Here is a 55,488-nt window from a genome sequence, read left to right as displayed (position 1 = left end):
TCGAGACGGAACCTTCCATGTCGGAGTCGACGCTTTCCGGTTGATCTGGCGTCAGCTGCCCGGAGCTCATTACCATCTTCTCGCTATTATGACCGGCCTGCCGGGGATCAACCTCTTCTCCCGTATCGGTTACCGGATGTTTGCGGCGAACCGGCATCGATTGCCAAAAAAGCCAGATTAATCCGTTGCTCGACGGCGCTCACCGGCGCAAGAGACTGAATTGGGTGTCTTTGCAGGGCCATACCGGCGACCTTGATTGGTATGACAGGGACACGACCCGAAGTACAGGGACGTGTCCCCCTGAAGACAGAAGCCAGGAAGAACCGCGCGGTCGCGGCCGCGCACTCCGCCATACTCTTTTATTGAGCCATAAAAGAGTATGCAGAAAACGGCTCCCTTGACGGGGGCTTTTTTCGCGGTCTGGATTGTTTCTGTTCAACTGTGCTGCCGGGGAGTTTGCCTTGAGGCAAACGCGGAATGTCTCCGTGGCGGTTGCGGTCGGGCTACGGTTCAGTGATCGTGCTGGCAGGTGCGACCTCAAGAGCAACGGGGGTAAGTCAAAGGCTTTGCTTTTAAAGTTTTGAGACTTTCCTGGTTTCCTCTGACAGCTGACAACTTAAAACTTACAGCTGTTTTATATAACCTGACGGTGACACTACCCGTAGTCGAGGGAAGTGTCACCTGATTTCTTTGACTGTCCAATTGCTCTACCGGGGCCCCATGTAAGACGCCGAACTGGGTTTATGCTTTTCAGATGTGGTTAAAAAGTATGGCAGAATTTGAGTGCGCACCAATTGTTCCCGGTAAAGTACGATAAACCAAAAAAAGAGGGCTGATTTTTTCAGCCCTCTTTTGAATTCTGTTTTATGTTTTTAAATTACTCTTCTGCTGCCGGCGGGACAAAAGACCGCCCGGCCAGTTCCTCATCGAGGCGGAGCAGGCCGTTGCAGTCGTCGCCGATCCGCTCGAGCTTCTTGACCAGCAGACCGAAGGAAGCTTCTTCCTCGACCTGTTCGGTAACAAACCACTGCAGGAAGATTTCACTGGCGTGGTCCCCTTCCTCTTTGGCAATGGTCATCAGCTTGCCAATGCTGGCGGTCACAAATTTTTCATGTTCGAGTGAGTATTCAAGAACTTCAAGTGGCGATTTGTAGTTGTTTTTCGGGCCATCGATCGGCAACAGGTTGGTGCGGGCGCCGACTTCACACATGAAGTTGAAGAACTTTTCGCCGTGGGTCAATTCTTCCAGCGCCTGAATACGCATCCAGTTGGCAAACCCGGGAAGGTCTTCAGATTCGAAATAACCGGCCATCGCCTGATAGAGGTAGCCGGAAAAAAATTCGTTCTTCATCTGTTCATTCATGGCATCTTGCAGCTTCTGACTCATCATTTTAGAAGTTCCTCCTCTGGATTTATAAAGTAAAGCTGGAGTTTGATCATTCAACTCTCAACTCGTAAAATATAGCATACCATTTCTCTGGTGAAAAGTTGTCGATCATTTGTTTCGTCTTTTGCCGTCCTGTGCTACGCTGACGTCCGGAGAATCAAGATGCATGTCAAGACAGCCACATACCTGACCAGTGCGGTTCAGCCGAAGGGCTATCCGGAGATTTCAATGCCGGAAGTCGCTTTTGCCGGGCGTAGCAATGTCGGCAAGAGTTCGCTGATCAACGTCCTGATCAATCGCAAGAGCCTGGTCCGAACCTCGTCAACTCCGGGCCGGACGCAGATGCTCAATTTCTTCTGCATCAACGAACAATTCCTGCTGGTCGATCTGCCCGGCTACGGTTTTGCCAAGGTCCCGCTGTCGGTGAAAAAAGCGTGGGGACCGATGATCCGGACCTACCTGCAGTCGCGGCAGAATCTGGCGGCGGTGGTGTTGCTGTTCGATATCCGTCGGACGCCGCGCGATGAAGATATTCAGTTGCTCGACTGGCTCGAGGAGCTTGACATTCCGACCATTCCGATCATTACCAAGGCCGACAAGGTCAACCGGAGCCAGCAGGCGAAACATGTCAGAACCATTGCTGAAGCGACCGGTCTGCCGGCCGATGCTTTTACCCTTTTTTCAGCGCTCAAACGACAGGGAATAGAAGCTATCTGGGAGTTGATCGAATCGACGCTTGCGGTCGGTGAGGAAGAATCCTGATCGATTCGCTATGATTGATTGACACCGGCCTTTTTCCTTTGCTACAAAGGTCGGACATTAATATTGAGTACAACGCTTTCGGGTGTCCGCCGCAGTAAAAAAAGGCGGAAGAATAGGGAAGAGGGTGAGATTCCCTCGCTGCCCCGCAACTGTGAGTGGCGATGACCGCCGGCAGACCACTGTTTTTTTAAACGGGAAGGGCCGGCCAGTAAGTTGACCCACAAGCCAGGAGACCTGCCCGGAAGCTGTTCCGTAATGACCTTCGCGGGAGAGGTTCGGGTTTCCAAGTTATGCTTGACCCGGATTCCCTGTGGAGTCCGGGTTTTTGTTTTAAGTCTAAAACCTTTTGGCCACGAAGAGACCAAGAAAGACAACTTCAAAAGCATCTTAACGGAGAGGCGGAGAGAGGCAGAGCCGAAGACCTATTAAGCGGGGAGAAACAAATCAATAGCTTTTATGGTGTTGACCTAACCAGGAGAGTTTGGATTTGAAGTTGCTTTTCTCTCCAGTTCTCCGCCTCTCCGTTAATTAATAGATTTTGAGCTCCTTGATGTTCTTCGTGCCTTAGTGGCGATTTTGAAAGAGGTTTTCCATGCAAAAAGGTCTCGTTCACATCTACACCGGCAACGGTAAAGGCAAAACCACGGCGGCGACCGGAGTCATCGTCCGGGCGCTCGGTCAGGGGCAGAAGGTTTTGCTCGCCCGATTTCTCAAGCCGGATAAGCCGGAGAGCGGCGAGATCAAGCTGCTGAGTCAGCAGCCGAACATGACCATCCTCACCGCCGGTATCGGCATCATCGGCAAGATGCCGGAGAAGGAGATCATCGTAAAAAGCGTAAACGAGACCTTTGCCGAGGCGAAGGAGCTGGTTCTCTCCGGTGCATACGATCTGGCGGTGTTCGACGAAATCAATAATTCGATGCACAACGGGTATATCGAAATCGCGGCGATTCGCAAACTGATTGAAGAGCGTCCGGAACCAATGAATCTTATTCTGACCGGGCGCAATGCCCCGGATGAGATCCGGGATCTGGCCGACCTGGTCACTTCAATGGAAAAAGTCAAGCATCCGTACGATGCCGGTATCCCGGCCCGCAAGGGGCTGGAGTTCTGATGGGTCGCATTGTCTATATCACCGGCGGCAGCCGGTCCGGCAAGAGCAGTTATGCCCAGAAACTCGCCGAGGAACATGTTGGCGATCTGCTCTACGTTGCCACTGCTGAAGTGCGTGACGACGAGATGGCCGTTCGGGTCGGGCGCCATCAGGCCGAGCGGGGTGAACGTTGGCAGGTTCTTGAGGAGCCGCTGCAGCTGGCGGAGGCAATTCCACCGGCGGCCGGAGAGGCTGCGGCCATTCTCATCGATTGCCTGACGCTCTGGCTCAGCAATCAGCTTGAAGAGTACGGCGACAAGGAGTTGAAAATTTACCATGAGGCGACGACGTTGATTGAAGCGCTCCGCCAGCTCAATGCGACGACCTATATTGTCAGTAATGAGCTCGGTTCCGGAATCGTGCCGGAAAATCGTGTGGCCAGAACCTTCAGGGATCTCGCCGGCCTGTTGAACCAGAAAATTGCCGAAGCGGCTGATGAAGCCTGGCTGGTAGTCTCCGGTTTGCCCTTGAAATTGAAATGAAATCGGAAGGGATTTGTAACTGATGACCTTGAATGAAGCTCTTGAATCGATCAGGCCGATCGATCAAAAAAAAGCCGATGCGGTCCAGGCGCATATTGATCAACAGACCAAGCCGCGGGGATCACTTGGGCGGCTCGAGGAGTTTGCCCGCCGATTTATTGCAATCACCGGCCGCGACGATATTCGCAAAAAAGCGATATTCACCTTTGCCGGTGACCATGGTATCACCGAAGAGGGTGTCAGCGCTTTTCCGCGGGAAGTGACGCCGCAAATGGTTTATAATTTTGTCAATGGTGGTGCCGGCGTCAATGCTCTGGCCAGCCATGCCGGTGCCGATCTGACCGTCGTCGACATGGGGGTCGATCACGATTTTGCAGATTTGACCGGACTGGTTAAAAACAAAATCGGTTACGGCACCGCCAATTTCGCTGCGGGCCCGGCGATGAGCCGCGATGATGCGGTCCGTTGTCTCGAAGCCGGGATCTTGCTGGCTGAGAAGTGTAAAAATGAGAATGTTGACCTGGTCGGTACCGGCGATATGGGGATCGGTAATACGACCCCGTCGGCGGCGATCGTTGCCGCCATCACCGATCTCACAGTTGAAGAGGTGACGTTTCACGGGACCGGCATCGATGATGAGGGGCTCAAGCGGAAAGTTGCCGTTATCAAGAAAGGGCTCGCAGTTAATCGCCCGGATGCGAACGATCCAGTCGATGTGCTGGCCAAGGTCGGCGGTTTCGAAATCGGCGGCATCGCCGGTCTGGTGCTCGGTTGTGCCGCCGTCGGTATCCCGGTGGTTGTCGACGGATTTATTTCGACCGCCGGCGCCCTGATCGCTTCGGAACTGCACCCGGATGTTAATAGCTATATTTTTGCTGCGCACAAATCGGTCGAGATCGGGCATATCCACATGCTTGAAAGGATCGGCCAGGAGCCGATGCTCGATCTGAGGATGCGACTCGGCGAAGGGACCGGAGCGGCTCTGGCGATGACCCTGGTTGAAGCCGCCCTCAAAGGCTACCGCGAAATTGCTACTTTTTCCGAAGCCGGAGTTTCAGAGTCGGACGTTCAGGAGGCAAAATGAATCGCGAATGGGATGACTTTAAATCAGCAGTGGCTTTTCTGACCATATTCCCGGTTGCTGACAAGGTCGAAATTGACCAGGAGCGTCTGGCGCGCAGTATGGGGTTTTTCCCGGCGGTCGGCCTGGTGCTCGGTCTCGGTCTGGTCGTTCTCAATTGGCTGCTCGATGCGCTGATTCCGCGACCGGTCCTTGACTGCCTGTTGATTCTCTGCCTGATTCTGGCAACCGGGGCTCTGCATCTCGACGGCATCGCCGATCTGATCGATGGGCTCGCCGGTGGCAAGGACAAGCAGTCGGTGTTGCATATCATGAAAGACAGCCGGGTCGGCGCGATCGGTGTCGTCGGCCTGGTGATGGTGCTGCTGTTGAAGTATCTGTCTCTTTACAATGTTTCGATCGAATTAAAGTCGGCCGCCCTGATCATGATGCCGACTGCCGGACGCTGGATACAGGTCATCCTGGCCAGTTACAGCCGCTACATCAGGCCTGAAGGGGGAACCGGAAGTGCCTTTGTCAAGAATGTCGGCGAACGGGAAGTGATGATTGCCACCGGCACCTTGGTCGCGGCCGCGATCGTGTTGTTCGGGCTCAAGGGCGTATTTCTGGTTTTTCTGATCGGGCTGATCGCGATGGTGCAGTTGCGCTACTTCGAGAATCGGCTTGGCGGGGTGACGGGTGATGTTCTTGGCGCAGCGACAGAACTGCTCGAAGTCCTGACCCTACTTTTCATTCTGGCTCTTTTTTGAGCCGACAGGAGCAAATATGAAGCGAACCCGTATTCACTTGATACGCCATGGCGAAGTCGAAGGTCATGAAGAGAAACGCTACAATGGCCAGGCCGATGTCAGCGTGACGCCGAAAGGGAACGCCCAGCTCGGCATGCTTCAACTCCGGATGCAGAAACTGCCGATCTCAGCCGTTTACAGCAGTGACCTCGGTCGTTGTCTGGACGGCGCCCGGATCCTTGCCGCCGGCTATGGGCTGGAGACTGTCACGGAAAAGAATTTGCGTGAACTCGATGCCGGTGAATGGGAACGGCTGACCTGGGATGAAATTCAAAAAAAGTACCCGAAGGAATGGCAGGCGCGGCTCAAGGATATTGTCAACGTGCCGATGCCGGGAGGCGAAAATCTCAATGATCTGGCAGGCCGCGTCCGCCCGGTGATCAAGAAAATCGTCAAGAAATATATGGGCGAAGAAGTCATCGTCGTTGCTCATGGCGGCGTAAACCGGGTCATTCTGCTCGATGCCATCGGCGCCCCGCTCGAATCGCTTTTTGCGATCGAGCAGGATTTCGGATGCCTCAACAGCATCGATTATTATGAAGACGGCAACTCGGTTGTTCGTCTTTTGAATGGTTGAAAAGCGAAAACCGTTTTGCCACGAAGCCACGAAAAGCAGGAGAAATAACAAAAGCCTTTAACGCAAAGACGCCAAGGCGCAGAGAAAAAACAGCGCAATTGAAATTTTTGATTATACACGTTGGGTTTTGCCCTGATTATTATCAACGGAGTTTTCTTGTTATTATAAGTTTCCTTAGCGTCATTGCGCCTTTGCGTTAAGAATTTTTTCGATCTTAAATAAGTGACTTGTAAATGCTGAAACCCTTGATCATCGCCGCCCCGTCCAGCGGCAGCGGCAAAACAACGGTTACTCTCGGGTTGCTCGCGGCTTTGCGGCGGCGTGGCCTGCAGGTTGCACCGTTCAAGGTCGGGCCCGACTATATCGACCCCGGTCTGCACGCCGTTGCCAGTGGTCGGCAGTCGCGGAATCTCGACGGCTGGATGTGCGGGCAGGAGAACGTGCGGAGCTCTTTCAAAAGAGGCTGCAGCGGAGCCGATGTTGCACTTGTCGAAGGGGTGATGGGTTTGTTCGACGGCGCCTCGGGGCAGAGTGATGTCGGCAGTACCGCCGAGATTGCCGGATGGTTGAATGGCCGGATTGTCCTCGTCGTTGATGCCCGGGCCCAGGCCCGGAGTGCAGCTGCCCTGGTCTCCGGTTTCGTTAATTTCGAGCCGGCTCTCGATTTTGCCGGCGTTATTTTCAACCGGGTTGGCAGCGACCGCCACGAGGAACTGCTGCGTCAGGCCTGCTTATCCGTTGACGGGTTGCCACCGGTTCTCGGCTGTATCCGCCGGGATGATGAAGTTTCGCTGCCGCAGCGGCACCTCGGTTTGGTCACCGCCGAAGAAGGCCTGCTCGATGAGCAGCTGCTGGGCCGACTGGCCGATCTCGTCGAAAATGCTGTCGATGTTGAAGCCCTGATTGCCGGCCGGCCAATGAATCAGGAATCTGTGGAAACGTTCAAGGCAGTCGACAAGTCGGTCCGCCTCGGGATCGCCCGTGATGAGGCGTTCAGCTTTTATTATCCCGACAATCTGGAACTGCTCGAGTCGGCCGGGGCCGAACTTCTCGAGTTTTCGCCGCTCAGGGACAATCTCCTGCCGGACAGCCTCGACGGGTTATATATCGGCGGCGGCTATCCGGAATTATATGCCGCGAAATTGGCGAAGAATAAGGCGATGCTGCAGGCGGTTCGTACTTTTGCTGAAAGTGGTCGGCCGATATATGCTGAATGTGGTGGCCTGGTCTATCTGGCCGAGGCAATCGATGGGCACCCGGTCGTCGGAATGTTTCCGACCGTGGCCCGGATGCTGCCTCGGCGCAAGGCGCTCGGCTATCGCGAGATCACCCTGCTCGGTGACACCATCCTCGGGCCGGCCGGGGCTGTGCTCCGGGGGCACGAGTTTCATTATTCCGAACTGCAGATGCCCGATCGGGTTGAGCGCGTTTACAGAGTCTCTGCCCGTAATGGTCAGGAACAGTTCAGTGAAGGCTATGTCGATGGCAATATCCTCGGATCGTATGTACATCTTCACTTCGCCAGCAACTCACAGACCGCCGGGCATTTCGTAGCGGCCTGTCGTGACTACAGAGGCCAGGTTGCCTGACGGCATTCTGGCCGGATAGATTCTAGATTCCGGATGCAGGAAAGGGGGTGCGATTCCCCCGCGGACCCGCCGCTGTGACGGGGGACTGACCTCTCGAAAACCACTGAACAGTGATAAGCTGTTCGGGAAGGGGAGAGGAAAGGGCGATCCCGAAGCCAGAAAGCCTGTCCGGAATCCGGCACATGACGTGCCAACCCGTTCGCTCAAGGTAAAGGCGGCCGGAGGAAAAGGTGTGATTTGTTTTCACATCTGATCCCCCGCGCCAGCTTTGGACGGGGGATTTTTTTCGGGACGAGGGTTCCCGGGCATGGAGGAAGATAAAATGAAAACCGGAATTTTATTGATGGGGCATGGCTCCCGGGTATCGGCGGCGAATGACGCCTTGCGGGTGATTGCCGAGCAGGTTAAAAAAGAAGGCGGCTTCGATGTTGTCGAGGTCTCCTTTCGGGAGTTGCATGCGCCGGACATCCAGGCCGGCATCGACGCATGTGTCGAACAGGGGGCGACAAGGGTTCTGTTGTACCCCTACTTCCTTTTTGCCGGGGCGCATGTTCTGGAAGACCTGCCAAACGAGATGGCACAGGCGAAAGAACGCTACCCGGACCTCGAGATGATCATGGGCCAGCCGCTCGGTATTCATCCCAAGCTCGGTGAAATCGTATGTGAACGTGTTGCCGAATCGCTTACAGCCGCCGGCTGGAGCTAACAAGGAATCATTATGATAAAGATCATACGCGATCCGCAGGCGATCGAGGCAAAGAGTTTCGAAATTATCGATGCCGAGGTCGGCGCTCACAATTTCAGCGACCTTGAATGGCCGATTGTCCGTCGGATCATACATACCTCGGCCGACTACGATTTTGTGATGAATACCCTGATCAGTAACGGTGCGGTTGCGTCGGCCCTCGAGGCGATCAGGTCGGGCTGCGGGATCTATTGCGACACCAATATGGTTCTTGCGGGGATCAATAAAAGTCGCCTGACTGAAGCCGGTTGCACGCTCTCTTGTCATGTCGCCGATGACGATGTCGCCATTCAGGCCAAGGCCGAGGGGGTCACCCGATCAATTGTCGCCCTGCGCAAAGGGGTCGCATCGGGAGCCGGGATTTTTTTGATCGGCAATGCCCCGACCGCCCTTTACGAACTGCTCGAGCTGTATAAAGAGAACAAAGTGAATCCGGCCCTGGTGGTCGGGGTGCCGGTCGGGTTTGTCGGCGCTGCCGAATCGAAGGAGGAGCTGGTCGCCTCCGGGCTGCCGCAGATTACCTGCCGCGGTCGCAAGGGCGGTTCGACCATTGCTGCGGCGATCTGTAATGCTCTGTTGATTCTCGATAAAGAGAGGATTGCTGAACATGTATATGATCGTATCTGTGACCGGAGTGCTGGTTCTGGTACTGGCCAGCCAGGCTCTGGCGATGCACATCACCGAGGGGTTGCTGCCGTGGAAGGTCGCCAGCTTCTGGTTCGTTGTCGCCCTGCCGTTTGTCGCCGCCGGTATCTGGCAGATGACCAAGCGGAAAAAAGAGTCGCCAACCTATATGCCGATGGTTGGCATTTTCGGGGCGGCAGTCTTCGTGTTCAGTTGTCTTCCGGTTCCTATCCCCGGAATCGGCGCCACCGCTCATCCGGCCGGTACCGGCTTCAGTGCCATTCTTCTCGGTCCGTTGCCGAGCGTCGTGGTCGCTTTTGTTTCACTGCTGCTGCAGGGGCTCTTCCTCGCCCACGGCGGCCTGACGACTCTCGGCGCCAATACCTTCTCAATGGGGGTCCTTGGCTCCTTCGCCGGGATCATCGCTTTTGTTGTGTCCCGCAAGTTAAGGTTTAATCTTTTCTGGGCAGGCTTCCTGGCGGGGGCGATGGCCGATTTTTTTACCTATCTCGGTACCTCGATCGGTCTCGCCTCCGGGCTGCACGGCAGCGGCAGTTATCTTTCAGAAGTTGCGGCGATCTTCACGGTGCTAGCGCCTTATGTCGTGGTTTTGATGCTGATTGAGGGTGTGCTGACCGGAAGTATTCTGGTTTATGTCCGTACCCACCGCCCCGACATTCTGCGCCGGCTGAAAATTATTCCGGCAGAGGAGGGGGTATGAAGAAGTTGCTGATTATCCTGATCGCCCCTGTTCTGATGAGTGGGTTTGTGTTTGCCGATGAGGCTAAACCGGAAAAGTGGGCCGGGATTGATGAAGCGGTCGTTGAGAAGTATGCCGCTGACAAGGGTCGGGAGGCGGCCGAGCCGTTATTCAATGTCGAAGGCGATATGCTTCTGTTCCTCTTTGCCCTGGCCGGTACGATCGGTGGTTTTGTGATGGGTTTCTATTGGCACAAGGTTTTTGTCGTTGGCCAACCGGAAGGTGAAGGTGACCGCTGAAGATGAGTGGTATTCATCAGTTTACCGATATTCAGGGCGAGCGACGGCGCCTGCTGGTTGCTCTCGATGGGCGGGTCAAGCTCCTTCTGATGCTGCTGGCACTGGGCCTTAATCTGGCGGCCGGCGGTGTCCGCTTCCCCCTCGCCTTGCTCGTTATTTCCTTACTGGCGGTGACCGCTTCCGGAGTGCGGGTCCGTTCATTTCTCTTACGGATGATGGTGCCGTTCACTCTGGCGGTTATTGCTTTTGTGACACAACTCTTCTGGTACCCGGAAGGGGCGCTGGTACAGACGCTACCGCTGTTCGGCTACGACGTTTTGATTTATCAGGGGGCGCTTGCCCGGGGGCTTGAACTCGGTTGCCGGATCCTCGGTGGCATGAGCGTGCTCCTCTTCTTTTCGTTGACGACCCCGTTGCTGGAGTTGATGCGGGCCGCTCACTTCTTCCGTTGTCCTTCGGTGCTGGTTGAACTGGCGCTGATCATGTATCGTTATATTTTCCTGATGTTCGAAGAAGCATCGCGGATCAGGAGCGCCCAGAAATCGCGACTCGGCTATGCCGGTTTCCGGAATACGCTCCGTTCCGTTTCGACTCTTGGCGGGATGTTGATCCTCCGTTCCTACGATCGGGCCGAACGGAGTTTTGCCGCGATGCGTTGTCGCGGTTATCGCGGTGTGATGACGGCGGTCGCACTGACCCGGATCAAGAGCCTCGACTGGGGGGTGTTGCTGAGTGCCATCGGTATCCTGACTACTCTCTGGGTCATGCGATAAAGGACAACTGTAATGCTCAGGATCGAAAATCTGCACTATACCTACGAAGATGGTACGCCGGCTTTAAATGGCATCAATCTCGAAATTGCGAAGGGTGAGTTCGTTGCCATGCTCGGTTCCAACGGCAGCGGCAAGTCGACCCTGATCAGGCACCTCAATGGACTGTTCAAGCCCTCACTCGGCCGGATCAAGTTCCAGGGGAATGAACTCGGCAATGTCGAGGACCGGGAGGTGTTCAGCAAGATCGGGATTGTTTTCCAGGATCCGGATGATCAGCTCTTCGCTTCAACCGTCGAGGAGGATGTCGCCTTCGGTCCGACCAACATGGGGCTGGAGCCGGAAGAGATCAAGGAGCGGGTTCATCAGGCTTTGCACATGGTCAACATGCAGGCTTTAGCCCGCAAGTCAGTGCATGCCCTGTCGCATGGCCAGAAGAAGCGGGTCTGTATCGCCGGTATCCTGGCGATGGAGCCGGAGATCATCATTCTCGACGAGCCGACCGCCGGACTCGATCCGATGGGAGTGCATTCGCTGATGCATCTGCTCGAGGATTTAAACCGGACCAAGGGGATTACCATGATCATGGCAACCCATGTCGTTGACCTGGTGCCACTCTTCATGAGCAAGATCGCTATCCTGTCAAAAGGGACAGTTCTTCGTTGTGGAAACCCGGACGAGGTTTTCGGCGACGCCGAAGTACTTGAACAGGCAAAATTACATCTGCCGCTGATCGCCGAGTTGATGCATATTCTGAAAACCCGGGATAATGTCAAGCTGCATCATATTCCGTTGACGGTTGGCGAAGCGCGAAGGGAAATTTTGCGATTGTTGACCGTTGATGATGTGAAGCAAAGGGTTTAATGGCAAAGCAGAAAAAGAAACTCCGGTTCGGCTACACCACCGGCGCCTGTGCCGCGGCGGCGGCGCTTGGAGCGGCACGGATGCTGAAAGAGCAGCAGATTGTCGAGAAGGTTGAACTCGAGTTGCCGGCTTCCGTTATTGTCGAATTTGCCTTGCAGGGCCAGCAGTTTGGACAGGACCGGGCAAGCTGTTGTGTCGTCAAGGATGCCGGTGATGATCCCGATGTCACTGACGGGGTCGAGGTCCATGCCGTCGTCTCCCTGTCCGGTCCGGGCGGGGTTGTGATTGAAGGCGGGGTTGGCGTCGGCATGGTGACCAAGCCCGGTCTGCCGGTCGCGGTCGGTGAACCGGCGATCAACCCGGTGCCGCGCAGCATGATTGAGCAGGCTGTCCGATCAATTTTTGCCGATTCGCCGATCACCGTGATCATCAGTATTCCGGATGGCGAGGAACGGTCGCGGCGAACGCTCAACCAACGTCTCGGCATCATCGGCGGGCTCTCTGTTCTCGGTACAACCGGCATCGTCCGCCCGGTGTCCCATCAGGCCTGGACCGACACCATCGATGTTGCGATAGATGTTGCCCTGGCCTGTGGCTGCGATCCGGTTGTTGTGGTGACCGGACGGACCAGCGAGCAGGTTGCGCAGGGCGTCCTGAATCTGCCGGACGAGGCGTTCATCATGATGGGCGACCATGTCGGTTACGCCATGGAGGCGTGCCGGCGCAAGGACGTTCCGGAGGTGATTGTTGCCGCCCAGTTTGCCAAGTTGCTGAAGATCGCCTGCGGTCATCGGCAGACGCACGTCGACTCTTCGCGTCTGGACTTGTCGCAGCTCGCCGCCTGGGCGCACGAAGCCGGCCTTGACGCATCGACAGCGGAAAAGATAGAGTGTGCAAACACGGCCCGCGAGGTCTTGACAACACTATCGGATGCCGGGCGCTTATGCCGGCTGGTTGCACAACGGGCATTAACTCATCTCGAACAATGGTTTGGCAAGAACCGGGTCGATATCATGCTGATCGACTATAATGGAAAGGTAGCCGGGCGTTATGGCCCGGAAAGCGAAGAGGATCATAATCTATGAAGTCAATCTACGTTATTGGTGCCGGGGTCGAAGGGCAGGAGGGGTTCGGCAGCCGGGCGCTTGAACTGATCAATCAGGCCGACACCCTGATTGGTGGTGAGCGCCAGCTCAAGCTCTTTCCCGATTTTACCGGGGAAAAGGTTGTTATCGGGAATAACCTCAGCGAGGTTGTCGATCTGCTGAAAAAGAACAAGGGGCGGGTGGTTGTCGTCGCTTCCGGCGATCCGCTTTTTTTCGGCATTGGTCGTTTATTGCTGCGCAATCTGTCGCCAAATTCGCTTGAATTTATTCCGAATGTCAGCTCTGTGCAGTATGCTTTTTCCAAGATCAGGGAACCGTGGGACGATGCCGTTTTTGTCTCGGCGCATGGCCGTGGAGTTACCGGGGCGGTCGACCGGGTTGTCGCCAACGATAAAGCCGCGATTCTGACCGATGAGGTCAATACGCCGGCGGCGATAGCGGCTGAACTGATTGAACGGGGTCGCGACGGATACGCCGCCTGGATCTGTGAGAACCTTGGTGGCGACGACGAACGGATCGTTAATACCGATGTCAAGGGGCTGCTCGATATCGAGGCGGCGCCGCTCAACGTTCTGATTCTGATCAAGCGATATGAAACCGACGTTGACCACTATGTTCCGACCCTCGGCATCCCGGATGACGAATTTGCAACGGTCAAGAAACTGATTACCAAAGAAGAGATCCGGGTCGTGACCCTTTCCAAGCTCAAGCTGCGGCACGACATGACCCTCTGGGATATCGGTGCCGGCTCCGGTTCGATCAGTATCGAGGCCGATCATCTTCTTCCGAACGGGCGGATACTGGCGGTTGAACGGAATGACGAGTGCCGCGAATTCATCAGGCAGAATCTGCAGAAGTTCAACGCCCGCAATGTTACCCTGGTGGAAGGGACAGCGCCGGAATGTCTCGACGAATTGCCCGATCCCGACCGGGTATTTATCGGCGGCAGTGGCGGCCACCTCTGGGATATTCTGAAGATCGCCGATCGGCGGCTGCCGTCGTCCGGTCGGATCGTGCTGAATGCGATCACCCTGGATACCCTGACCGCCGCTCTCGAATTCTTTAACAACGCCGGTTATGCGGTCGAGGTGACGACGGTCAATATTGCCCGTACCCGGCCGTTGACCGATTACAAGATGTTCGAAGCCTACAACCCGGTCTATATCCTGTCGGCGATCAAAGAGGCGTAATGGCAGAAATCGCACAAACAGGTTCTGCCGAACCCGGCCTTCTGACCGCTGTTGGAGTCGGCCCGGGTGATCCGGAGCTGTTGACCCTGAAAGGGGTCAGGGTCCTTAAGGATGCCGATGTGATCCTGACCCCGGTTGGTGATCGCTCCGATTCGTCGATCGCCCTGTCGATCGTTGAAGCCCATATTGACCGTTCCCGGCAGGAGGTTTTGACCCGGGTTTTCCCGATGCGTCAGCCGGCCGCCGAGATGGCAGCGGCCTGGCAGGATATCGCCGCCGAGATTGCCGAGCTGGTGCGTCAGGGCAAGCGGGTTGCCTTTGTCACCCTCGGCGACCCGATGTTCTATTCGACCTATCTTTACCTGCAGGATGAATTGCAGAGCGCATACCCGGATGTGCCGATCGCAACCGTTCCCGGCATTTCATCGATTCTGGCCGCCGCCGGCAAGAGCGGAGTCGCGCTCGGCCTCGGTGATGATATCCTGACCGTCGTGCCGGCAACCCTTACCGATGCGCAGATCGGCGCCGCGATCGACCTGGCCGGGACCTTTGTCCTGCTCAAGGTTTACCGATCATTCGACCGGCTGCGCACGCTGCTGCAAGAGGCTGGTCTTGAGAAGAATGCCGTCTATATCAAGCGGCTCGGACTGCCGGGCGAAAAAGTGATTCACGACCTCGCAAATGTTGCGGAAGATGATCTCGACTATCTCTCCCTGGTCCTGGTTCGACGGGAGAAAATGGATGTCTGAAAGTAAAGTTGTTTTTGTCGGCGCCGGTCCGGGCGATCCCGACCTGATTACGGTCAAGGGGAAAAAGATACTCGACCAGGCCGATGTTGTTGTCTACGCCGGATCGCTGGTCAATCGGGAACTTCTGGCCGGACTGAAAGAGGGTGCCGAATGTTTCGACAGCGCCAGCCTGACCCTTGATGAAGCGGTGGCGATCATGGTGCCGGCGGCCCGGGCCGGGAAAAAGGTGGTCCGCCTGCATACCGGTGACCCCTCGCTGTACGGCGCTATCCAGGAACAGATGGAGGCGCTGCAGGCACATCAGGTTGACTACGAGGTTGTCCCCGGCGTCACCGCGGCCTTTGCGGCGGCGGCCAGTATCAGGCAGGAACTGACTCTGCCGGGCGTCAGCCAGACTGTTATCCTGACCCGGATTGAGGGGCGGACACCGGTTCCTGAAAAGGAGAAGCTGGCGAAAATAGCGGCTATCGGAGCGACGACCTGTCTTTATCTCTCCGTCGGCATGATTGATAAGGTGGTCTCCGAACTACTGGCCGGTGCCTATAGCGAACAAACACCGGTCGCCGTGGTCAGCCGGGCGAGCTGGGATGACGAGATGATCGTCGAGGGAACCCTGGCTGATATCGCTGCTAAAGTCAAAGCCGCCGGCCTGACCCGGCAGGCGCTCATTATTGTCGGGGAGAGTCTGGCGGCCCGCAGCCGAGGGCTACGGGAAAAATCGAAATTGTATGATGCCTCATTTGCCCATGGTTTCCGTACGGGCAAGGAGGAGTAAACGAAATGCCCGGAAGCTGCTGATATGAGAGTTGCCATCGTTGCCATAACCGGTCCCGGTGTTCAACAGGCCCGCGATCTCGGCAATGCGTTGCCGGAGAGTACGGTCTATTGTCCCGAGCGCTATGCCCGCCCGAACGATGAACAGGTCTTTACGGCACCGGTGGTCGAACTGTTGCCGGAGCTCTTTGCTGAGTATGAGGGTTTGATCTGCGTCATGGCGACCGGCATCGTATTCCGGGCCCTGGCTCCTTTTCTCAGGGGCAAGGATGTCGACCCGGCTGTTGTCGTTATGGATGAAAAGGGGCAGTACGCGGTCAGCCTGCTATCGGGACACCTCGGTGGTGCCAACGACCTTGCCCGCAGTGCCGCCCGCGCTAGCGGCGGCCAGGCCGTTATTACGACGGCTACCGATGTCAACCGGCTTCCGGCCTGGGATGATATTGCCCGCAAGGAGGGTTTGCGCGTCGAACCGATCAAAAATATCCGCAAGCTTAACAGCCTGCTGCTTGATAAGCAGAATATCGTTCTTGTCGATCGCTGCAAACGGATATCCGAATATTTTTCCGGGGTGCCGGGGGTCGGGTTTTTTGAAAATATTGGTGAAGGGATGAAGGTCTCGGCCAAAGGCTATGTCTTTGTCACCCATTACAATATCAACCAGTGGCAGCAGCGCCAGGATGTTCTTGTTCTGCGGCCCAGGGACCTGGTCGTCGGTATCGGCTGCAATCGTGATACGACGGCCGACGAAATCGAATCTGTCGTGCAGGAGGAATTCAGCCGACTGCATCTCAGTCAACATAGTATCGCCTGTATCGCCACGATCGATGCCAAGAACGACGAGGCCGGTCTGCTGCAGTTCGCGTCCCGGGAAAACCTCCCCATTGAGTTTCACTCCGCTGCCGCCCTCAACACCATTCGGGTGCCGAGTGAACCGTCGCCGCACGCTCGGGAAGCGGTGGGGGCACAGGGTGTTTGTGAACCGGCAGCACTCCTGTCGGCCGGTTGCGACCGGATGCTTCTGGGGAAACAGAAACGGGGCAACGTGACTATCGCCATTGCCGAAAAAACAGTGTCAATTCCTGACCCATTATGAACTCCGACAAAACCGGAAAACTTTATGTAGTCGGCATCGGGCCGGGGGGCGTCGAGTATCTGACACCGGCAGCGGCAAGTGCCATCGAAAGCGCCGATACGGTGGTTGGCTACAAGACCTACCTTGAGCTGATTACGCCCTTTCTCCAGGGTAAGGATGTTGTCTCCTCCGGCATGCGTCAGGAGGTCGATCGCTGCCGAAAGGCCATTGCCTTTGCGGCAGCCGGCAGGACTGTAGCTCTGGTCTCAGGTGGTGATGCGGGAGTCTACGGTATGGCCGGGCTCACTCTTGAATTGGCCGGTGCCGATGGTCCCGAGGTTGAAATTGTGCCGGCGGTCTCGGCGGTGCAGGCCGCCGCCGCCCGTCTCGGGGCGCCGTTGATGCACGATTTTGCTGTTATTTCACTTTCCGATCTACTGACCCCGTGGCCGCTGATTCGGCAACGTCTTGAAGCTGCCGCTTCGGCAGATTTTGTCATCGCACTCTATAATCCCCGGAGCAAGGGTCGACCTGGCCACCTCGATGCGGCGCGGCAGATTATCCTGCGTCACCGCGCGGCGGCAAACCCGGTCGGTATTGTCCGCCATGCAACCCGTGCTGATGAGACCGTTGAGACCGGCGAACTCGCAAGTTTTTCGGTCGCCGGGGTTGATATGTTCAGTCTGGTCATCATCGGTAACAGCCAGACCAGAATCGACCCGGGCGGCAGGATGGTGACACCGCGCGGTTATGAAAAAAAGCATGAAGTACCGGCGGTCAAGAGAGCGGGGGCGGACCGACAATCCGCCTCCGGGGAAATGGCCAGGTCTCTCTTTATCGGTGGCACCGGCAGTGATGTCGGCAAGAGTGTCCTGACCGCCGGCCTTTGTCGGCTGCTCAATGACAGGGGTGTTAATGTGGCGCCGTTCAAGGCGCAGAATATGGCACTCAATTCGGCGGTCACTCCCGCCGGTGGCGAAATCGGTCGGGCCCAGGCCCTGCAGGCAGCGGCCAGTCGGCTCGAGCCGCATGTCGATATGAACCCGATTCTTCTGAAACCGAATTCCGACACCGGAAGCCAGGTGGTCGTGCTCGGTCGGTCGACCGGCAACCGGACGGTCGCGGAATACCATGCCGGAAAAAAGGAACTGTTTTCCGAGGTCGAAGCGGCCTATCGGCGGCTGGCATCCCGACATGATGTCGTTATCCTCGAGGGTGCCGGCAGTATTGCCGAGATCAACCTCAAGGCGCATGATATCACCAACCTGAAGGCGGCAGAAATGGCCGATGCTCCGGTTTTGCTGGTTGCCGATATTGATCGTGGCGGCGTGTTTGCCGCCTTGCTCGGAACCATCGAGCTGCTCGCACCGGCGGAAAAGAGCCGGGTCAAGGGGCTGGTGATCAACCGTTTCCGTGGCGATGCCACGCTATTGACCGACGGTCTGCGGCAAATCGAGGATCGAACCGGGATCCCGGTTGTCGGTGTTGTCCCCTGGCTCAAGATCGACCTTCCGGAAGAGGATTCGGTCGCCCTGTCACGAAAATCTGCCTCGCATAAAGAAGGTTGCCTGCAGATCGGTGTGATTCGACTGCCGCGCATCTCCAATTATACCGATTTCGATACCCTGGCATCCGAGAAGGATATTTGTCTTGATTATCTTGAGGATCCGACCACGGTTTCGGATTGCGATCTGCTGATACTTCCCGGGACCAAAAATACCTTGTCGGACATGCTCTGGCTGGTCGAAAGCGGATTCGCCGAAGCTGTTCGCGAATTTCATGCGAACGGTAAAAGGGTCGCCGGAATTTGCGGCGGGCTGCAAATGCTCGGGCGGACATTGTCAGACCCGGACGGCGTCGAGTCAGATATTCCGGAAACCTCCGGCCTTGGCCTGCTCGATATAAAGACCCGTATGATGCCGGACAAACAGACTCACCGGGTTACAGCGGAATTTTTCGAGACAGCGCTCGCGCATGGTTTTTCCGGTGTTGGACAGCTCAGCGGGTATGAAATCCACATGGGCGATACCACCTGTGGCCCCCTGGCCCGACCGTTGGTGCGGTTGCGCAGCCGCTCCGGTTCGCCGGTTGACCTTGCCGATGGTGCGATATCTCCCGATGGCCGGGTTTGGGGAACCTATCTGCATGGTCTTTTTGACAACCCGGAACTGCGGCGGGTTCTGATTGACCAACTCTGGCATGATCGTGGCCAGGTTCGCAAGGCGGCGCCGTTACAGCTATCACTGGAGAATGAGCTCGACCGCTTGGCGGCACACCTTGAAGAACATCTTGATCTGCAGAAAATTTTTGCCCTGATCGGCTTTGCAGGGTAGCATAGTCTTATGGATATCTGGTTATTGCTTGCGGCTTTTGCTCTCGACCTGCTGGTCGGTGATCCCCGGTTCATGCATCACCCGGTTATCTATATCGGTACCCTGATCAACTGGCTCGAGCTGCTGCTGGCCAGCATGCTCGACAACCGTAAGCTGGCCGGGTTCCTCCTGTGTGGCTCCGTCGTCGCGGTGACCGGCGGTCTGACCTGGCTGGTGCTGCTGGTTGCTTTACGCCTGCACCCGGTTATCCACGGCCTGATATCGCTTTATCTCGCCTATACGACAATCGCCCTGCGGCAGTTGCATATCGAGAGTCGGGAAGTGGTGCATCTGGTCGAGAGAGGTCAGCTGGATGCGGCCAGAAGATCCCTCTCCCTGATCGTCGGACGGGATACGGCCAAACTCGATGAGGAGCAGATCCTGCAGGCCTGTATCGAGACGGTTTCCGAAAACACTTCGGATGGTGTGATCGCACCGCTCTTTTATCTGTTCCTCGGAGGACCGGTGCTGGCAATGATATACAAAGCGGCGAATACACTCGATTCAATGGTTGGCTATCGCGATGATCGCTACCGTGAAATGGGTTGGGTTTCGGCCCGCTTTGATGATCTGCTCAACCTGGTGCCGGCCCGTCTGACCGGATTGTTGATGGTCATCGCTTCGTTTCCGCTGGCACTTAATCCCTGGGCGGCGCTCAAGGTAATGCTGCGTGACGCCCGCAAGACGAGCAGCCCCAATGCCGGATACCCCGAAGCTGCCGCAGCCGGCGCTTTAGGAATTCAGCTCGGAGGTCCGGCCAGGTATTTCGGTGAAATGGTCGAAAAACCGTTTCTCGGTGATCCTGATCGCCAGATCAATATCGGGCGTTACCGGGCGATGATCCGCTTGATGTACGTCACGGCTTTCTTAACTCTTGGATTGGGGGTATTTCTGTCATGGCTATTTCAGATGTAAATTCGACGCACGGCGGCAAGGTTTTTCAGGCGACCCGGGAGCTCGGTTTGCCCCTCGAGAAAATCCTCGATTTTTCAGCCAGCATCAATCCCCTCGGCATGCCGGAAGCGGTTCATAAGGCGGCGGTCGATGCCATTTCAACATCGATTCACTACCCGGAAGTTGATGCCGCATCGTTCATTGATCGTCTCGCCGAATGCTACGAACTCGATCATGCAAATTTTCTCGCCGGGTCCGGCTCGACCGAACTGATCTATCTTGTTCCGCGCTGTTTCCGGCCGGCGAAAGCCTTGATTGTTGCCCCGGCGTTCAGTGAATATGCTCGAAGTTTGCAGCAGGTCGGCTGTCGAACGGAAACAGTGGCCCTGTCAGCAGATGATGATTTCAGCTTTGACGCTGAAAAGGTTCTGAGTGCGGTTGACGGGACTACCGACCTTGTTTTTCTCGCCAACCCGGGCAACCCGACCGGTACTGGAATTGAGCGGAAAGGGCTGCAGCAACTGGCCGACCGGTTGCCGGAGAACTGTCTGCTGGTGGTCGATGAGGCTTTTATCGACTTTTGCCCGGAGCTTTCGATCATTGAAGAGGTTGATGAGCGGCCAAACCTTATTGTTTTGCGCTCTCTGACCAAGTTTTATGCAATCCCCGGTTTGCGCGCCGGGTACCTCGCCGCTTCATCTGAACTGATTCAGCAATTGCGCTCTTTTTCGGCGCCATGGACGCTGGCCACACCGGCCATCGCCGCGGCCCGGTCCTGTCTGCTCGAGAAAGATTACCGGGAGCGCAGCCTTAAGCTGATACCGCAGTGGCGGCAGCAGCTCGTCGATGGTCTCCGCGCCTTGAACCTTCATGTATATCCCTCTGATGCCAACTATCTGCTAGTTCGCTTGCCCAAAGATGGGCGAACCGCCGGTACGGTGAGCCAGGTTCTCCTGCAGCAGGGAGTGCTGATTCGTGATTGCAGCGATTTTGTTTCTCTGGATGAGCGATATTTCAGGATCGCTGTTCGCGGAGCGCAGGAAAACCTGCGGCTGCTCAGCGGGCTCAAGGGAATTCTCCTCTGATTTGGCCATGATGCTGCGCCCTGTTCTCATTCTTGCTTGTTTCCTCGGCATTCTTTCCGGTTGCTCCGGTCCGTCTTCTTCAGCCGGCCCGGTGAACGATCCGATTGCCTCTCTGCTGCTCGAGGAACCCGTCTCCCCTGGAGCACCGGAGCAGGGCATATCGCAGCTCGGCTATACCGTCCAGGTCGGTGCCTTTTCCAACCTTGAAAACGCGGTCCGGCTAGAACGTCAACTCGGTTCCCGGGGTATTGATGCCTATTACTTTCGCCACGACTCGGGCCTTTACAAGGTCCGGTTCGGTGATTACATTGCCTATGATCAGGCCCGGAGTGCGGCCGAGAGGCTGCAGGGTTCTGGGCTGATCGAGACGTTTTTTATCGTTACACCGGAGGCCCATACGGCGGCCCGGATCCGGCAAAGCGGTCACGGCAACCTGCGGACCGAACTGGTTAAAACGGCCAGGCGGTTTATCGGTGTCCCGTACCGGTGGGGTGGCGAAGACAGCCGCAACGGTTTTGATTGCAGCGGCCTCACCATGGTCTGCTATCGATTGAACGGATTGAACCTGCCCCGGAATTCGCGCAGTCAGTTCAGTAGCGGGCGCTGGGTGGCAAAGGCCAAGCTCAGGCCCGGTGACCTGGTCTTTTTCGCAACCCGCGGCGGCAAACGGGTTTCGCATGTCGGGATGTTTATCGGCAGTGACCGATTCATTCACGCGCCGCGAACCGGCAAAAAGGTCAGGATTGAAAAGATGTCAAACAAATGGTTTGCCAGACGGTATATGGGCGGCCGAACCTATTTGTGATACTATTGCTCAACAGGTAGCTAAAAGGAGACGATAATGTTCATGCGCAGGTTTCTCGTTGCGGTTCTTCTGGTTGTGGTAACCTCCGGGTCGGCTCTGGCTGAAGTTGATCTCTATGTCAGTGATTTAAATATCTATGCCAGCCGGCAGTTTGACAACTTCCGGGCCGAACTCTCTTATCGTTACGGAATTTCACGGACCCGTTTTGATACGCTGCTCGGGCGCGTTGATTCGCCCGGCGACCTCGCGGTTTCTCTCTGGCTCGGCTTAAAGGCGGAAAAGCCGGTCGACGATGTGATCCGGCAGTACCGCCTGCGGCGTGGCCAGGGATGGGGTGTGATTGCCAAGAAGGTCGGAATCCAGCCCGGTTCTCCAGCGTTCAAAAAGTTGAAAAAGGGCGAGATTGACTGGTTGCCGAAGAATTTCGATGAAGTGATGAAGGACCTGAAAAAACCGAAGGGCGCTTCCGGCGAGGCTGTGGTTGAAACAGAGAGGGAGCGGAAAATAAGAGAGGCTCACGAACGCAAGGAAAAGAAACGGCAGGAGAGAGCCAATAAAATGAAATAGCAAAAAGGAGAGGCAGACAGCCTCTCCTTTTTCATACTTAAATCGCGACTTGATCTGATGGGCTGAGGCTGTTTTTTGCCTCTGTATTCACCAGCGCTATATTTCAAAATGAGTGTTTTTATCGCACTCTTCTTTTCAGCTGACCAGCAACGCGCCACCATCCGGTTCCTGTCTTTTTCAACAGATGTCAGAGCGTGGTCTTATGTGGATGACGCAATAGATTTTGATTATTGCAAAAACGACCAACTGTGCCAAAAATGCCATGGAAGCACCTGACTGTGTCAAAAATTCCAGGAAAAGTTAAAACAGAACCTGTTAAGTTACTGTTCTCATCGCACCCTTAATGAAAAATAATGTCCTGTTGGTAAAGTTTTTACAGGCTTGCATGCTGCAGTAATTTCAGTTCTTTATCATGAATGGAACTCAGGGCGAATAATCGATTTGGATTTGTTTGCCGGACTCTGACGGTACGGAAATGTTTTCCGGCAGAGGATTTGCATTTCACACTCGGACACAAAATTTAATCTGGATCGACTTTGATTCAGTAACCTTTGCTCAAAGCAAACCAGGGGAAACCCTGGGACGCAGAGCTTCGGGGCTTGAGGACATGGCGCTTGCCATGAACCGACTGTCAGCCGGGCCGCCAGAGGAAACTCTGGCGGCCTTTTTTATTTTACGGCATTGACTGCTGAGCTGGACTGTTTACCGAATCAAAACCGGGAATTACACGAATATGACCACAATTGCCTTGACCGACTTATGGGTCTATCCGGCCCTGATGGGAGCCCTTTGGTGGCTCTTTGTCTGGCGAAAAAAACGGATTGAAAGCCGGAACCTTTCCCTGCAAAAAGAGGCGGTTGAAGCCGGTCTGACTGAACCGGCCTCGCTGCATCCCGTGATCAATACAAATCGCTGCCTCGGCTGCGGGTGTTGTATCAATGCCTGTCCGGAGCAGGGCGGGCATCATGTTCTCGGTCTGATCAACGGCAAGTCGACCCTGATCGAACCGACCCACTGTATCGGTCACGGCGCCTGCGCGGCAGCCTGCCCTCAGGACGCGATCACTCTGGTTTTTGGCACAGAGACGCGTGGGGTCGATATTCCCAAGGTCAAGCCGAACTTTGAAAGCAATGTCCCCGGACTTTTCATCGCCGGCGAACTGGGCGGTATGGGCTTGATCCGCAATGCGATTCGCCAGGGGTGTGCGGCGATGGAATCGATTCGCAAAGTTGAAGGGATCGGTCGTGGGAACCAACTCGATGTTCTGATTGTCGGTGCCGGTCCGGCCGGTTTTGCCGCAACCTTGAGTGCCAAGAGTCACAAGTTGCGCACCAAGACCATTGAGCAAGACACCCTGGGGGGGACGGTCTCGAAATTTCCGCGTGGCAAGCTGGTCATGACGGCACCGGTTGAGATTCCGCTGCTCGGGAAGGTTAATTTCAAGGAAACCACCAAGGAGAAATTGATGGCCTTCTGGTTGTCGGCAGAGAAAAAAACCGGAGTCAAGATCAACTATCAGGAGCGGGTGGAAATGATCCGCAAGAATGACCAGGGGTTTGAAGTTAAAACCAATAATGGCAGTTATCAGACCCGTACCGTTTTGCTCTCCCTGGGGCGCCGCGGGACGCCACGAACACTCGATGTACCGGGTGAAAACCAGCCCAAGGTGGTTTACCAGTTGATCGATCCGCAACAGTACCGCGGCCAGAAAGTGCTGGTTGTCGGCGGTGGCGACAGTGCCCTTGAAGCAGCAACCAGTATTGCTGCCGAACCGGGGACCACGGTGGCCATCTCCTACCGGAGCGAGGCGTTCTCCAGAGCCAAACCGAAAAATGTCGATCTGGCGAAAAAGACCGGTGAGGCCGGCCGGTTGCAGATTCTGCTCAAGTCCCAGGTCAAGGAGATCACTGAAACCAAGGTCCGGCTCGAATTTGAAGGGGAAGATCTGGAACTGGAGAACGATGCGGTCATTATCTGCGCCGGCGGCATTCTGCCGACCGGCTTTCTGAAAGATAGCGGAGTGCTGGTGGAGACGAAATATGGGACGCCATAAGTTGTCAGTTATCTGCCTGCTGTTCCTTGCATGTTCTCTGCTGGTGCAAGCAAAGCCGGTTCGGGCTGAACTGCCGGAAGGGATCAGCGCCGCAATCAGGGTGCGCGATTATAACCGGGCTGTTCAGCTGCTGAGGCCTCTTGCCGAGCAAGGGAATCGTGATGCCGAGTTCCTGCTCGCCGGTCTTTACCGGAGCGGACGCGGGGTCGAGACCGATCTGAAACAAGCGGCGAAATGGATGCTCAAGGCAGCAAAACACGGCGATCCAAGGGCTCAGCACAGTATTGGTGTCATGTACAGGAATGGAAGTGGCGTTCCTGCTGACCCTGCTGCAGCCAGAAACTGGCTGGCTACTGCCGAGACGAATGGAGTTCTCTCTCCGCCAGATTCCGGAGGAAAAGCAGTCGGCGAAGATCAGGGGGCTGGCCAGTCATCGACTCCGGAGCGGCAACAGCAGGCTCTGCTCAGGTTTTCCGACAGAGGTGACTTGGCGAAGGTTCGGCAACTTTTGAACGAAGGCGTCGATCCGAATTGCCGGGATGCCCAACAACATACCCCACTGATACTGGCGGCCAGAGAGGGGCATGTTGAAGTCGTGAAAACCCTTCTCGCCAGGGGGGCAGATATCAGATCTCGAGATATCTATGGCGATGACGCCCTCTTGCTGGCGACCAGCCATCAGCAGCTGACAACGGTCGGGGTTCTGACTCGGAAACAGGCTCCCGTCAATACCCGGGACATCCATGGCAATACGCCCTTGATTATTGCGGCAGGGAAAGGGGACCAGGGCCTGGTAGATCAGCTGATTGAGGCAAAGGCCGATCTGAACCTGGCTAACGATGAAGGCTGGACAGCGGCGCGCCTTGCCAAAAGTCGCGGTCATCGCAACCTTTCAGCTTATCTGGTGGCTCAGGGTGCCGCTCCGCCTGAAAATAAAAAAATTGAACGGGGCCCTCGCCTGTCACTGGCCGATGTGCTGCCGCCGCCTTCACCGAATAACCGTGCCAAGAAAAATGCCGATCCCTTTGCGGGCTGGTCAACATTAATGACCGCCTGTTGGCTCGGACAGGAGAGTACGGTCAGCAACCTCTTGCAAAAAGGGGCTCAGGTTAATGGTCGTGATCCTCTGGGCCATAGTGCGCTAAGCCTGGCAGCACGACAGGGGCAGAAAAAAATCATTCGGTCTCTACTTGATGCCGGTGCCGATCCAGATACCGGTTTGACCGAAGGAAAATCACCCCTTTCCTGGGCTGCCGAGCAGGATATGCCGGAAATAGTCCGGCGTCTTGTGCGCGCCGGAGCGAAAATTGATCAACCGGAAAAAGATGGCAGCACCCCCCTGATTGGTGCTGCGCGTGACGGAAACCTGGCCATCGTCAAGGTGCTGCTTGCCGCCGGTGCCGATGCCAACCGCACAAATCTGGCGGGTCGAACCGCACTGGCTTACGCTGCTCAATCAGGTCATCTGCCGGTTGTCAAGCAACTCTTAAGCGCCAGGGCCATAGTCGATGTGGTTAGTCCGCAGGGGGCCACCCCTCTATGGCTTGCCGCCCGTGAAGGGCACCGGGAGGTCGTAACCATTCTTCTGCAGCGCAAGGCAAAACACAGCGTGCGCGACAAGGCCGGGGTGACTCCTCTGGCCGTCGCCGCCCGGCAGGGGCATACGGCCACTGTTTCGGCTCTTTTGCAGGCGAAGGCTAATCCGGATGTCGCGACCAACGAAGGGAATACGCCGCTGGCCCTGGCCGCGATCAACGGCCATACCGCCGTCATGGAACTACTCATCCCTGTCGTTGACGATATCAACCACAAGAATCAGAACGGCAATACAGCGTTGATCCTCGCCGCTGCGGCAGGACGTGAAACCGCAGTCCGGTTGCTGCTCGACAGCAAAGCCAAGACTCATCTGCGCAACAAGAAAGATCTACAGGCAGAGGCACTGGCCTCCAATGACCAGATTCGTGACCTGATCAAAAACCGGGGGACATCCGGCGGCCGGATTTTTGGCTTGTAGTAAAACCGGACTTTCTTTTTTAAAGGATCATTGATGAATTCTGCACAGAAAAAGCAAGTATCTGCGGAACAAAAGCGGCCGACCCGCTTGCGCCAGGACCGTCCGGGCCGGCAGGCGGATGCAAGTGTTGACAGTATTCAGCAACATATCGTCGAACCCGGAGAGTTTGAGCAACAGTACTCCATGGGGATGGCCAACTACAAAAACCGCTTGTACGATCGTGCCCTGAAAAACTTTTCCATGGCGTCCAACAGTCCCGGCCGATTGGTCGACTGTATCGTCATGGGGGCTCAATGCCACCTGAAGAGGGGTCGGCTGAGAAAAGCCATCAACCTGTTGCAGCAAGGCCTGCGACTGAAAAAATTAACGGTTGCCCAGCGCCACCCCATACAGGAGCAGCTGCGAAAAATCGAGAAGGTTGCCGCCGCTTTGGGCGACAACCCTGATCAGCATCAGCTGAAGCTGTCGTCTCTGGCCGAATGGCATCTGACCCCCGTCGCCGAATGGGAACATCTGGCGATATCGGAATGGGAACAGTCGGTTACTGCCCAGTGGGAACAGTATCTCAAACCGGCTGCCCCGGTCGACGCCGAACCTTCTTCTCCGGCCGTACCGGTGGATGCTCCAGCACCTGAAAGCAAAACTGCAGCGGCTCCCGAAAGCAGCCCGGAACCTGCTGAAGTCGGGGCTTCAACTGAGGCGACACAGGATATGTTTGCCGCCCCGACATCACGCTGGATCAGCATGCCGGGGTACTTTCTGGCGATCAGTGTTCTGGTTGCGGGCTGGTTGCTGCGAGGCGAACAGTACCTGATCCCGAAAGAGGGCGTCGGTTATCTCTTCGGCATTATCGGCGGCCTGGCAATGGTTTCACAGCTGCTCTATCCATTGCGCAAAAAAAATCGCCTGATGCGTAACTGGGGAGCGACCCGCCACTGGTTCAGCGCCCATGTGGTATTCGGTATCCTCGGACCGATCCTGGTTTTGTTCCATGCCAACTTCAGTCTCGGCTCCATCAACAGTGCCGTTGTCCTCGGTTGTACCTTGCTGATTGCTCTCAGTGGTTTTTTCGGGCGCTATCTGTACACCCGGATTCATTATGGTCTGCATGGCGAGCGGCTCACTCTCAGCAAAATGAGCAAGGAGATCACTTCCAATCACAATAACCTGGCCTACGTTTTTGTTTACGCACCGATGCTCAGGCAACGGCTACTCAATTTCGAAAAATTGGTATTGACCCCCCCGAGCGGGGCAATTCAGGGTTTGCTGCGGGTCATTGTCATAAATATTCGCAAACGCTGGACCCGCAGGGTTCTGTTGTGGGGATTGCGGCGGGCACTGAAAATCACCGCGAAGCGCAATGACTGGCCAAAGCAGGAGTTGAAGCGACAGCTCAAAGCTGACCGAATATTGATCTCCAGGCATCTTGAGGCAGTCTTACGGGTGGCCGAGTTCAGCTTTTTTGAGAGATTTTTTGCTCTCTGGCACCTGTTTCATATGCCGATGTTCGTGTTGTTGATCGTCGCCGGTATCGTTCACGTCATCGCTGTACACATGTTTTGATCCGAATAGAAATTATGTGCAGACTCTTCATTATTATTTTGATTGCTTTGCTGCTCCCGTCGCTGTCTGTTCAGCAGGCGCAGGCCGAAGTGGTGCAACTGGTCATGCCCGGTCCGGTGATTGAGGGGCACGCCCGGTATGAAAGTGAGTGCAAACGCTGCCACCAACTGTTCAGTAAGACCTCACAGGGCCGGCTTTGTCTCGACTGTCACAAGCAGGTCGACGGGGATCTCCGGCGCAAGACCGGGTTTCATGGCAGAAACCGGGATGCGGCGCAAAAGGAGTGCAGTTTGTGTCACCCGGAGCACCAGGGGCGGACCGCCGACATCGTTCTGCTCGACGCGGAGACTTTTGACCATCGCCAAACTGATTTTGAGCTGATCGGTGCACACCTGCATGTTCAATGCAGTGGCTGCCACAATCCGAATAAGCTCAAGCCGGAGCTTCTCAATAAACCTGAAATAAAAGAGTGGGAGAAACGAAAATTCAGGAACGCTGCCAGCCAGTGCGTTTTTTGTCACAAGGAGATTGAACCTCACAAGGGGCGTCTGGGCAAAGAGTGCCAGAACTGTCATAAATCCACAACCTGGGCAGAAACCCGTTTCAACCACGAAAAAACGAGATTCCCGTTGCTGGGCGGGCACCGGAAAATCAGCTGTGCCCTCTGTCACCCGAATCAGCGATGGAAAGAGGTCCCGCGTGCTTGTTACGCCTGTCATCGGCTCAATGACGGCCATCAGGGAAATTATGGCAAGAAATGCGAAAACTGCCATACCCCGGAAGGAGCGCAGAAGCTGACTGATAAACAGGCCTCGGCATGGAAGTTTGTTCTGTTCGATCACAGCCGGACCAAGTTCCCGCTGCAAAACAAGCATCGGCAGGTTCAGTGCATCGCATGTCATCCTCGACAGCTTTACAATCAGAATCTGGATCCGGGTTGTGCATCATGCCACCGTTCGGAAGACCTGCATCGTGGCCGCTTCGGCAATAAATGCGAGGAGTGCCATCAGACCACCGGTTGGAAGAAGGGCCAGTTTAATCACGACAAGACGAAGTTTCCGTTGCGGTACAAGCACAGTAAACTGGCTTGCAGCAAGTGTCACTCCGGCAACCGGCAGGAACAGAAAAAAAAGGCGACCAACTGTTTCAGCTGTCATGAGCTGGATGATGCACATCGCTTGCAGCAGGGAAAACAATGCGAAAGTTGTCATAATCAGAGGGGCTGGCGGGTCGATGTCAGGTTTGAGCACGATCTGAGTCGTTTCCCGCTGATCGGAATTCATGCCACAGTCCCCTGTGAATCTTGCCATCTCGAAACGACATTCAAGAACGTATCAGGCGACTGTGCTGGTTGCCACGGCAAGGACGATCGCCATAAACAGCGACTGGGGAAGGATTGCGCGGCCTGCCATAATCCGAATGGCTGGGACCTCTGGTTGTTCGATCACGATACCCGGACAAAATTCAAGCTTGAGGGAGCGCATGCTTCTCTTGAATGTGTCGCCTGCCACCGGGACCCGGTTAAAGAAAAAATCCGCATCGGCAAGAGCTGTGGCAACTGTCACCGCAAGGACGATATCCATCGCGGCGATTTTGGTCGCGATTGCGACCGGTGCCATATTAGTAAAGATTTCAAACAACTCAGGATAACGAGATAGGTTATGTTTTTACCCCTGTCGCAGAGAAAAATACAGATGAATGGAATATTTTGTATGAGATATCAACCTTTCTTTCAGTCCGTACGGAGTCTGTTTCTGAGCCTGCTGATCCTCGGTTTTTTTCTGATCCCGGCCCCTGTCCATTCCGCCGGACCCTCAACCGTCATTTATGCGCTCAATCTTGAATCATCCTTAACGCCTGTGGGCGCAATCGACAATGTCGGTATGGGTAAACTCGGTTATCAGACCCTGTTCCGGAAAGACGGGCAGACCTGGCACCGGCTGCGCCTTGGGTTCTTTTCGAGCATGTCGGACGCCGAAGCTGCTCTGGACCGCTGGCGAAAGAATTATCCGGACGCCTGGATAACCCGGGTTTCCGTCAGCGAAAAACAGCTGGCACAGGCTGTTTCAAGCGCCGAAAAGCCGGCTGAATCAGCAGTCAGAAGCCCATCGTTTGATCACTTTACGACCGGCTTTCCACTCGAGGGTGAGCATGAGAACCTCCGCTGCGGGCGTTGTCATGTGAATGGGATCTTCAAGGGGACACCACGACAATGCTCCCCCTGTCACTCCGGTGGCGGCCGGATCGCGGCTCAAGGGGTATCGGCTAACCACATTCCGACACAGGGGGATTGTGACCTGTGTCACGCGTCCCAGGCCTGGTCAAAGGTCAGGATGGACCATAGCCTGGCAACCACGGCTAACTGCTCAGGTTGTCACAATAACAGTATGGCCATTGGCAAACCGGGGAATCATCCGGCCAGTAGTGGTCTCTGTTCCGCCTGTCACTCGACGATCAGCTGGCAAGCGACATTTTTTGATCACAACTCAATAACACAAACCTGTTTCAGCTGTCACAACGGCAACCCGATCCCGGGGAAAACGAGCCGCCATATTGCCAGCGACAATAACTGCGAAAACTGTCACCGGCCGACCGTATGGATTGATGCCACCTATGATCATTCCCTGGCAACCGGCCCCTGCTTCAACTGCCACAACGGGTCGTCGGTTCATGGTAAACCTGCGAATCACATCACTTCGACCAACAGTTGCGATGCCTGCCATGTCGCAGCGGCCTGGGCCAGTGTAGCAATGGATCACAGCCAGGCGACCGGTACCTGTTCCGGCTGTCATAACGGAACGGTGGCGCCGGGCAAGTCGGCGACCCACGTCCAGACCACTGTCCAATGCGATGCCTGTCATACGACAACAACCTTTGTCGGGGGTAAAGTAGACCATACGTCAATCACGGCCAGTTGTGGCAGCTGTCACAACGGCAGTACCGCTCCGGGGAAGAGTGCCACCCATATTACTTCGACCAATAATTGCGATGCCTGTCATGTCACCAATAACTGGGCGACGACCCGGATGGATCACAGCGCCGTGACCGGCACCTGCTCCGGCTGTCATAACGGAACGGTAGCACCGGGAAAGTCGGCAACGCATGTCCAGACCACGGCTCAATGCGATCTGTGTCATGGCACCAGCGCCTGGTTGCCGGCGAATATCGATCACACCAACGTCAGCGGCACCTGTTACAGCTGTCACAACGGCAGCACCGCTCCGGGGAAGAGTGCCACCCATATTACTTCGACCAACAGTTGCGATGCCTGTCATGTCACCAATAACTGGGCGACGATCCGGATGGATCACAGCGCCGTGACCGGCATCTGCACTACTTGTCATAACGGAACGGTAGCACCGGGAAAGTCGGCAACGCATGTCCAGACCACGGCTCAATGCGATCTGTGTCATAGCACCAGCGCCTGGTTGCCGGCGAATATCGATCACACCAACGTCAGCGGCACCTGTTACAGCTGTCACAACGGCAGCACGGCTCCAGGCAAGAGTGCCACCCATATTGCTTCGACGAATAATTGCGATGATTGCCACATCACCAATAACTGGGCGACGGTCCGGATGGATCATTCTGCTATTACCGGTAGTTGCACCAGCTGCCACAATGGAATAACTGCTCCCGGCAAACCGGGCACCCATATCCAGACCAGCGGCCCGTGCGATCTCTGCCATTCGACTCTGGCCTGGACGCCGGCCAGCTTTGATCATTCCGCTGCCGCCGGAGTTTGCTCCAGCTGTCATAACGGCACTACAGCGACCGGTACTCCGGGCGGGCATTTTGTGACGACACAACAGTGCGACAGCTGTCATCGAACCACCGGCTGGGCGACCATCAGTTTCAATCATAGCTCATCTGCATATCCCGGAACCCATCGTTCCAGCGTCACTTGCGTGAACTGCCATACCGGCAACAGCCAGATTGTTGCCTGGCCGACCGCAGCCTACAAGCCTGATTGTGCCGGCTGCCACGCCAACGATTATAGGGCTGACGAGCATAGGAAAGTCAGTGGTGGCGCCTATTACACCGTCAGTGAACTGCGCAATTGTGCCGGCGCCTGTCACACCTATACCGACAGTACCCTGTCGACGATTTCGCGCAGCCGAAACAGCGAACATCGCTCCAACGGGAGTTTTTAGATGATTCGATCAATTCGTGCGATAGCCTTGTTTATCTTCCTGATCGGTATTGGCCTGCTCGATGGTACCGCGTTCGCCCTGGCCGAAGTAACGGTCGTCGATTCAGTCGATGTCAAAACCGCCGGACCGACGACCAAGATAGAGCTGAATTTTGGCATGCCGATGCAATACCAGAATCATTCGCCAATCGGAAAAGGAGACCTGCTGCAGATCGAGTTGCGCGCCCTTGGCGATCCGAGACAACTCTCTGACCTGGATCGTCCGAAAAATCTGAGTTGGAACCGGCAAAGTAGCGGCGCGTTGACCGAGATCAGTTACGAAGCCGATGCAAGTGGACGGGTCCAATTGCTGCTTCGCTTTGCAGATGAGGTGTATTTTAATCGGCTGGGCAGTGCAGACCCTCGTCTGCTGAAAATTATTGTCACCCGCGACATCCCAGAGGCGACTCCTCCCGAAACAAAAACCCGTTATGCGATCAACCTGGAATCGAAGTTGGCCGAGCTTGATCTGGCCGCTTTGCCGCAGCCAGATCTCCTCAAGCGGTATCAACTTTACAGTACAAAGTTCACGCAGAATGGACGTCCCTGGTATAGCCTCTGGCTCGGCTTTTTCGACAATGAGCGATCAGCCAATGAAGTTTTCGGTCGCCTGAAAAAAGACTTTCCGCACGCCTGGGTGACCGTGGCACCGCAGAATACTCGACATTTGACCCGGGAAGTTTTTCCTCCATCATCTGCTGTCGGAGCTCAACCGGAGGCTCTTGTTACCGTCGGGAAAAGTGCGCGGCCTCTGCGTGCCGATGCGTATGAGCAGGCATTGTTTGATGAAGGGAAGGCGGCAATGATCGCCGGGAACTATCGACGCGCGGTTCAGGTTTACACCCGCCTGGTCCAGTCCGGTGATCCGGGTGTCCGGCAGCAGGCACAGGAGTTTCTCGGTTTGGCCCGGGAGCGCAACGGTCAGTTGGCTCATGCCCGGGCAGAATATGAAACCTATCTTGAGCTTTATCCTGAAGCTGAAGGATTTGCGCGGGTCAAGCAGCGCCTGGCAGGTCTGTTGACCGCGCATGAAACGCCAAAGGAAAAGTTGCGTCAAGCCAAAGAAGCATTGTCCGAAAATCAGTGGCAGCTTGAGGAATATGGCAGCTTCTACCAGTATTATGATCGTGATGTGACTAACTCAGACACTACCGGTCACATCGTCAACCGTGATTCCCTGAGTAGCAACCTTGACGCCAATGTCCGTTTGCGAAGCGATAATTATGATGTGCGCGCGGCCTTTGTCGGCGGTTTTGAAAACAACTACTTGCCGGACGGTGAAGACGAATCGACCATCAGTTCCCTCTATATTGACACCCTGGCGCGAAAAATCGATCTGTCGGCCCGGATCGGCAGGCAAACACGCAGCAGTGGCGGCGTGCTCGGGCGGTTTGATGGCGGTTTGTTGCGCTGGCAGCTGCATGACATGGTGGCAATGAATCTGGTCGGTGGTTATCCTGTTGCTTCGGCGGCCGATACGACCATCGATACCGAACGACCCTTCTACGGAGTCAGCATTTACCTGGGGACCTTTGCCAACCGCTGGAATGTTAGTACTTACTACATTACCCAGGAAAATGACGGGGTGCTTGATCGGCAGGCGGTTGGCGGCGAAGTGCGTTATTTTGATCCGACCCTGTCGTTCTTCAGCCTGGTCGATTACGATACCTCTTACTCGGAGTTGAATACCGCATTGCTGACGGCGAACTGGCAGCTTCCGGGTAAAACATCATTGAACCTGTCAGTCGATTACCGCAACAGTCCCGTATTGATGACCAGTAACGCTCTGCAAGGGCAACCTGTCTATTCCATCAGCGAATTACAGGCGCTCTACACCGATGAAGAAATACGCCAACTGGCCCTCGACAGAACCGCTAAAAGTACCTCCTATACTTTTGGTGTTACTCAACCATTGACGCAAAAATTTCAACTCAGCGGCGATGTGACCGCATCGAGGTTTTCCAGCACGCCAGCTTCGGGTGGTGTCGCCGCGCAACCGGGGACCGACACGGAATTATATTATTCTCTGCAACTCATCGGCAGCAGTCTGTTTAAGGTTGGTGATATCGCTATTTTCGGATTAAGGTATTCGGACAGCACCAGTTCCAAGCTTTACTCGGCGAACGTCAACACCCGTTATCCCGTGACCCGGAATTTCCGTGTCAACCCCAGGGTTGTTTACGACTATCGGACCAATAAATTAGATGATGGCAGCCTGTGGAAGTTCCGGCCCCTCCTGCGGCTGGATTATGTCCTGAAAAGACAATACCACTTCGAGTTTGAGGGGGGTGGCGAGTGGTCAAGTGAAAAGACTGCTGGTCTGCAGGAAGATCGCCGGGGTTACTTTTTTACGGTCGGCTACCGGGTTGAGTTTTGATCCGGATTTGTTTGCGGATTGTGACTGAACCGTTCGAGAGAAAGGGCCGCAATTCCAGGCCAGGATGCCCGATCACTTCACCAGCGAGATCGCCGGCGTGCCCGGTTCGGTCGGCTCATCAATGTTGGCTGCCTTGATGCGCCCGACAATATGCCCCGGGATGGCGACCCCGAGCTGAACCCCGAGCTGGACCGGGTAACTGATCGGCGTGAACCAGGATGCGAGCCCCAATCCTTCGCCGGCGATATAAGTCCCGTAGGCGGGATAGAGGATTTTGTAATCTTTTCGCTCCTCCTCGGGTAGCTCCCTGTCCCGTACATAACCGATAGCATCTCCGGTGGCGACGGCCTCCTGGTAGAGGGGAAAGAGCGGGATCATGCGAGCGGCGGCGTAGCTTCCCTTGTGCTCCCGCGTCGCGAAATCCTTGGCGTGCGCGCCCTCGTGCACAGCGATTGAACTGTGGTCAGAGTAAATATTGATGGTGTTGGTGTACGGGTTGTAATTGTCTCCGCCAAAAACACGTCCCGGCTTGATGGTGTAAAAGGTAGTGGCGATGACACCAAAGGTGTAGCGCCAGAAGCCGTTGATCGAGCGGTTGAGCACCAGCCGGCGCCACTCGCCGCCCGGCGCATACTGGTTGATGCGGACTTTGACATTGTCGAGGTCGTTGGCGGCAAGGTAGGCGCTGAGCGCTGCCTCGGTCTCGGCGGAGACGTTATGATTATCGACCCGCCAGTTCCAGAGGATCAGCTTGCTCGGCAGGGAAAAGAAGTAGTGACCGATGCCATCGACGAAGGCAACCGGTCGGCCGCGCTCAATCTGCGCCTCGCCCGGTCGCAGCTCGAGTAAATTCGGCGCCTCGATATTCTCGGTGTACTGGTAAGGGACGGCGGCGCATCCGGAGAGGAGCAGCAGTGCCAGTCCCAATGCCGCCAGGGGGATGATTCTCATTTTGTTCTCCTCTTCAGTGTAATCAGGCTCTTTTGTGGGCCGTCAGCACCCTGTTTTGCAGCCGTGACGCCACCGTCGTCGGTCCGCGACCGACAATCAGGATCTCTTGTCCTTCAAATAACTTTGCCGGCATTTCCATTCTTGCTCTTGGTGGCCGGAACCCGGCAATTTAAGGATGCTAGCAATTTACTGTAATTGAATAACAAGGTCAAAGAGAGATAACTCTTGCTTGTCTTCGCGCAGTGCTTGAAAAGGCGACATTGCAAAAGCCCGGAATTCTTGCTGCTGACGTTCAAGCTGAATTCCTGCTGCAAATCTGTCCCGCAGGCCGAGAAAATATTTCTGATAAAAAAAGGATGCGGCCCCATTTCCGGGGCCACATCCTTTGTGTCTCGGTTTTCCGCGCAGGACTCGAGCTGTCCGATGTCATTCCTGTTTTACAACGAGTGCCTTATCGAACCTGGGCTGTTAAGTTTTATTGCAGGGTGTCTCTGACTTCCTGCAGATAGCTCTCGCCGATTTTCTGTCCCCATTCTTCATAGATACCGGCCGCTTTTTTCTCCAGCGTACGACGGTCCTGGTCGGAGAGCGAGATGAACTCGATACCGTTTTGTTTGGCGTCGGCGATCTGCTCCTGCTGCTGCTGACGGGTCATCTTGCGGGCCTCGGCACTCTCTTCGCGGACGACTTTGAGGAAGGTTGTGCGCAAATCTTCGGGAAGCTTGTTCAGCCATTTCCGATTGATAATGTGTACATACAACCCCTGGGCGTAGTTGAGCTCGGTATAGTATTTGGCAATGGTGAATTTTTTTGAAATGTTGCAGACGATCGGGGTGTGATCAAGGCCGTCGATAACCCCGGTTTGCAGGGCCTGGGGCACATCGGGCCAGGGCAGAACCGTGAATTTCAGGCCCCAGGCTTTGTAGGCATCGATATTGACCGGAGCCTGGGCAATCCGGAAATTAACGGTTCGGGCGTCAGCGAGGTTCCTCACCGGCTTGGTTGTCGCCCAGCCGTAACTGCCGTATCCGGTAAAATCGATCGCCTGCAGGCCGGCTTGCAGCGGAGCATCACGAAACGGCTCCCAGAGTTCCGGTGTTATGCGGAAGCGGTCGAGCTTTTCGAAGCTGTCGATGACAAACGGCAGGTTGACAATCCCGAGCTTCGGCGAAATGTTGGCCGCCGCGACCGAGGAACTCATCATGCCCTGCACCGCACCGAGTTTGAGCTTGTTGATGACATCCTTTTCCCCGCCGAGCTGGCTCAAAGGGCGGAAGTCGACGTAAATCTGGCCGTTCGACTCCTGCCAGATGCGGTCGCGGATGCGGAACCCGGCGGCGACCCCTTCGATCGCCGGGTGGCCGACGCAGGAAAGCAGGTAGGTGTACTTCGCTCCGGAAGGATCAAAGTCCGGTTTCCATTGCGCCAGGGGATCCTTGGCCGCTCCGGCCGGTAAGGCCATCAGCCCGATAAAGAGCAGGGTGATCGTCAACAGTTTTGCCGGGGTTTTGAATATCATGTCATCTCCTTTAGGCATTAAAAATAGGTCATTCCGGCGAGCATAACCGAGCGCAAATAACAGGTCAAGAACTCCGTAATTGTTTGGTGCGATCAAACATTTAGCAGTGAATTCAAAAGGTTATTGAGATATAAAGAGAAATTTAATAGACGGAGTTAAAGTCAGGAGGTCGGGCGCGAAATTAATAAAAAAATGGTACAATTTTCTTATGAAAACGCTTGAAGTCTTCTTCGATTATATCTGACCCTGGTGTTATTTCGGTGCCGTGCGTATCGAGCAGTTGCGTCGCGAATTTGAATTTGATCTCACCTGGAGAGTATTCCCGCTGCATCCGGAGATTCCGGAAGAGGGGATGACCCTGGAAGAGCTGTTCAGTGGCAGGATCGATATTGCAGCGATAATGACCCGTCTCAACGGGGTCGCCTCCGAACTCGAACTCCCTTTCGGTAAAAGGATTCGCACCTACAACAGCCGCCGGGCTCAGGAGCTCGGAAAATGGGCCGAAGATGTGAACCGGGGAGACCAGTTTAAAAAAACGATTTACCATGCCTATTTTGTCGATGGTCGTAATATTGCGCAGCCGCATGAGTTGACCGCTCTTGCCTCGATGATCGATCTCGATCCGGGCGAAGCCCGGCAGGTCCTCGATCAAGAATGTTACGCCGCTGCCGTTGATGCCGACTGGCAGCGGGCGAGCGAACTTGGCGTGACCGCCGTACCAACCGTTGTTTATGGCGATCGGCAGCTGGTTGGTTTCCAGGCTTACGATAATTATCGGCGGCTGCTTGCCGCGAATGATTCCGGGCTAGCTGGACCGTTTGGAAAAAATAATCGATAAATATTACAGCATCTGCTGAAAATAAACCATTATCGTATAGACTGTTCAGACGGGCGATGCGGTTTGTTTGCAGTCCGCTGATAACTGCCTTCCTCCAACCACAATCAACTCCAGACCTGAACTGGCAGAACACCAATGATCTATCCGGAAATCAGCGGATGGCTGCTTGTCCTTTTTGCTTTTTTAAGGCGGAAAATTGTTAGTTCTAACTGTAGTGGCGGAGAGGAACGATGCAAAAGACTTCAAAAGATCAGGGAGATTGGGTTAAGGGACGCTGTACTGTTTGTCGGGATGTGACAAGGCACACGGTTCTGGCCGCAGAGGGAGAAAAACTGACTCTGGTCAGGTGCAATCAATGTGAAGACCAGCACAAGTTTAAATCACCACCCCCGTCGAAAGCCGAAAAAGTCGTCATTGCTGCGGCACGGGCCAAGGCGAAAAGCGAGGCTGCAGATCGGGAAAGATGGGCACAGATGCGTCCGGAGATGACCGATGACCGGGCCAAGAATTATTCCATGGATGGTCTGTTCAGGAAAAAGGATGTGATTAAGCATCCGGTTTTCGGCTTCGGTATGGTCGAAAAGAAGGCGGGTCCACGCAAAGTGGAAGTATTGTTTGCAGATGGTCGCAAGGTGATGCGCTGCCAATAGTCAGAACGGCCAGGCAAAACAGATACATTGATTCTTGGTCGCCTGTTACGGGGACGTCTCGTTCTGCTGCCGGGAATCCCACTCTTGATCCTTTTTCCTGATTGTGCCCGTTTGAGCGGGATGATGCACCGGAATGAAAAATGGTACAGCATCCAGCGATTTACCTCGAAGATTCTGGCAAAGAGGTCGACCCTGTTGCCGATTGGAGCGTTGTCGAAACTCTTGCTCGAAAGGGTGCATAGCTCGGTATTACGGGGTTTCGCCGGTTGGTTGATGACTCAAGTCTTGGCGGATTTAAAAAAAATTAAAAATTATCATTTTTTGCTTGCAAATGAAAATCGTTTTCAGTATAGTTGTTTCAAATGAAGCCTGTTGTGGCAGGCGGGCTTCAGGTTAAACCTTCTTCCTCCTTTATTGAAACGCAGACAGACCGCCGGTTCCGAATGGAACCGGCGGTCTTCGTTTATGATCCACTTATACGTGGTTTCTTAGTTTCAATTCAACCGGATGGGGTTCGAGATAGACCTGGTCTTTCAGGTAGCTCTGTTCGTACTTGCGCACGAAATGGTTGAGCAGGGTGAGTGGTACGATCAACGGGACATACTGATTACGATACCGGTTGATCAGATCAAGGGCTTCTTTTTTTTCATCGCTGCTGAGCTGCTTTTTGAAATACCCGAGGATGTGTTGCAATACATTGACGTTTTTGCTGTGCGTGGTCTTCAGGCGAAGTGCCTTGCCGAGCAGGACGATATACTGATCATAAAGTTCATCGATGGTAAATGATTTTGCTGCTGCTACCAGCTTTCCCAATTCGCGGTACAGCTCCGGGCTGTGGGCCATGACGAGCAGTTTGTGCTGGGTATGGAAGTCGACGAGATTGCCCCGAGTTTTGCCGGCGGCCATCGATTCGCGCAATCTTTTGAAGGTGAAGATACTCTCGATAAAGTTTTCGCGAAGTTTCGGGTCGTGCAGTCGCCCGTCCTCTTCGACCGGCAGTAGCGGAAAGTGTTCCATGAAAGCTCTGGCGAACAGACCGACTCCGACTTTGTTCGGGACGCCGTTCTTGTCGTACAGGCGCACGCGTTCCATGCCGCTGCTCGGGGATTTGCTCTTGAAGACAAAACCGCACAGCTCCTCTTTTTCGAGATCACGGACCCTTCGTTCAGCCCATTCGTTCATCCTTTCAGTTATGTCTTCGCCGTTCCTGGAAAAAACCAGCCGTTGGTTTTCGGGGTCGCCGATCAGCCGCAAGGCGTCCCGGGGGGTCGGCAGCCCGACCTCGACTTCCGGGCATACCGGTACATAATCGACATACTGGCCGAGGGTGTCGACCAGGAACCGGTCGAGTTTATGGCCGCCGTCGAACCTGACTTTTTCACCGAGCAGGCAGGAGCTGATCCCGAGGCGTATTTTATCCGACATGGCTTTCTCCTTTTTATTAAGCTATTCTATCAGGGATTAATAAGAATGGTATGGTTGTATTGCGCTTCAACTTTTCGGATAATAGAAAAACTTGCCACCAGGGATGAACAAATGACCCCGAATAACGAAAAACCGGTTCTCGTCGCCGGCGCTTCCGGTTACATTGGTGCCCGCCTGATTCCGGCTCTGCTGCAGGCCGGGTTCCGAGTGCGTGCCCTGGTTCGAACCCCGGAAAAGATCTTGTCCAGGGTCTGGGCGCAGAATGAGAGCCTCGAGATTGTCAAAGGCGACCTTCTCGATTACGAATCATTGGCCGCGGCCGCCAAGGGGTGCCGTGCTGCATACTACCTGGTCCATTCAATGGGCGTGCCCGGCTCCGATTTTGCCGAGATCGACCGGACCGCCGCGCGCAACATGGCTGCAGCATCGGAGGATGCAAAGCTCGAGCAGATCATCTATCTTGCCGGTCTCGGTGACGATCAATCGGAGCTCAGTCACCACCTGCAGTCACGCCGCGAAGTTGAAGAAGTTCTGAAAAGCGGATCGGTTCCGGTTACGGTATTGCGGGCAGCGATGATTATCGGCTCCGGCAGCGCTTCATTTGAAATCCTTCGCTACCTGGTTGAGCGGCTGCCGGTGATGATTACTCCGCGCTGGGTCGATACCGCCTGTCAGCCCATCGGGATTCGCAACGTTCTCAACTATCTGGTCGGGTGTCTTGACTCTGCCGGGACGATCGGTGAAACCTTTGATATCGGTCAGGAAGACGTAACCACCTACCGCCAGCTGATGGAAATCTTTGCTGAGGAAGCCGGATTGCGCCGCCGCCTGATCGTGCCGGTTCCGGTTCTGACGCCGCGTCTCAGCTCCTATTGGATCCACCTGGTGACACCGGTACCGGCTGCCCTGGCGCGACCGCTTGCCGAGGGTCTGAGTAACAGGGTTGTTTGTCAGGACTTGCGGATTCGCGAATTGATCCCGCAACAACTGTACGACTGCCGACAGGCGATCCGTCTGGCCCTGGTGCAGACCCGGAACCACGAGATTGAAAGCTCGTGGTTTGATGCCGGCGCTCTACCACCGGTCGAATGGATCGATCCGGCCGATCCGGAATGGGCCGGAGGGACCCGGTTTGTGGATGCCAGGGAGATAACCTTCGCTGCATCACGAGAAGAGGTGTGGGATGCCATCCTGAAAATCGGCGGCGGCACCGGCTGGTATTATGCCGATTGGCTCTGGGAGGTCCGCGGGATGATGGACCGTCTGGTCGGCGGCGTCGGATTGCAGCGCGGCCGCCGATGCCCGCTCGAGCTGGCCACCGGAGATGTCCTCGATTTCTGGCGGGTCAGGAAGGTCGAGAAGTTCCACTCCCTGCAACTGGTCGCCGAGATGAAATTGCCGGGATCAGCCATCCTTGAGTTTCGGATTGAGGAACAGAAGCCGGATGAAACCTGTCTGCAACTGAAAGCGCATTTTCTTCCGAACGGGCTGTTCGGCATTCTTTACTGGTACCTTGTTCTACCCTTCCATGGCCTGGTTTTCAACGGCATGCTGCGTGGCGTCGGCCGGCACCTCGAAAAGAAGGTTCTGGCCGGGCCGCAGCGAGTGACGACATGAAGATCGGGAAAAATATAATTTTTACCTTAATGTCGATTCTCGGAATTTCCGGCTGCACCGGCATACCCGTGGGGATTGAACCGGTAAGGGGCTTTGAGCTGAATCGTTATCTCGGCACATGGTATGAAATTGCCCGACTTGATCATCGTTTCGAGCGGGGGCTATCGAATGTTACCGCGACCTACAAACTCCGGCCGGATGGCGGTCTCGATGTGATCAACCGGGGGTACAATTACGAGAAGAAGGTCTGGAAAGAGGCGAAAGGTCGGGCTTATTTCGTTGCCGGGCCGGAAACCGGTCGCCTCAAGGTAACCTTTTTCTGGCCCTTTTACGGCGGTTATAATATTATCAATCTTGATAAGGAAGATTACCAGTACGCTCTTGTTTGTGGTCCGAATCGGGATTATCTCTGGCTTCTGGCCCGCCAGAAAAAAATCGATCAGGAGCTCATGCAGAAACTTTTTGCAAAAGCCGAATCGCTCGGTTTTGCTGTCGAGCGCTTGTTGATTGTTCGACATGAACACGATGACGCGGCACCATAGCTATCCAGGGAGATCCGGTAATGATTCTGTTTGAATGGACCGAGGATTACGAACTCAAAATCCCCAAGATTGATGATCAGCACAAGGAGCTGGTCAAGATGATCAATGAGCTTTATGCCGCACTCAAGTCGGAACATTCGAGTGAAACGGTCAATGTCGTCCTGAACCGGCTTTTGCAATATGTTGAAATTCATTTCGAAACGGAAGAAGCGGCGATGCGTCAGAACCATTATCCCGATTTCGATGGCCATATCTATTTGCACGACCTGCTGCGTGAAGAGGTTCTGGAGCTGAAAAAAGTCCAGTTGCAGGGTGGTGAGGTCGCGACCTTTGAACTTCTGAACTTTTTAACCGATTGGCTGAAAAACCATATTGCCAAAGCCGACCGCGCCTTTGGACAGTATCTGGTTAACCAGGGCCGCAGTCTTCTCGTCTGATTCTCTCAACCTGTTGAATCCGGATGGATAGCCTGATTGCCGACTCGGCCTGGACCGCCCTTTTTATCCTCAGTTTTCTGGCGGCAACCCTTGTCCCGCTCGGCTCGGAATGGCTGTTGGCGCTGCTGATTATGCAAAAATATGACCCGACCGTCTCCTTGCTGATCGCAACTTCCGGCAATACCCTTGGCGCCTGCACAACCTATGGCCTCGGCATTTATGGCAGTTCATGGGTGACGGAAAAGGTCTTGCGGATTGATCCTGAGAAAAGGTTGCGGGCGGAACAGTTTTATCAGCGCTATGGTTTCTGGTCATTGTTGTTTACCTGGCTGCCTGTCATTGGTGATCCGATCTGTCTGGTCGGGGGGATTTTGCGCATTAATTTCCCCCGGTTTGTTATTCTCGCCGGGCTTGGTAAACTTGCGCGATACACGATTGTTGTCTGGCTGGCATTGCAGGCGTCAGCTAGCTGAAACCGAAAAGGGAAGGTGTCACGAGTATGGTCTATTTTAAATGGCGCGAAGAGTATGAAACGGGTCTGCCGCAGATCGATCTGCAGCATACCATGATCGTCAATATGATTAACGAACTGTTCGTTGCGCTCGGTTCTTCTGCGGCAGACGTGACCGCCGGCAAAAACCTGGAAAAATTAGTGCTGTATGTCGAAGAACACTTCGCTTTCGAAGAGGCGGAGATGCGCCAGTATGGCTACCCCGACCTCGAGCCCCACCTGGCTGAGCACCGGCGGCTGCAAGCCGAGGTTCGGGCCATGTACGAAAGTTATCAGTCGAACCAACGGATTTCGGCTTTTGAACTGATTGAATTTCTCAAGGAATGGTTTCAGCAACATATTGCCGAAGTTGACGGCGAATTCGGCAAGCATTTTCGCAAGCTGAGTGAAGAGGCGCAAAAATCTTTTTTCAAGGAATAGATCCTGTCCAGGTCGCTTGAACCCGCTCCGGAAAACTGTATCGCTGGTGGATCATTACTGCCCGGTGGCGCGATAATGTGTACCCCGCCGCAATCCGGGTGGCTTTTGCCAAACGTCTTCAGTCTGAAGGCTGACCCGTCCCCCCGCCGTATGCCCGGCAAATAAATTCGACCAAGTCCTGACCTCCGGCATAACCGTCACTGCCGGCACTATAGCCGCATCCGCAATTGCTTATGGCTGAAACTCCCTGATTCGATTCCTGCCAGATTGACCTGCCGTCCCTTAGAAAATGGCTGAAGTCAAGGGAAGGGGGTCAGGAACGGATTTTTTTCGGCACACAGAGATTGCGACCGTGGTTGGCCATCCCTTTGCAGATCTCACATTTATAGTGCGGATGCCTGGTCAGTTTTTTCAGCTCGGACCGGCTGAGCTTTGTTTTCAACACGCAGAGATGCTGGTGATGTTCTTCCGGATTCTGGCAATTCAGCTCGGTTGTCATGCATCCCTCCTTTTGGTCATTAGATTATACCGCAGGTTTTCTCCGGGACCAGCCGGATCGCAACCGCACTTGTAGGTGTTTCGTCAGGTGTTATCTTATATATACATCCGAAGTTGCCAAAGGAAACCATCATGAATGCATCCGAATTGTTTGTCAGTGCGCTTGAAAACGAGGGCGTTAATGTTGTTTACGGTGTGCCGGGCGAAGAGAATCTCGATCTCCTCGATGCGATCCGGAAATCTTCAATTGAGCTCATCCTGACCCGCCATGAACAGGGGGCCGGGTTCATGGCGGCCACCTACGGCCGATTGACCGGCAAGGTGGGGGTCTGCCTCGCCACCCTCGGTCCGGGCGCGACCAACCTGGTGACAGCGGCTGCCTATGCCCAGCTCGGGGCGTTCCCGATGATGATGATCACCGGGCAGAAACCGATCAAAAAAAGCAAACAGGGGCAGTTCCAGATCGTCGACGTGGTCAGGATGATGGAGCCTCTGACCAAGTATTCACGGCAGATCGTAAACGTCAGCCGGATCGCCTCAACGGTTCGCGAGGCCTTCCGGGTCGCCCAGGAAGAGCGCCCGGGAGCCGTTCATCTCGAGTTTCCCGAGGATGTCTCCGCCGAACAGGTCGAAGGAGAGACGCATCTTTTCCAGGTCAGCCATGCCCGCCGTCCCGAGGCTGATGACAAGGTCATCAAAGAGGCAGCAAAGATGATCAGGGCCGCTGAGTATCCGCTGCTGCTGATCGGCGCCGGCGCCAACCGCAAACTGGTCCGCAAGGCGTTGAGTGAGTTTGTCGACCGGACCGGAGTCTATTTTTTCAATACCCAGATGGGCAAGGGAGTAGTCGACGAACACAACCCCCGTTTTCTCGGAACGGCGGCGCTCTCGGAAAACGATTATATCCATTGCGCCATTGATCGATCCGATCTGGTGATCAATGTCGGGCATGACGTCGTCGAAAAACCACCTTTTTTCATGGAACATAATGGGCGCAAGGTGATTCATGTGAATTTCAATTCGGCGACCGTCGACAATGTCTATTTCCCGCAACAGGAAGTTGTCGGTGATATTTCGAGCAGTATCTTTCGGCTCACCGAAGAAGTCGGTGAACTGGAAAAAGATTTTTCCTATTTCCAGAGGGTACGGGCGAATTTATGTGAGCATCTGCGCGAAAAAACCAGCGATTCAGGATATCCGCTCAAGCCGCAACGGATCGTTGCCGATGTGCGCCGGGTGATGCCCGATAACGGTGTGCTTGCCATGGATAACGGGATGTACAAGATTTGGTTTGCCCGCAACTATCTCGCCTCCGAACCGAACTCCGTTCTGCTCGATAACGCCCTTGCCTCGATGGGAGCCGGTCTCCCTTCGGCGATGGAAGTGGCCCGGATCTATCCCTCCCGGCGGGTTATGGCGGTGACCGGTGACGGCGGCTTTATGATGAACTGCCAGGAACTGGAGACGGCCGTTCGCCTCGGCCTTGATCTGGTCGTCCTGATCCTCAATGATTCTGCCTACGGAATGATCCGCTGGAAGCAGTACAGCATGGGGTTCGAGGATTTCGGCCTCGAATTCACGAACCCTGATTTTGTCAAATTTGCCGAAAGCTTCGGTGCGCATGGCCACCGGGTTGAACAGGCGGAGGATTTTTTACCATTGCTTGAGTCCTGTTTTTCGGACGGCGGTCTGCATCTGATCGATGTGCCGATCGACTATTCGGAAAACAACCAGGTTCTGGTTGATGAGCTCAAGGAGAAGGTTTGCCTGATCTGAGGCTTTCCCTAGGTTTTTGGTGCATCGATCGACAATGCGAGAATCCGGCTGATCTCGGCCAGGCCATATCCCGACTCGTCTGACCAGAGATTGCAGGCATCCTGGACTCTCTTCTTATCAGCCTTGCCTGTCGGCTGTCTACTGACGACTCCGGCGTCGATCAGGGCGGCAACCCCGTCGCGCGACAGGGCAAAACCGTCCTTGCCCATGGCGCGCAGGAAGTACTGGGCGGTCATGCCGCCGAGCCGGGCTCCGTTGCGGCCGAGGTAATCGAGCAGGCCGACAAAATCATCTGCCGGCCAGTCGGCAACCATTCGACCGAATGAACCATGTTCGCGGCCGGCTTCAATGATCATCACCGCATTGTGCGGTACCGTCAGGATTTTTTGCCGATTGCGGACAATTCGTTGGTCGCGGCAAAGCGCATCTTCCTCGTCGGGAGAGAGGCCGGCACAGCGTGCCGGATCGAAATTCCAGAATGCCTCTTCAAAGCCGGGCCACTTGTGGTCGATGATCTTCCAGACGAATCCGGCCTTGAACACGGCCCGGGTCATGCCCGACAACCAGCGGTCATCGGTGATCGTTCCCAGCTGCTTTGCCGTTTTGATGCCATCCGGCAGCAGTTTTTTCAACTCATTCATGCCGCCCTTGCGCCGGGCTGCCCGTTCAGTGATTTCGGCAAAGGTTTTCATTCAGGGCCTCCTCGTTGCCATTCTGTTGACAGCGTCCGGCTCGCGGGAATCCATCATGCCGGAAATTTGGTTTTTGTCTTCTTGTCTCAGCGGTTGTTCTCGCCTATAATTCCGATGATGCAGGAGGCGACATGGCGCGGTTACTGATTATCGAAAATGGCAAACTGAAAACGGAGATCCCGCTACTCGGTGATTCGACCCGGATCGGCCGGGAGAAGTTGAGCCATGTGCGGATCAACGAGGCGACCGTCTCCCGCTATCACGCCGAAATTTTCCGCCGCGGCGAAGCGTATTTTCTCGAAGACAAGAGAAGCACCAACGGCACCCGCCTGAACGGTCGATTGGTCACCGAAAAAATCATCCTAGAAAACAAGGATAAGATTGCCATAGGCAATTCTGTCCTGATATTTGAAAAAGCGGCAGTTGCAGAAGCCGGGCGGTTCCCGGATGAATTTGACAGTTCGGCGACGGTTTATGATCTGCTCAAACATAAATAGGCGCAATCTTCGGTCCGGCCGGCTTCTTTTCTGAACGCTATTTATTCCGGAATCAGAACAAGATCAAAAGTTGCTTTTTTCGACTTTTTCTTCGGGTAATGCTGGGTAATCAGTTCCCGGTATCCGGGCATGTTGACAATGATATGGATGTGCGGAGGGCGACTCCCGTAGGCGACCGGCAGATGGCTTTCGAACCGGTATTTCCCCTCCGGGTCGGCAAAAAGAGTTGCCCGCCACTCATCGCCGTAACGGCCGTCAGGGCCGTTCATCCAGATTTCGATTTTCGCTCCTGGAATAATAGAACAGTCGGCGGCCGATTTGACAGCGCCGGTCAGAAGGTATCCTTCACCGATCTTGTGCCGCTCCGGGGCGTCGGCGCGGTAAAACGGACCATCGGCGTCAGGGCGTGTCGGCTGGCAACGGAAAGTCTCGGTGGCGGAAGCAACCAACGGTCCTGAAAGAAAAAGCAAGATCATGGAAATTGTCTTCAGTGCTCGTCACATCATGTCACAATTATAACAGACCGGGATTCACAGGCGAAACAGCATCCTTGCGGCAGGTGATATTCTGAATGCGTTGCCTTTGATCGAGGGTGAAGACCAGGTCGGCCCGCTCCGGCATCTCCTTCAACATGCTGCAGCTGATGCGCTCATAATGCTGGATGAACCTTTCTATTTGCTCTCGATTCATAATGCGTGAGGCCGAATCGTTATCACCTTGTTGTGCCCGCAACTGCTCTTCCTGTTTTAAGCGCCACTCATAGACCTGCTCCATGCCTGGAACTTTCAACATCAGGAGAATGTCGATCGCGGCGAATAGCTCAAGGTAGGAGCCGGAAAGTTCGTCGTTAACAAATCGGCGCCATATCCCTTCTGTGTCTTCCTGCCGCTCGAGATTGTTGACCGGCTGATGCAGCTCGGCTTCAGTTTGCGGCATCGCCCCGACACACCATCCTTCAAAAATAATCAGATCGAATGGGCCTTCAACGATTTTCCACTGATCGGGGGGAAGCCGATCGTCAATGGCCTTGTCGAACACCGGAAGATGGGCCATGTCTCCCTCGCCCGCGACCTTGAGTTGTTGGAGCAGGTAGAGTCCGAGTAGAGGGTCGTGCGTGCCGGGAACGCCACGCGTTGCCAGCAGCGGGTGGACATCAACCGCCAGCTGCTGCCTTTCGGCGTGGCTGAGATAAATATCGTCGATCGAAAAAGTGACTCCCTTTTTATCGAAGCCCTGGGCAAGAATTTCGATAAGCAAACCGGAGAGGGTTGATTTGCCCGCCCCCTGGCCACCGCTGACACCGAGAATACGACAACCTTTTTCGTCTATTTCCCGGGCAAGATAAGCGGCCAGGGGCAGGTAGGCCGTTTCGATCACCTGCCAGATTTCGACCGGCAGACCTCTCTTCTTTATCCAGCTTTCAAGGTTTGGCCGGAGACGACGCAGCAGATTCTCGCGGTGTGGTTCGGATAGATAATTATCAACTTCGGGCCAGAGTGATTGATTCATGACTTTTCCTTGTTGTCTCGATCCCGGAAGGGTACCATACTGATTGCAAAAAGAGAATCGGAGTGAAGCCGGAATGGCTGAGATATCACAACTTCCCTGGAATGAAAATTGTTTGCCGCTGATGCTGGCACCGATGCAGGGCCTGACCAACCGGGCCATGCGCCGGGCGTTGATTGACTGGGTACATCCCGACACCGTATTTACCGAGTTTGTCCGGGTCTGCGCGGTTTCGCGCAAAAGGATCGCCAACAGCGACCGCATCGAGGCCGGCGCCGTGCACGGCGACGTGCCGCTGGTCGTGCAACTGGTTGGCAACAGTGCCGAAGGCCTGATCAAGGCGGCGCAGGAAGTTGCTGCCCGGGGCGCGAAGCATCTCAATCTCAATATGGGCTGTCCTTATGGTCGAATGACGACCGGCCAGACCGGCGGCGCCATGCTCAAGGATCCGGGTCGGCTGCCCGAAATACTGAGCGGATTGCGCGAATCATTCACGGGAACCCTTTCGGTCAAGCTGAGAGCCGGATTCGATGATCAGCGACAGATCTTTGCCGTCCTGCCGATGTTCGAAACGGCCGGCGTCGATTTTCTGGTGCTCCATCCCCGGCTGGTTATTCAGAAATATAGCGGCAAGGCCGATCACCGGGTCACCACCGAAGTCGTCAGGGCAACAGCGCTGCCGGTTATCGCCAATGGCGATATCTTCACGGCGGATGTCGGGTGGCGTATTCTTGAGCAGACCGGCGCCGCCGGCCTGATGCTCGGTCGTGGCGTGTTCTCGGATCCGCTATTATTTGAACGGTTGCGCCGAAACGAGTTTCATCAGCCGACGGCTGACGAAAAGGTCAGGAACCTCTGCCTCTTGCTGCAGCGGCTCTTCGACCCGTACGAAGAATTGTTTTGCGGACAAGCCCAGGTTCTGGCAAAATTGAAAGGGGTTCTGGCGGCGATCGAGGATACCGACCTGGTCGGATTTGCGCGGGAGCTGAAGCGGATCAGGACGTACAACCTTTTTCGCCAAAGGGTGCTCGCCGCCAGTCTGTCCGCTTGAAATCTATCAGCAGGGCTGTCGGAATGAACGTGTCGAGTTCGAGCCGGCGCTGTCCGCTTAGCCGCTCGCTAAAAGCTCCGAGCAGGTCAAACTCCTGTGTAAATAAATCCCGGAATTGCCAACGCAGTTCCGGGATCTTTAACGGATCAATGTCGCGAAAGTTCAGGGTGCAGTAATCATCGGAGAAAGATTCTCCCGACAGGTCGATATTGGGCAATCCGTGCAAACGGCAGGTCATCGGCCGGTAGCGGTAGACCAGGCAGCTCCCGGTATCGGACAGCAGCGGGCAGGGGGTCTGGTCATCTTCCGGCATCCGTTGCCATTCGTTGCCGGGCAGATCGTTAAGAATAAATGGTGGTCCGAATTGCGGCCAGCGTGACCGTAGCATCTGTACTCGGCTCCGGGCCTTACTCCGGCAGTTCTCTTGCTGTTGCTGCTCAAGCTCGGCAAAACCCTGCTGTAGCAGGGCGGCATCGAGCAGGCTGATATCGAACAGCCCGCGACAGCAGCCGCTGCAGTTCCTCTTGCATGAGACCTGATCGTCATACCGGGAAAGACAGCGATCAAACCACGCGTCGACCGTTTCCAGGAGTGCTTTGTATTGTGCGAGTATTGTTTGCAAAGAAGATCTTCTTAGATTTTGACCGATTGGCAGAGGTTGCGCTCTTTTTGCGCCTCGGCTTTGCATTTGGCACATCTATAATCTGCGTCAGCGGCCAGTTCCTGTATCTCACGTACCATTCCCTTCTTGCGCAATTTACAGATATGCTTGAAATGGTATTCCGGCAACAAACAATCGTCAGGAATCTCATCACTCATCGGTTTCTCCATACTCCGGCAGGTTAATATCATCTTAGCGGTCCCTGTGCCGAATGCAAGGCTGGCAGCTGGCATATAGTGACCCAGCAAAAGTATGTTGACGCATGGCAGCTTTGGTTATATGGCGATTGAAATGACCGGATTCAGCGGCTGTTTTACGGTCCGGGAATGTCACTTCTATGCAAAGCTGAATATTTCCAGTGCCTTTTACAGCCGAGGTCAACTTGGCAAAAATTTTGCTGTAAAGCCGAGTGGCAAATGAGACTGTTCATAACTGACGGTTTAGATGCCAGGGGCCCGTAGCTGCAGCTGCGGGCCTTTTTTCTCGACGATCAGATCCTTTTCGGCTGGCAGAGGTTCTCGCCCTGATCGGCCTTCAGATCACAGCGCAGACAGCGATAAGCCGGGTTCAGCGTCAACTGATCGACCTCCTGCTTGCTGATGTGCCTGAGAATGCAAAGGTGCATCCTGTGATAAGCCGGTTGCTGACAATCCCCAGGGGGCTTGTTGTTGTCGGGCATGATTCAGCCTCTCTTCCGCTGCTTCAGAGAATCTGGCTCAGGAACAGCTTGGTCCTCTCGTTTTGCGGATTGCCGAAAATTTCCTCCGGCGTTCCTTCTTCCACCAGTTTGCCGGCATCCATGAACAGAACCCGATCGGCGACTTCCCTGGCAAAGCCCATCTCATGGGTCACGACGACCATGGTCATCCCCTCTTTGGCCAACTGTTTCATGACATCGAGAACTTCGCCGACCATCTCCGGGTCGAGGGCGCTGGTCGGCTCATCAAAGAGCATGATCTTCGGATCCATCGCCAGGGCCCGGGCGATGGCCACCCGTTGCTGCTGGCCGCCGGAGAGGCGTGACGGGTATTCCGATTCTTTTTCGGCAATGCCGACCTTGACCAGAAGCTCGCGGGCTTTCTTCTCGGCGGCTGCCCGATCGCGCTTGCGCACAACCTGTTGCGCAAGGGTGATGTTTTCAAGGACCGATTTGTGCGGGAACAGGTTGAATTGCTGGAATACCATGCCGACTTCGGCCCGAATCTTGTTGAGGTCGGTCTTGCGGTTCGCCAGGTCCATGCCGTCGATTTCGATATGGCCGGCTTCAAATGTTTCCAGTCCGTTGAGGCAGCGCAGGAAGGTAGATTTGCCGGAACCTGAAGGTCCGATAATGACCACAACCTCGGCTTTTTTGACATCGGTCGAGACATTGTCTACAGCGCGAACTTCCTGGCCGCGCCCGGTAAATATTTTTTCGACGTTTCTGGCTTTAATCACTGACTGCAAGCCTCCGTTCAAGGTAGAAAACCAGCTGCGAGAGAACCGATGTGACAATCAGGTACATGGCGGCAACGGTCAGCCAGATTTCAAATGTTGCAAAGGTGCTGGTGATGATTTCCCGGCCCGATTTGGTCAGATCGGTAATGGCGATGACCGAGACCAGCGATGAATCCTTGATCAGGCTGATGAACTGTCCGGCCAGCGGCGGGAGTATCCGTTTGAAAGCCTGCGGCAGGATAATGTGCCACATCGACTGAATCAGGTTCATGCCGACCGAGCGGGCCGCCTCCATCTGCCCCCGCGAGATCGACTGAATGCCGGCGCGGACGATCTCGGCAACATAAGCGCCGGCGAAAATGGCCAGGGCTCCCATCCCGGCGACGTTGCGGCTCAGGTCGAAGACCGTACCGATAAAGAAATAAGCGATAAAGATCTGCACCAGCAGCGGCGTGCCGCGGATAAATTCGACGTAGAGGGCGGCGAGGCTGCGCACCGTGTAGTTGCGCGAAATTCGGGCCAGACCGACCAGCAGTCCGATGATCAGCGCCAGAACGCTGGCGCCGGCCGAGAGCCAGAGCGTCGTCCAGAGTCCGGTCATCAGCGGACCGAAACGCCACTGTTTGGTAAATCCGACCGTATCGTCTGCAAACAGCTCTTCGCCCTCGCTGACGCGCAAGGTCTCACTGTCAATCTTGACGGTTACCGTTTCACCGGTTTCGGAAGTCAGGATGAGCTTTGTGGTCTGTCCCGATTCGGAGATAGTGCTGACAACGCCGTCAAAGGGGATCTTCTGTGAGGTTTCAGCTTCGTAGAAAAAATACTGTGGAACGCGTTCCCAGCGCCAGGTGTAGTCAATCCTTTTGGCGGCCCCCCAGATGCCGGCGGCCATCCCGATCAGGATGACCGCCAACAGGAGTTTCCAGAACCACAGTTTCGGTGTGGTATGCAAAGTAAAGATCCTTCCGCTTTCTTTTTACTGCAGATCCTTCAGCCAGGCATCATCTTCAAACCATTTCCGGTAGATCTTGTCGTAGGTGCCGTCGTTCCTGGCCTGGTTAAGGAAGTTGTTGAGCCAATTGACGAAGTCGTAATCACCCTTGCGGATTGCCCAGGCGAGGGGTTCGTAGGTGAAGGATTTGTCGAGGTGCACCATTTTGCCCTGACCGCGCTGGACAAAGGCAGCAGCATTATAGGGCAAGTCGTAGATAAATGCATCAATCTTGCCGTTGGCCAGTTCCAGTACTCCTTCCTGCTCGGTTTCGTAAGAGATGTACCTGGCCCGCGGAATCATCCGTTTGGTTGCCTGCTCGCCGGTGGTGCCGAGCTTCGAGGCGACGGTGTACTTCTTGTCGTTGAGATCCTTGTACGACTTGACCTTCCCGGCAAGGCTCTTTTTGAGCAGAATGGTCTGGCCGATAACGATGTAGGGTTCGGCGAAGTTGATCTTCATGTTGCGCTGCTGGGTCAGGGTCATGCCGGACATGATGATGTCGAATTTTTTGGTCAGAAGGGCCGGGATAATACCGTCCCAGGCCGTCGAAACCAGCTCGAGTTCGACGTCCATCGCCTTGGCCATACGCTTGGCCATGTCAACATCAAAACCGATAATTTCACCCTTTTTATTGGTCAGCTCGAACGGCATATAGCCGGGCTCCATGCCGACCCGCAAGGTGCCGCGCTTCTGGATTTCTTCGAGAGTTCCGGCGAAGGCCGGCATAGTGATGACGCTGAGGACCAGGGGCAGGGCGAGCAGCAGAGAGAGTATCTTTTTCATGTTTTCCTCCTTGATTTTTTATCTGGCAATTAAGGGCTCAGTATGATTTCCCTTCATCGAGAAGTTCGCTGATGATCATTGGAATATTGCAGTCCGGGCAATTCGGGATATCCTGTTCGGGGATGTAGATGATTCTGGTGAGTTTGCAGCGGGGGCACTTGATCTGAATCGGTTCCTTTTTCCCTCGGTCCATGCTATGCTCCCGCCTCGTTTGGTGTTGGCAAACTTTTATTCGGGTGGCTAAAACGCTTATAGCACACCCGCAAACCAAGTTACAACCTCAAGCATCGATGCCGCCCCGGAAGTCGGGCTTGAAAGAGCTGCAAGAGTGAAATTGAGACAACCCAAGCGCGGACTTGCAGAGTTTCTGCTGGTGACCGTGACCATCTTCTGGGGAGGAACCTTCCCCCTGGTCAAGGAAGCGATCGTCGACTTGCCGGTCATGGCGTTTCTCTGGGTCCGTTTTGCCCTGGCGGCAATCCTGCTGGCGCTGCTCGCCGGCCCGAAGCTTTTGACCCTCGACCGGCGCGGCGTCAAACGCGGCGTTCTTCTCGGCTGCCTGCTTTTCCTCTCTTACCTGTTTCAGACCTGGGGGCTTGATCGCACCAGCTCCGCCAATACCGGCTTTCTGACCGGGCTTAATGTCGTCTGGGTGCCGCTGCTGGCCGGGCCGCTTCTGCAAAAGCCGCCGGCATTCGGGGCCAGGATCGGGGTCGGACTGGCTTTTGCCGGCCTGTTGCTGTTGACCTGGCAATCGCCCTGGCACCTCAATCCCGGGGATGCCCTGGTGTTTATCTGCTCGATTTTTATCGCTCTGCATATCCTCGGGCTCGATGCCTGGACCGCGGGCTATAATGGGCTCGCCCTCACCTGTGTGCAGATCACGACCATGGCGCTGCTCGCTTTTGTCGGCAGCTTCTTCTTCGAACCGTTCTTTTGGCCCCGCGTCTGGGATCAGCAGTTAGTGGTCGCCCTGCTCGTCTGCTCGGTTTTTGCGACGGTCTACGCCTTCTGGGTGATGACGACCTTCCAACGCCTGACGACCCCGACCCGGGCCGCCCTGATTTATACCCTGGAGCCGGTTTTTGCCGCCGCCGCCTCGGTCTGGCTGCTTGCCGAGCGGTTGACCGCAGTTGCCTGGTGCGGTGGGGTCCTGATTGTCCTCGGAATGATCGTTGCCGAATCATGGCCGCTGATCAGCCGGAAACTGGGGCAAGCTGATTGACTTTCCATAAATGTCGCGCATGCTATACGTAAGAAAAAGGAGTGTTTGCATGTCTATCTGGTTCCACCAACCGACCCTGAAGCAGCTCAATGAAAAAGCAAAACAGACGCTGCTCGAACAACTCGAGATGGTTTTTACCGAAGTCGGTGACGATTTCCTGGTTGCGACCATGCCGGTCGATCACCGTACGGTACAGCCGGCCGGTCTGCTGCATGGCGGTGCCTCGGCCGCTCTGGCCGAATCTCTCGGCAGCTACGGTGCCTACCTGACGGTCGATGCCCGAAAGTTCGACTGTGTCGGCATCGAGATCAACGCCAATCACGTGCGGGCCAAAACCGATGGTGTTGTCACCGGAACCGCTCGCCCGATTCATCTCGGACGAGCGACCCAGGTCTGGGACATCCGGATTGTCGACGAGCGGGAGCGGCTGATCTGCGTGTCGCGGTTGACGGTGGCGGTGGTTGCCAAGAGGTGATTGCTCTGTCCCCGTCTGCTTTTCGACTCTGATCGCCTGCCCTGAGTTGTCCTGTACTGAGCTCGCCGAAGTAGCCGAAGGGGACATCCATTGGAGCCTTTGACTTACCCCGGAGCTCTTGAGGCCGCCCTTTGGCACCGCGTTCACTCAACCGCAGCCCAACCGCAACCGCCACAGCGACGTGTTGCGTTTGCCTCAAGGCAAACTCCCCGGCAACACAATTGAACAGAAACAATCCAGCCCGCACAAAAAAGCCCCCTGCAAGGGAGCGGTTTCTTTGGTTCGTTTCTTTATCGCTTAATAAAGAAATGAACCCGGCTGCCGGGCCGGGACCCGGCGGTTCTTC

58 protein-coding genes, 2 pseudogenes and 3 riboswitches (1 of these 63 only partly in view) are annotated in these 55,488 nt (G+C 55.2%); of the genes and pseudogenes, 42 read left to right on the top strand and 18 right to left on the bottom strand.

The genetic code is table 11. The annotated features are described in order from the left end of the window. A protein-coding gene (locus tag C0623_13920) for a DUF393 domain-containing protein (protein PLX98140.1) crosses the window boundary here: on the top strand, nt 1-181 show its 3' end. Its footprint begins 197 nt before the window's first position; only the last 181 of its 378 coding nucleotides appear in the window; its start codon lies off the left edge, out of view; its stop codon occupies nt 179-181. Between the two features lie 696 nt (nt 182-877). Here the strand turns inward: C0623_13920 and C0623_13915 are convergent. After that, nucleotides 878-1,390 carry a ferritin gene (locus C0623_13915; protein PLX98139.1) on the bottom strand — a complete coding sequence of 171 codons (513 nt, stop codon included), beginning with the start codon at nt 1,388-1,390 and terminating at the stop codon, nt 878-880. A 159-nt stretch (nt 1,391-1,549) separates the two neighbouring features. Here C0623_13915 and C0623_13910 point away from each other — a divergent pair, with 159 nt between their 5' ends. The 26 genes and pseudogenes from C0623_13910 to C0623_13785 all read left to right on the top strand — a co-directional run bounded on the left by C0623_13910 (nt 1,550) and on the right by C0623_13785 (nt 28,068). After that, nucleotides 1,550-2,149, top strand: a complete 600-nt coding sequence (locus tag C0623_13910; protein PLX98138.1) for a YihA family ribosome biogenesis GTP-binding protein — start codon at nt 1,550-1,552, stop codon at nt 2,147-2,149. A 63-nt stretch (nt 2,150-2,212) separates the two neighbouring features. Beyond that, a riboswitch (cobalamin riboswitch) is annotated at nt 2,213-2,406 on the top strand. Between the two features lie 335 nt (nt 2,407-2,741). After that, a complete protein-coding gene (locus C0623_13905) occupies nt 2,742-3,263 on the top strand; it encodes a cob(I)yrinic acid a,c-diamide adenosyltransferase (GenBank protein ID PLX98137.1) in 522 nt (173 codons plus the stop codon). Beyond that, on the top strand, nt 3,263-3,784 hold the full coding sequence (locus C0623_13900; GenBank protein ID PLX98136.1) for a bifunctional adenosylcobinamide kinase/adenosylcobinamide-phosphate guanylyltransferase: 522 nt from the start codon (nt 3,263-3,265) through the stop codon (nt 3,782-3,784). The genes C0623_13905 and C0623_13900 overlap by 1 nt, the downstream gene beginning before the upstream one ends. A 22-nt stretch (nt 3,785-3,806) precedes the next feature. Continuing rightward, on the top strand, nt 3,807-4,868 hold the full coding sequence (gene cobT / locus C0623_13895) for a nicotinate-nucleotide--dimethylbenzimidazole phosphoribosyltransferase (GenBank protein ID PLX98135.1): 1,062 nt from the start codon (nt 3,807-3,809) through the stop codon (nt 4,866-4,868). Continuing rightward, nucleotides 4,865-5,614, top strand: coding sequence for an adenosylcobinamide-GDP ribazoletransferase (cobS, locus tag C0623_13890; GenBank protein PLX98134.1), 750 nt, complete (start codon nt 4,865-4,867; stop codon nt 5,612-5,614). Before cobT ends, cobS begins: the two co-directional genes overlap by 4 nt. Before the next feature lie 16 nt (nt 5,615-5,630). Next, a complete protein-coding gene (cobC, locus tag C0623_13885; protein PLX98133.1) occupies nt 5,631-6,230 on the top strand; it encodes an alpha-ribazole phosphatase in 600 nt (199 codons plus the stop codon). A 236-nt stretch (nt 6,231-6,466) separates the two neighbouring features. Continuing rightward, nucleotides 6,467-7,819, top strand: coding sequence for a cobyrinic acid a,c-diamide synthase (locus C0623_13880; GenBank protein ID PLX98149.1), 1,353 nt, complete (start codon nt 6,467-6,469; stop codon nt 7,817-7,819). Then, nucleotides 7,816-8,006: riboswitch (cobalamin riboswitch) on the top strand. Its footprint overlaps the gene before it by 4 nt. Nucleotides 8,007-8,141: 135 nt before the next feature. After that, nucleotides 8,142-8,525 (top strand): sirohydrochlorin cobaltochelatase, encoded by a 384-nt coding sequence (locus C0623_13875; protein PLX98132.1) that lies wholly within the window; start codon nt 8,142-8,144, stop codon nt 8,523-8,525. Between the two features lie 12 nt (nt 8,526-8,537). Next, nucleotides 8,538-9,149: pseudogene (locus C0623_13870) on the top strand (precorrin-8X methylmutase). Nucleotides 9,150-9,171: 22 nt separating this feature from the next. Further along, nucleotides 9,172-9,909 carry an energy-coupling factor ABC transporter permease gene (locus C0623_13865; protein ID PLX98131.1) on the top strand — a complete coding sequence of 246 codons (738 nt, stop codon included), beginning with the start codon at nt 9,172-9,174 and terminating at the stop codon, nt 9,907-9,909. Further along, a complete protein-coding gene (locus C0623_13860; protein PLX98130.1) occupies nt 9,906-10,187 on the top strand; it encodes a cobalt ABC transporter permease in 282 nt (93 codons plus the stop codon). Before C0623_13865 ends, C0623_13860 begins: the two co-directional genes overlap by 4 nt. Nucleotides 10,188-10,189: 2 nt before the next feature. Next, a complete protein-coding gene (cbiQ, locus tag C0623_13855) occupies nt 10,190-10,960 on the top strand; it encodes a cobalt ECF transporter T component CbiQ (GenBank protein PLX98129.1) in 771 nt (256 codons plus the stop codon). A gap of 12 nt (nt 10,961-10,972) precedes the next feature. Then, nucleotides 10,973-11,821 carry an energy-coupling factor ABC transporter ATP-binding protein gene (locus tag C0623_13850; protein PLX98128.1) on the top strand — a complete coding sequence of 283 codons (849 nt, stop codon included), beginning with the start codon at nt 10,973-10,975 and terminating at the stop codon, nt 11,819-11,821. Continuing rightward, nucleotides 11,821-12,906: a cobalt-precorrin-5B (C(1))-methyltransferase gene (locus C0623_13845; GenBank protein PLX98127.1), complete on the top strand. Its 1,086-nt coding sequence runs from the start codon at nt 11,821-11,823 to the stop codon at nt 12,904-12,906. The genes C0623_13850 and C0623_13845 overlap by 1 nt, the downstream gene beginning before the upstream one ends. Further along, the gene (locus C0623_13840) at nt 12,903-14,117 is read left to right on the top strand and encodes a cobalamin biosynthesis bifunctional protein CbiET (GenBank protein PLX98126.1); all 1,215 of its coding nucleotides are present in this window, start codon (nt 12,903-12,905) and stop codon (nt 14,115-14,117) included. The genes C0623_13845 and C0623_13840 overlap by 4 nt, the downstream gene beginning before the upstream one ends. After that, a complete protein-coding gene (cobI, locus tag C0623_13835) occupies nt 14,117-14,866 on the top strand; it encodes a precorrin-2 C(20)-methyltransferase (GenBank protein ID PLX98125.1) in 750 nt (249 codons plus the stop codon). The genes C0623_13840 and cobI overlap by 1 nt, the downstream gene beginning before the upstream one ends. Beyond that, on the top strand, nt 14,859-15,641 hold the full coding sequence (gene cobM, locus C0623_13830) for a precorrin-4 C(11)-methyltransferase (protein PLX98124.1): 783 nt from the start codon (nt 14,859-14,861) through the stop codon (nt 15,639-15,641). The genes cobI and cobM overlap by 8 nt, the downstream gene beginning before the upstream one ends. A 24-nt stretch (nt 15,642-15,665) precedes the next feature. Then, complete coding sequence (locus tag C0623_13825) at nt 15,666-16,736, top strand: cobalt-precorrin 5A hydrolase (protein ID PLX98123.1); 1,071 nt, start codon at nt 15,666-15,668, stop codon at nt 16,734-16,736. Further along, nucleotides 16,733-19,048, top strand: coding sequence for a cobyric acid synthase CobQ (locus C0623_13820; protein ID PLX98122.1), 2,316 nt, complete (start codon nt 16,733-16,735; stop codon nt 19,046-19,048). Before C0623_13825 ends, C0623_13820 begins: the two co-directional genes overlap by 4 nt. Nucleotides 19,049-19,057: 9 nt before the next feature. Next, nucleotides 19,058-20,002, top strand: coding sequence for a cobalamin biosynthesis protein CobD (cobD, locus tag C0623_13815; protein PLX98121.1), 945 nt, complete (start codon nt 19,058-19,060; stop codon nt 20,000-20,002). Continuing rightward, entirely contained in the window at nt 19,984-21,066 is a 1,083-nt protein-coding gene (locus C0623_13810; GenBank protein ID PLX98120.1) for a threonine-phosphate decarboxylase, read from the top strand. Before cobD ends, C0623_13810 begins: the two co-directional genes overlap by 19 nt. Before the next feature lie 7 nt (nt 21,067-21,073). Further along, nucleotides 21,074-21,871, top strand: a complete 798-nt coding sequence (locus tag C0623_13805) for a hydrolase (protein ID PLX98148.1) — start codon at nt 21,074-21,076, stop codon at nt 21,869-21,871. A gap of 36 nt (nt 21,872-21,907) precedes the next feature. Further along, nucleotides 21,908-22,438 (top strand): hypothetical protein, encoded by a 531-nt coding sequence (locus C0623_13800; protein PLX98119.1) that lies wholly within the window; start codon nt 21,908-21,910, stop codon nt 22,436-22,438. A 549-nt stretch (nt 22,439-22,987) separates the two neighbouring features. Further along, nucleotides 22,988-23,086: riboswitch (cyclic di-GMP riboswitch) on the top strand. A gap of 85 nt (nt 23,087-23,171) precedes the next feature. Beyond that, nucleotides 23,172-24,491, top strand: coding sequence for a 4Fe-4S ferredoxin (locus C0623_13795; GenBank protein PLX98118.1), 1,320 nt, complete (start codon nt 23,172-23,174; stop codon nt 24,489-24,491). Beyond that, nucleotides 24,478-26,505, top strand: a complete 2,028-nt coding sequence (locus C0623_13790; protein PLX98117.1) for a hypothetical protein — start codon at nt 24,478-24,480, stop codon at nt 26,503-26,505. The genes C0623_13795 and C0623_13790 overlap by 14 nt, the downstream gene beginning before the upstream one ends. Nucleotides 26,506-26,538: 33 nt before the next feature. Then, a complete protein-coding gene (locus tag C0623_13785) occupies nt 26,539-28,068 on the top strand; it encodes a hypothetical protein (protein ID PLX98116.1) in 1,530 nt (509 codons plus the stop codon). A gap of 182 nt (nt 28,069-28,250) precedes the next feature. On the opposite strand, the gene C0623_13780 is transcribed toward C0623_13785, so the two are convergent. The 3 genes from C0623_13780 to C0623_13770 are packed head-to-tail and all read right to left on the bottom strand — an operon-like array spanning nt 28,251 to nt 29,708. After that, nucleotides 28,251-28,970 carry a hypothetical protein gene (locus C0623_13780; GenBank protein ID PLX98115.1) on the bottom strand — a complete coding sequence of 240 codons (720 nt, stop codon included), beginning with the start codon at nt 28,968-28,970 and terminating at the stop codon, nt 28,251-28,253. 42 nt (nt 28,971-29,012) lie between these two features. Beyond that, nucleotides 29,013-29,351 carry a hypothetical protein gene (locus C0623_13775; GenBank protein PLX98114.1) on the bottom strand — a complete coding sequence of 113 codons (339 nt, stop codon included), beginning with the start codon at nt 29,349-29,351 and terminating at the stop codon, nt 29,013-29,015. 51 nt (nt 29,352-29,402) lie between these two features. Continuing rightward, nucleotides 29,403-29,708 (bottom strand): hypothetical protein, encoded by a 306-nt coding sequence (locus C0623_13770; GenBank protein ID PLX98113.1) that lies wholly within the window; start codon nt 29,706-29,708, stop codon nt 29,403-29,405. Nucleotides 29,709-29,780: 72 nt separating this feature from the next. Here C0623_13770 and C0623_13765 point away from each other — a divergent pair, with 72 nt between their 5' ends. Both C0623_13765 and C0623_13760 read left to right on the top strand, forming a co-directional pair. After that, complete coding sequence (locus C0623_13765; protein PLX98112.1) at nt 29,781-32,222, top strand: cytochrome C; 2,442 nt, start codon at nt 29,781-29,783, stop codon at nt 32,220-32,222. Continuing rightward, nucleotides 32,223-34,637: a hypothetical protein gene (locus C0623_13760; protein ID PLX98111.1), complete on the top strand. Its 2,415-nt coding sequence runs from the start codon at nt 32,223-32,225 to the stop codon at nt 34,635-34,637. A 72-nt stretch (nt 34,638-34,709) separates the two neighbouring features. On the opposite strand, the gene C0623_13755 is transcribed toward C0623_13760, so the two are convergent. The 3 genes from C0623_13755 to C0623_13745 all read right to left on the bottom strand — a co-directional run bounded on the left by C0623_13755 (nt 34,710) and on the right by C0623_13745 (nt 37,107). Next, on the bottom strand, nt 34,710-35,588 hold the full coding sequence (locus tag C0623_13755; GenBank protein PLX98110.1) for a hypothetical protein: 879 nt from the start codon (nt 35,586-35,588) through the stop codon (nt 34,710-34,712). Between the two features lie 113 nt (nt 35,589-35,701). Beyond that, on the bottom strand, nt 35,702-35,956 hold the full coding sequence (locus tag C0623_13750) for a hypothetical protein (GenBank protein ID PLX98109.1): 255 nt from the start codon (nt 35,954-35,956) through the stop codon (nt 35,702-35,704). Nucleotides 35,957-36,063: 107 nt separating this feature from the next. Continuing rightward, nucleotides 36,064-37,107, bottom strand: a complete 1,044-nt coding sequence (locus tag C0623_13745) for a C4-dicarboxylate ABC transporter substrate-binding protein (protein ID PLX98108.1) — start codon at nt 37,105-37,107, stop codon at nt 36,064-36,066. A gap of 265 nt (nt 37,108-37,372) precedes the next feature. Here C0623_13745 and C0623_13740 point away from each other — a divergent pair, with 265 nt between their 5' ends. From C0623_13740 to C0623_13730, 3 genes are all read left to right on the top strand, one after another. Then, nucleotides 37,373-37,945 carry a hypothetical protein gene (locus C0623_13740; protein ID PLX98107.1) on the top strand — a complete coding sequence of 191 codons (573 nt, stop codon included), beginning with the start codon at nt 37,373-37,375 and terminating at the stop codon, nt 37,943-37,945. Between the two features lie 230 nt (nt 37,946-38,175). Beyond that, complete coding sequence (locus C0623_13735; GenBank protein ID PLX98106.1) at nt 38,176-38,595, top strand: hypothetical protein; 420 nt, start codon at nt 38,176-38,178, stop codon at nt 38,593-38,595. A 27-nt stretch (nt 38,596-38,622) separates the two neighbouring features. Continuing rightward, the gene (locus tag C0623_13730) at nt 38,623-38,961 is read left to right on the top strand and encodes a hypothetical protein (protein PLX98105.1); all 339 of its coding nucleotides are present in this window, start codon (nt 38,623-38,625) and stop codon (nt 38,959-38,961) included. Between the two features lie 108 nt (nt 38,962-39,069). Here C0623_13730 and C0623_13725 read toward each other — a convergent pair whose 3' ends face one another. Further along, on the bottom strand, nt 39,070-40,020 hold the full coding sequence (locus tag C0623_13725) for a DUF1722 domain-containing protein (GenBank protein ID PLX98104.1): 951 nt from the start codon (nt 40,018-40,020) through the stop codon (nt 39,070-39,072). A gap of 111 nt (nt 40,021-40,131) precedes the next feature. On the opposite strand from C0623_13725, the gene C0623_13720 reads away from it, so the two are divergent. Genes C0623_13720 through C0623_13700 form a run of 5 tightly spaced genes read left to right on the top strand, consistent with a single transcriptional unit; the run spans nt 40,132 to nt 43,547 of the window. Continuing rightward, nucleotides 40,132-41,637 (top strand): DUF2867 domain-containing protein, encoded by a 1,506-nt coding sequence (locus C0623_13720; protein PLX98103.1) that lies wholly within the window; start codon nt 40,132-40,134, stop codon nt 41,635-41,637. Next, nucleotides 41,634-42,179 (top strand): lipocalin, encoded by a 546-nt coding sequence (locus tag C0623_13715; protein PLX98102.1) that lies wholly within the window; start codon nt 41,634-41,636, stop codon nt 42,177-42,179. Before C0623_13720 ends, C0623_13715 begins: the two co-directional genes overlap by 4 nt. A 20-nt stretch (nt 42,180-42,199) precedes the next feature. Beyond that, the gene (locus C0623_13710; protein ID PLX98101.1) at nt 42,200-42,616 is read left to right on the top strand and encodes a hemerythrin; all 417 of its coding nucleotides are present in this window, start codon (nt 42,200-42,202) and stop codon (nt 42,614-42,616) included. A gap of 23 nt (nt 42,617-42,639) precedes the next feature. Next, nucleotides 42,640-43,089 carry a hypothetical protein gene (locus C0623_13705; protein PLX98100.1) on the top strand — a complete coding sequence of 150 codons (450 nt, stop codon included), beginning with the start codon at nt 42,640-42,642 and terminating at the stop codon, nt 43,087-43,089. Nucleotides 43,090-43,115: 26 nt separating this feature from the next. Continuing rightward, a complete protein-coding gene (locus C0623_13700) occupies nt 43,116-43,547 on the top strand; it encodes a hemerythrin (protein PLX98099.1) in 432 nt (143 codons plus the stop codon). A 23-nt stretch (nt 43,548-43,570) separates the two neighbouring features. Here the strand turns inward: C0623_13700 and C0623_13695 are convergent. Further along, nucleotides 43,571-43,782 (bottom strand): annotated as a pseudogene (locus C0623_13695) (hypothetical protein). Nucleotides 43,783-43,860: 78 nt separating this feature from the next. After that, nucleotides 43,861-44,046: a hypothetical protein gene (locus C0623_13690; protein PLX98098.1), complete on the bottom strand. Its 186-nt coding sequence runs from the start codon at nt 44,044-44,046 to the stop codon at nt 43,861-43,863. Between the two features lie 131 nt (nt 44,047-44,177). Between C0623_13690 and C0623_13685 the strand changes: the two genes are divergently transcribed. Further along, nucleotides 44,178-45,821 carry an acetolactate synthase large subunit gene (locus C0623_13685; protein PLX98097.1) on the top strand — a complete coding sequence of 548 codons (1,644 nt, stop codon included), beginning with the start codon at nt 44,178-44,180 and terminating at the stop codon, nt 45,819-45,821. An 8-nt stretch (nt 45,822-45,829) separates the two neighbouring features. Here C0623_13685 and C0623_13680 read toward each other — a convergent pair whose 3' ends face one another. Beyond that, the gene (locus C0623_13680; GenBank protein PLX98096.1) at nt 45,830-46,513 is read right to left on the bottom strand and encodes a 3-methyladenine DNA glycosylase; all 684 of its coding nucleotides are present in this window, start codon (nt 46,511-46,513) and stop codon (nt 45,830-45,832) included. A 131-nt stretch (nt 46,514-46,644) separates the two neighbouring features. Here C0623_13680 and C0623_13675 point away from each other — a divergent pair, with 131 nt between their 5' ends. Beyond that, nucleotides 46,645-47,010 carry a hypothetical protein gene (locus tag C0623_13675; protein PLX98095.1) on the top strand — a complete coding sequence of 122 codons (366 nt, stop codon included), beginning with the start codon at nt 46,645-46,647 and terminating at the stop codon, nt 47,008-47,010. A gap of 41 nt (nt 47,011-47,051) precedes the next feature. On the opposite strand, the gene C0623_13670 is transcribed toward C0623_13675, so the two are convergent. Both C0623_13670 and C0623_13665 read right to left on the bottom strand, forming a co-directional pair. Continuing rightward, complete coding sequence (locus C0623_13670) at nt 47,052-47,486, bottom strand: intradiol ring-cleavage dioxygenase (protein ID PLX98094.1); 435 nt, start codon at nt 47,484-47,486, stop codon at nt 47,052-47,054. Nucleotides 47,487-47,523: 37 nt separating this feature from the next. Continuing rightward, nucleotides 47,524-48,519, bottom strand: coding sequence for a hypothetical protein (locus C0623_13665; GenBank protein PLX98093.1), 996 nt, complete (start codon nt 48,517-48,519; stop codon nt 47,524-47,526). Between the two features lie 121 nt (nt 48,520-48,640). Here C0623_13665 and C0623_13660 point away from each other — a divergent pair, with 121 nt between their 5' ends. Further along, a complete protein-coding gene (locus C0623_13660; protein ID PLX98147.1) occupies nt 48,641-49,567 on the top strand; it encodes a dihydrouridine synthase in 927 nt (308 codons plus the stop codon). On the opposite strand, the gene C0623_13655 is transcribed toward C0623_13660, so the two are convergent. The 5 genes from C0623_13655 to C0623_13635 all read right to left on the bottom strand — a co-directional run bounded on the left by C0623_13655 (nt 49,512) and on the right by C0623_13635 (nt 53,442). Then, entirely contained in the window at nt 49,512-50,189 is a 678-nt protein-coding gene (locus C0623_13655; protein PLX98092.1) for a zinc/iron-chelating domain-containing protein, read from the bottom strand. The two genes, C0623_13660 and C0623_13655, sit on opposite strands and share 56 nt — an antisense overlap. A gap of 11 nt (nt 50,190-50,200) precedes the next feature. Further along, a complete protein-coding gene (locus C0623_13650) occupies nt 50,201-50,398 on the bottom strand; it encodes a hypothetical protein (GenBank protein PLX98091.1) in 198 nt (65 codons plus the stop codon). Nucleotides 50,399-50,930: 532 nt separating this feature from the next. Next, a complete protein-coding gene (locus C0623_13645; GenBank protein PLX98090.1) occupies nt 50,931-51,665 on the bottom strand; it encodes a peptide ABC transporter ATP-binding protein in 735 nt (244 codons plus the stop codon). Beyond that, nucleotides 51,658-52,557: an ABC transporter permease gene (locus C0623_13640; protein ID PLX98146.1), complete on the bottom strand. Its 900-nt coding sequence runs from the start codon at nt 52,555-52,557 to the stop codon at nt 51,658-51,660. The genes C0623_13645 and C0623_13640 overlap by 8 nt, the downstream gene beginning before the upstream one ends. A gap of 84 nt (nt 52,558-52,641) precedes the next feature. After that, complete coding sequence (locus C0623_13635) at nt 52,642-53,442, bottom strand: amino acid ABC transporter substrate-binding protein (protein PLX98089.1); 801 nt, start codon at nt 53,440-53,442, stop codon at nt 52,642-52,644. Nucleotides 53,443-53,770: 328 nt separating this feature from the next. Between C0623_13635 and C0623_13630 the strand changes: the two genes are divergently transcribed. Further along, nucleotides 53,771-54,667, top strand: coding sequence for an EamA/RhaT family transporter (locus C0623_13630; protein PLX98088.1), 897 nt, complete (start codon nt 53,771-53,773; stop codon nt 54,665-54,667). A 49-nt stretch (nt 54,668-54,716) separates the two neighbouring features. After that, nucleotides 54,717-55,142, top strand: a complete 426-nt coding sequence (locus C0623_13625) for an esterase (protein PLX98087.1) — start codon at nt 54,717-54,719, stop codon at nt 55,140-55,142. The last annotated feature ends 346 nt before the right edge of the window (nt 55,143-55,488 follow it).

The organism is Desulfuromonas sp. (assembly GCA_002869615.1).
Taxonomy (GTDB): domain Bacteria; phylum Desulfobacterota; class Desulfuromonadia; order Desulfuromonadales; family UBA2294; genus BM707.
This window is presented reverse-complemented; position numbering and strand designations above follow the sequence as displayed.

Excerpts from the sequence above, each read along its gene's own strand:
- C0623_13750 (PLX98109.1), bottom strand. The coding sequence starts at position 35,956 with ATGGGGCCGCATCCTTTTTTTATCAGAAATATTTTCTCGGCCTGCGGG.
- C0623_13755 (PLX98110.1), bottom strand. The coding sequence starts at position 35,588 with ATGAGAATCATCCCCCTGGCGGCATTGGGACTGGCACTGCTGCTCCTC.
- C0623_13875 (PLX98132.1), top strand. The coding sequence starts at position 8,142 with ATGAAAACCGGAATTTTATTGATGGGGCATGGCTCCCGGGTATCGGCG.
- cobC (PLX98133.1), top strand. The coding sequence starts at position 5,631 with ATGAAGCGAACCCGTATTCACTTGATACGCCATGGCGAAGTCGAAGGT.
- C0623_13845 (PLX98127.1), top strand. The coding sequence starts at position 11,821 with ATGGCAAAGCAGAAAAAGAAACTCCGGTTCGGCTACACCACCGGCGCC.
- C0623_13825 (PLX98123.1), top strand. The coding sequence starts at position 15,666 with ATGAGAGTTGCCATCGTTGCCATAACCGGTCCCGGTGTTCAACAGGCC.
- cobM (PLX98124.1), top strand. The coding sequence starts at position 14,859 with ATGTCTGAAAGTAAAGTTGTTTTTGTCGGCGCCGGTCCGGGCGATCCC.
- C0623_13865 (PLX98131.1), top strand. The coding sequence starts at position 9,172 with ATGTATATGATCGTATCTGTGACCGGAGTGCTGGTTCTGGTACTGGCC.
- C0623_13820 (PLX98122.1), top strand. The coding sequence starts at position 16,733 with ATGAACTCCGACAAAACCGGAAAACTTTATGTAGTCGGCATCGGGCCG.
- C0623_13840 (PLX98126.1), top strand. The coding sequence starts at position 12,903 with ATGAAGTCAATCTACGTTATTGGTGCCGGGGTCGAAGGGCAGGAGGGG.
- C0623_13670 (PLX98094.1), bottom strand. The coding sequence starts at position 47,486 with ATGATCTTGCTTTTTCTTTCAGGACCGTTGGTTGCTTCCGCCACCGAG.
- C0623_13735 (PLX98106.1), top strand. The coding sequence starts at position 38,176 with ATGCAAAAGACTTCAAAAGATCAGGGAGATTGGGTTAAGGGACGCTGT.
- cobD (PLX98121.1), top strand. The coding sequence starts at position 19,058 with ATGGATATCTGGTTATTGCTTGCGGCTTTTGCTCTCGACCTGCTGGTC.
- cobS (PLX98134.1), top strand. The coding sequence starts at position 4,865 with ATGAATCGCGAATGGGATGACTTTAAATCAGCAGTGGCTTTTCTGACC.
- cobI (PLX98125.1), top strand. The coding sequence starts at position 14,117 with ATGGCAGAAATCGCACAAACAGGTTCTGCCGAACCCGGCCTTCTGACC.
- C0623_13780 (PLX98115.1), bottom strand. The coding sequence starts at position 28,970 with ATGACATGCGATGCACTGAACCTGCCGATGCTTGTTTTGCAGCGGGAA.
- C0623_13860 (PLX98130.1), top strand. The coding sequence starts at position 9,906 with ATGAAGAAGTTGCTGATTATCCTGATCGCCCCTGTTCTGATGAGTGGG.
- C0623_13805 (PLX98148.1), top strand. The coding sequence starts at position 21,074 with ATGATGCTGCGCCCTGTTCTCATTCTTGCTTGTTTCCTCGGCATTCTT.
- C0623_13700 (PLX98099.1), top strand. The coding sequence starts at position 43,116 with ATGGTCTATTTTAAATGGCGCGAAGAGTATGAAACGGGTCTGCCGCAG.
- C0623_13710 (PLX98101.1), top strand. The coding sequence starts at position 42,200 with ATGATTCTGTTTGAATGGACCGAGGATTACGAACTCAAAATCCCCAAG.
- C0623_13910 (PLX98138.1), top strand. The coding sequence starts at position 1,550 with ATGCATGTCAAGACAGCCACATACCTGACCAGTGCGGTTCAGCCGAAG.
- cbiQ (PLX98129.1), top strand. The coding sequence starts at position 10,190 with ATGAGTGGTATTCATCAGTTTACCGATATTCAGGGCGAGCGACGGCGC.
- C0623_13660 (PLX98147.1), top strand. The coding sequence starts at position 48,641 with ATGCTGGCACCGATGCAGGGCCTGACCAACCGGGCCATGCGCCGGGCG.
- C0623_13785 (PLX98116.1), top strand. The coding sequence starts at position 26,539 with ATGAATTCTGCACAGAAAAAGCAAGTATCTGCGGAACAAAAGCGGCCG.
- C0623_13665 (PLX98093.1), bottom strand. The coding sequence starts at position 48,519 with ATGAATCAATCACTCTGGCCCGAAGTTGATAATTATCTATCCGAACCA.
- C0623_13790 (PLX98117.1), top strand. The coding sequence starts at position 24,478 with ATGGGACGCCATAAGTTGTCAGTTATCTGCCTGCTGTTCCTTGCATGT.
- C0623_13690 (PLX98098.1), bottom strand. The coding sequence starts at position 44,046 with ATGACAACCGAGCTGAATTGCCAGAATCCGGAAGAACATCACCAGCAT.
- C0623_13850 (PLX98128.1), top strand. The coding sequence starts at position 10,973 with ATGCTCAGGATCGAAAATCTGCACTATACCTACGAAGATGGTACGCCG.
- C0623_13685 (PLX98097.1), top strand. The coding sequence starts at position 44,178 with ATGAATGCATCCGAATTGTTTGTCAGTGCGCTTGAAAACGAGGGCGTT.
- C0623_13905 (PLX98137.1), top strand. The coding sequence starts at position 2,742 with ATGCAAAAAGGTCTCGTTCACATCTACACCGGCAACGGTAAAGGCAAA.
- C0623_13680 (PLX98096.1), bottom strand. The coding sequence starts at position 46,513 with ATGAAAACCTTTGCCGAAATCACTGAACGGGCAGCCCGGCGCAAGGGC.
- C0623_13720 (PLX98103.1), top strand. The coding sequence starts at position 40,132 with ATGACCCCGAATAACGAAAAACCGGTTCTCGTCGCCGGCGCTTCCGGT.
- C0623_13765 (PLX98112.1), top strand. The coding sequence starts at position 29,781 with ATGAGATATCAACCTTTCTTTCAGTCCGTACGGAGTCTGTTTCTGAGC.
- C0623_13635 (PLX98089.1), bottom strand. The coding sequence starts at position 53,442 with ATGAAAAAGATACTCTCTCTGCTGCTCGCCCTGCCCCTGGTCCTCAGC.
- C0623_13715 (PLX98102.1), top strand. The coding sequence starts at position 41,634 with ATGAAGATCGGGAAAAATATAATTTTTACCTTAATGTCGATTCTCGGA.
- C0623_13915 (PLX98139.1), bottom strand. The coding sequence starts at position 1,390 with ATGATGAGTCAGAAGCTGCAAGATGCCATGAATGAACAGATGAAGAAC.
- C0623_13725 (PLX98104.1), bottom strand. The coding sequence starts at position 40,020 with ATGTCGGATAAAATACGCCTCGGGATCAGCTCCTGCCTGCTCGGTGAA.
- C0623_13625 (PLX98087.1), top strand. The coding sequence starts at position 54,717 with ATGTCTATCTGGTTCCACCAACCGACCCTGAAGCAGCTCAATGAAAAA.
- C0623_13775 (PLX98114.1), bottom strand. The coding sequence starts at position 29,351 with ATGAATTCCGATCAGCGGGAAACGACTCAGATCGTGCTCAAACCTGAC.
- C0623_13640 (PLX98146.1), bottom strand. The coding sequence starts at position 52,557 with ATGGCCGCCGGCATCTGGGGGGCCGCCAAAAGGATTGACTACACCTGG.
- C0623_13675 (PLX98095.1), top strand. The coding sequence starts at position 46,645 with ATGGCGCGGTTACTGATTATCGAAAATGGCAAACTGAAAACGGAGATC.
- C0623_13800 (PLX98119.1), top strand. The coding sequence starts at position 21,908 with ATGTTCATGCGCAGGTTTCTCGTTGCGGTTCTTCTGGTTGTGGTAACC.
- C0623_13760 (PLX98111.1), top strand. The coding sequence starts at position 32,223 with ATGATTCGATCAATTCGTGCGATAGCCTTGTTTATCTTCCTGATCGGT.
- C0623_13795 (PLX98118.1), top strand. The coding sequence starts at position 23,172 with ATGACCACAATTGCCTTGACCGACTTATGGGTCTATCCGGCCCTGATG.
- cobT (PLX98135.1), top strand. The coding sequence starts at position 3,807 with ATGACCTTGAATGAAGCTCTTGAATCGATCAGGCCGATCGATCAAAAA.
- C0623_13745 (PLX98108.1), bottom strand. The coding sequence starts at position 37,107 with ATGATATTCAAAACCCCGGCAAAACTGTTGACGATCACCCTGCTCTTT.
- C0623_13810 (PLX98120.1), top strand. The coding sequence starts at position 19,984 with ATGGCTATTTCAGATGTAAATTCGACGCACGGCGGCAAGGTTTTTCAG.
- C0623_13705 (PLX98100.1), top strand. The coding sequence starts at position 42,640 with ATGGATAGCCTGATTGCCGACTCGGCCTGGACCGCCCTTTTTATCCTC.
- C0623_13650 (PLX98091.1), bottom strand. The coding sequence starts at position 50,398 with ATGGAGAAACCGATGAGTGATGAGATTCCTGACGATTGTTTGTTGCCG.
- C0623_13900 (PLX98136.1), top strand. The coding sequence starts at position 3,263 with ATGGGTCGCATTGTCTATATCACCGGCGGCAGCCGGTCCGGCAAGAGC.